Consider the following 55,294-nt stretch of genomic DNA (forward strand, 5'->3'; position numbering starts at 1 on the left):
TGCGCAGGGGGTCGGGCGAAGGTGCGCAGGGGGTCGAACGAAGGTGCGCAGGGGGTCGGGCGAAGGTGCGCAGGGGGTCGAACGAAGGTGCGCAGGGGGTCGGGCAAGGGTGCGAAGGTCCATTCGCAAGGGTGCGAAGGTCCATTCGCAAGGGTGCGTGGGGGGAGGGAAGACATTCGCCGGGGAGCGCAGGCGGAGCGTTCGCGCGCAGGAAGCGTGTTGATGCCGGGTACGCGATTCCGCCCGCAGGGCCGCCACCCGATACCATCGGAGCCTTTCCGGGCGACGGTCCATGCACACCCTCCACTCCCTGATCCGCGACGTCCCCGACTTCCCCAAGCCCGGCGTCATGTTCAAGGACATCGGCCCGCTGCTGGCCGATCCCGTCGGCTTCGCCACCTGCATCGGCGCGCTGATCCAACCGTGGCGCGACACCGCGGTGGACGTGGTCTGCGGGATCGAGTCGCGCGGTTTCATCTTCGGTGCGGCGATGGCGTCGGCAATGCAGGTCGGCTTCGTGCCGCTGCGCAAGGTCGGCAAGCTGCCGCCGCCGACGGTGGGTATCGACTACGACCTGGAATATGGCAGCGCGCGACTGGAGATTGGCGCACACGGCATCGCGCCGGGCCTGCGCGTCCTGCTCGTTGATGACGTGCTCGCCACGGGCGGCACCCTGGTGGCCGGGCGACGGTTGCTCGAACAGGTGGGCGCGCGCGTCGTCGGCGCCGCCGTGGTGATCGAGATCGATGTGCTCGGCGGCCGCGCGCGCTGGAAGGATGGCGTGCGGCTGGAGACCTTGCTGCACTGTTGAGGCGACAGTGGCCAGGTGACGGGTGGTGCGAGCGGCCGCTGCGCTGCGTGCACCCTTCGAACCGCGCTCCCGTCCCAGGCGTATGCTGATCCTGCTTGTTGATGAAAGCGCAGCCGGGAGCCGTGCGATGAAGGTCGTCTACGAAGCCGCCAACCTGATCGACGCCCACCTGGTCCGGCATGCGCTGGAAGCCGCGGAAATCCCGGTATTCCTGCGCGGCGAGCAACTGATCGGCGGGATGGGCGAATTGCCATTGTTCGGTGTGATCGCGGTATGCGTGCCGGAGATCGTGTGGCCGCAAGCGCGCGATATCGTTGCCATGCTGCCGTTGAACGAGCCGTCGCCGGCTGACGATGCGCTGGGCAATGATGCGCTGGGCGATGAAGGCTGGTTGCCTGCGTAGGGCGGGCCTGGACCCGCCGTCAGCAAGCGACGGTGGCTGGCAAGCCGGAAGCCACGTCGTAGTCCGGAAGGGAATTCGCGCATGACACTTCGCCTCGCCCGCTCGGCGGACATCCCCGCCCTCCAGGACCTCATCGCGCTATCCGGTCGTGCCTTGAGCGTGGGCTACTACACACCGGCGCAGGCCGAGGCGATCACCCGCCACGTGTTCGGCGTCGACACGCAGCTGATCGACGACCAGACCTACTTCGTGATCGAGGACGCGGGCCGCATCGTCGCCTGTGGCGGCTGGAGCGGGCGGCGCACGCTGTTTGGCGGCGACCAGGCCAAGCACGGTCCGGATCCGCGGCTTGACCCGGCGACCGAGCCGGCGCGCATCCGCGCGTTCTTCGTCGATCCCGGCATGGCGCGCCGCGGCCTGGGGCGCCAGCTCATGCAGGCGTGCGTGGATGCATCGCGGCAGGCGGGCTTCCACGCGCTCGAACTGGTTTCCACGTTGCCGGGTGAGCCGCTTTACCTGGCAGCGGGCTTCGTCGTTCGCGAGCGCTTCGAACTCGAACTGCCGGGCGATGTGCGCGTTCCGGTCTCGCGCATGGGCATGGCGATATGAAATTGGCGACATGAGCCCGGCGCGTTGCCAGGAATGCTGACGCGAGCGGATGCAATCGCGACTGCGTTCCAGTTTCCGACACCTATCCACCACCGCGGTCGCGTCACAATGGCCGCTTCCCTGGCATTCGACGGATGACCCCATGCCCCAGCTCGTGATCGGCAACAAGAACTACTCCTCGTGGTCGCTGCGCCCGTGGCTGCTGCTGCGCCAGTTCGGGGTGGCGTTCGATGAAGTGCGCTTGAACCTCGATACGCCGGAATTCTTCGCGCAGATCGACCGCTGGTCGCCCACGCGCACGGTGCCGGCGCTGCATGACGACGGACTGGTCGTGCCCGACTCGCTGGCGATCTGCGAGTACGCCAACGAGAAATGGCTCGACGGACGCGGCTGGCCCGCCGACCTACGCACGCGGGCGGCCGCGCGCGCCGCGGCGATGGAAATGCATTCGGGCTTCCGCGCGATGCGCCAGCAGTTGCCGATGAACTGCCGGCGCCAGCCCGACGCCTACCGCTGGGACGCTAGCGCGCAGGCCGACATCGACCGGGTGCAGGCGCTGTGGCGTGAACTTCGCGCGGCGCACGGTGCACAGGGCGACTTCCTCTGCGGTGGTTTCGGCATCGTCGATGCGATGTTCGCGCCGGTGGTGATGCGCTTCCTCGGTTACGGCGTGGCGAGGGACGACACCGCGCGCCGCTATGCCGATGCGATCACCGCGCTGCCGGCGATGCGCGAATGGCGCGCTGCAGCGGCGGCGGAGGTCGAACGCATCGAGGCGACCGACGCGCTGGCGCTGGCGTGACCCAGACCGCCGCGTAGCACGCCGCCGGGACGAGACCGCAATGAGCGAGGCTGCAATGAGCGAGGCCGCAATGAACAAGACTGCCGCGAACCACGGCGCGAACCACGCCGCCTATTCGCGTGGCTCGCTGGCGGCGATGGCACTGGGTGCCGCGCTGATCAGCACCTCTGCGGTGTTCGTGAAATGGGTGGGCGTCGGGCCCACCGCATCGGCGTTCTGGCGCATGGGCCTGGCGGCGTTGCTGCTGCTGGCGTGGACGGCGCGGCCGACGGTGCGCGCCGGCTGGAAGCCGTCGGCACCGGTGCTGCGATTGCTGATGGTCGCGGCGCTGTTCTTCGCCCTCGACCTGTGGATGTGGCACCGGAGCATCCTGTACGTCGGCGTCGGACTGGCAACGTTGCTGGGCAACTTCCAGGTGTTCGCACTGGCCGCGTACGGCGCATTCGTGCTGGGCGAACGCGGCGGCTGGCGGTTGTGGACCGGATTGCTGATGGCGCTGGCCGGGCTGGCGATGCTGCTGGCGCCGGGATGGGAGGGGTTCGACGCGCGCTTCCGCGTCGGGATCGCGTTCGGGCTCGGGACGGCGCTGGCGTATGCGGGATTCCTGATCGCGTTCCGTGCCGGGCAGGCGCGCCGCGGCGACACCTCCAACGAGGCGATGCTGTGGTGGATGTGCGTGTTCAGTGCTGCGCTGCTGCTGGCGATGACGCTGCTGGGCGGTGAATCGGTGCAGCCGGTCGGCGTGCGCGACTGGAGCGCGCTGCTGGCCTACGCGCTGATCGCGCAGGTGTTCGGCTGGCTGGTGATCGGCAAGGTGATGCCGAAACTGCCCGCCGGCGTGCTCGGCCTGTGCCTGCTGCTGCAGCCATTGCTGTCGTATGTCTGGGACGCGCTGCTGTTCGGCACGCGGCTGGGCGGCGTGGAGATGGTCGGCCTGGCGTTGTCGCTGGCGGGGATCTTCCTGGGACTGGTGCGCGGGCAGAAGGCCAGCGGGGCCGAGGCGGTGACTGTCGCGGCCGACGGCCGATCGTAAGCGGCTGACGGCGCCAGGGAAGGCCTGAACAACTCGGTTTTGTCATCCCGAGCCCAGCGAGGGATCTGTTTTCCCTCCCGCAGAACAAGCAGGTCCCTCGCTGGGCTCGGGATGACATCCGAATTACTCAGGTCCTTCGCCCTGTGTCATGGGTGCGGAGCGCACGCGCCGGTTGCGCACAGATGTCCAGACGCCCGCAGCATTCCTCCCGCCATGGCGACCGACGGAGCTCCGCCGCGACAGGCGCGACTTGAACCGCCGTTGGCGGTGCCACACTTCGGTAAGGTCCCCCACCGACGGAGATGACCATGCTCGGTATCGGCGCCTACAAGCAGCGCATGCCACGCCCGGAGGAAGCCCTCCCGGGCCGTGCCACCGAAATGCCGCTGCACAACCGCCACCACGTGCTCGGCAGCCCGTTGCGTGATGCATTCGCCGGCTTCGCGCGGGTGCAGTTCGGCATGGGTTGTTTCTGGGGTGCCGAACGCAAGTTCTGGACCCTGCGCGGCGTGGAAAGCACGGCGGTGGGTTACGCCGGGGGCTACACGCCCAACGCGACCTACGACGAAGTCTGCGCCGGCATGACCGGCCATGCCGAAGTGGTGCAGGTGGTGTTCGACGAGAACGTGATCGGCTTCGACACACTGCTCAAGGTGTTCTGGGAGAGCCATGACCCGACCCAGGGCATGCGCCAGGGCAACGACGCCGGCACCCAGTACCGCTCCGCGATCTATTGCGACACCCGGGCGCAGTTCGAAGCCGCCATCGCCAGCCGCGACAGCTACCAGGCGCAGCTGCGCGATGCGGGACTGGGCACGATCACCACCGAAATCCTGTTTCCGGCGCCGCACTTCTACTTCGCCGAGGACTACCACCAGCAGTACCTGTCGAAGAATCCGGGTGGTTACTGCGGGCTGGGCGGGACGGGCGTGAGTTGTCCGGTGGGCGTGGGGGCGTAGGGCGGGTTTTAACCCGCCAGCAGCAGCCCCCAAGAAGCCGGCCGATCGCCGCGAAGGCGGGTCGAGACCCGCCCTACAAATACGGTGTAGAGGCGTAGGGCGGGTTTTAACCCGCCAGCAGCAGTCCCAAGAAGCCGGCCGATCGCCGCGAAGGCGGTCGACCCGCCTACGGATGTTGCAACCAGGTTTGTGGGACAAGCGCAGACGCGTTGTCGCCATCGGCCGCCGCCGCGGCATCGATCATTCAGCTCTGCGCGTTGGTCGTGGGGCGAACCGCGTCACCGCGCAGACATACACCAGCTCGCATGCGCCTTGTCCGGTGTCGTCGCGCGTGGTCGAGCTGCGCCACTCCCAGCCATCGGGCGCGTCGGCTTTCACCAGCCAGCCGTCGAGGCGCACGCGATCGCCCTGTTCGATATCGTCCAGCGCATCGGCGACCGCCGCGTCGGCGGGAACCATGTGCATGTTCGACGCCGACCGCGTGAGTTCATTGGTCGGGATCGGCGGGTTGTTCTGGTAGCGGTAGTGGAACCAGCGGCCGGACTGGGTGATCTGCAATTGCGCCAACACCGCGTCGTCACGCATGCGGCCCCAGCCCAGCGCGAGGTCGGTGGGGGAAATCTCGCTTTCGCGGCCGCTGTCGTAATCGCGGCGCGAGAGCACGCGCGCGTCGATGCTGAAGCCGGCCAGCGGCGTGAGTGTCATCGACTTCGCGCGGAACCGCGCCAGCGCTGCGGGCACCGGGGATTGCCGCGGCGGTTCGAGCGAGCCGGCCAGCAACGGCATCGGGCAATCGCGCGCCACGGTCGTGTCGGGCGGGCGCAGGTCGCGGGTGTCGTCGTGGTTTTTGAGGGAGTCGACCGCGGCGGGTGTCGCGCTGGCCGGCGGCGCCGTTGTCGGCGTGGTGCGAAGGAACCAGGCCGCGCCCGCCGCCAGCAGTGCGACGACGACCAGCGCCGTGAATCCGCGTCGCAGGCTCATCCGCATGGAATGAAACCGATCGGGCGTGGCCGGGTGTGGATGGCGTTCACTGGCTCCCGCGTGCTGTCGTGTGCGGCGCTCACCTTGGCAATGCCGGGAACAACGTCGGCCCCGACCCGGCCCGGATGGTCCGGTGCCAGGTCGAAGCGGTGCATCCACTGCACGCGTCTTGCATTCACGCCAGGTCGAAGCGGTCCAGGTTCATCACCTTGTTCCAGGCGGCAACGAAATCGCGCACGAACTTCGCCTGCGCGTCGCTCGCCGCATAGACCTCCGCGAGTGCGCGCAGCTGCGAGTTCGAGCCGAACACCAGGTCGACGACGGTGCCCGTCCACTTCAGTTCGCCCGATGTCCGGTCACGGCCTTCCAGCACATCGGGATCGCTGGCCGAGCGCTGCCACTTCGTGCGCATGTCGAGCAGGTTCACGAAGAAGTCGTTGCTCAGCGTGCCGGGGCGCTTGGTGAAAACGCCATGCTGCCGGTGTCCGCTGTTGGCATCCAGCGCGCGCAGGCCACCGATCAGCACGGTCATTTCCGGTGCGCTCAGCTGCAGCAGGTTGGCTTTGTCGATGAGCAGGTCCGCGGCGTAGCTCTCCACTCCCTTGCGGGCGTAGTTGCGGAAGCCGTCCGCTTTGGGTTCCAGCACCGCGAAGGAATCGACATCGGTCTGCGCCTGCGAGGCGTCCATGCGGCCGGGCGAGAACGGCACGCTGACATCGACACCGGCCTGTTTCGCCGCCGCTTCGACGGCGGCGCAGCCACCCAGCACGATCAGGTCGGCCAGCGAGACCTGCTTGCCGCCCGACTGCGCGCCGTTGAATTCCTTCTGGATCGACTCGAGCGTGGCCAGCACCTTGGCCAGATCGGCCGGCTGGTTGGCTTCCCAGTCCTTCTGTGGTGCCAGGCGGATGCGCGCGCCGTTCGCGCCGCCGCGCTTGTCGCTGCCGCGGAAGGTCGAGGCCGACGCCCATGCCGTACCCACCAGCTGCGGAATCGACACTCCGGACGCGAGGATCTTCGCTTTCAACGCGGCGATGTCCTGCGCGTCGACCAGAGGATGATCCGCGACGGGTACCGGGTCCTGCCAGATCAGCGCTTCCTTGGGCACCAGCGGGCCCAGGTAACGCGCACGCGGCCCCATGTCGCGATGGGTCAGCTTGAACCACGCCCGCGCGAACGCATCGGCGAATTCCGCCGGGTTGGCCTGGTAGCGGCGCGAGATCTTTTCGTAGGCCGGGTCCGTGCGCATCGCCATGTCGGCCGTGGTCATCATCGGCGCGTGGCGCTTGCTGGCGTCGTGCGCGTCGGGAACGGTGCCGTCGCCGCTGCTGCCCTTGGGTTTCCACTGGTGCGCGCCGGCCGGGCTCTTCGTCAGCTCCCATTCGTAGCCGAACAGCGTCTCGAAGTAGCTGTTGTCCCACTTCGTCGGCGTCGCCGTCCACGCGCCTTCGATGCCGCTGGTGATGGCGTCGCCGGCCAGGCCGCTGCCGTGGCGGCTGGTCCAGCCGAAGCCCTGCTCCTCGATCGTCGCGCCTTCGGGTTCGACGCCGACCAGGGCGGCGTCGCCCGCGCCATGCGCCTTGCCGAAAGTATGGCCGCCGGCAGTGAGTGCGACGGTTTCCTCGTCGTTCATCGCCATGCGCGCGAAGGTCTCGCGGATGTCGCGCGCGGATGCCAGTGGATCGGGATTGCCGTTGGGACCCTGCGGATTGACGTAGATCAGGCCCATCTGCACGGCGGCGAGCGGGTGGGCGAGATCGCGGTCACCGCTGTAACGCTCGTCGCCCAGCCAAGTCTTCTCCGGGCCCCAATACGTGTCGTCCTCCGGCTCCCAGATGTCCGCGCGGCCGCCACCGAAGCCGAACGTCCTGAAGCCCATCGATTCCAGCGCGACGTTGCCGGTGAGGATCATCAGGTCGGCCCACGACAGCTTGCGTCCGTACTTCTGCTTGATCGGCCACAGCAGGCGGCGCGCCTTGTCGAGGTTGCCGTTGTCGGGCCAGCTGTTGGTCGGCGCGAAGCGCTGCTCGCCATTGCCGGCGCCACCGCGACCGTCGCCGATGCGATAGGTGCCGGCGGCATGCCAGGCCATGCGGATGAAGAACGGGCCGTAGTGGCCATAGTCGGCCGGCCACCAGTCCTGCGAATCCGTCATCACCTTATGCAGGTCCTTGATCACCGCATCGAGGTCGAGGGTCTTGAACTCGCTGGCGTAGTCGAACGCCTCGTCCATCGGATTGGATCGCGACGAATGCTGGCGAAGGGCACCGAGGTTGAGTTGCTCGGGCCACCAGTCGGCGTTGGTCGGGCGCGTGGCGTGGTTGTCGACGCTGCCTGAGAACGGGCACTTCGATTCGGTGGACATGACTGCACTCCTGTGGTCGGGGGATCCAACAGCAACGGTCAGCTTCGTGCACGAACGCGGATAGGTGAAATCGTTTGTTCTGATCGAATCTATAGGGGTTTCGAATGGCTACGGGAGCGCTTGGCGCGCGTGGTCGCCAGCGATTTCGTTTTCGCGCGCGTCGCCGGCGTCAGGCCGGGTGTCGGCGTGAACAGTTCGCCCGGCAGGTCGTGGAACACCTGCGCCAGCTGCATGAGGAAACCGTGCATCGCCGAACTGCGGCGCCACACCATTGCGATCTGCCGGCTGGGAGTGGAGTCGCGGAAGCCGAGCAGGCGGATGTCGTTCGAGCGCGCCACCGGCGGCTTGATTGCCAGCGTCGGCAACAAGGTGACGCCTACATTCGCCGCCACCATCTGGCGCAGCGTCTCCAGGCTCGTCGCCTGGAAACCGCTCATCTCCGACGCGCCAGCGAGATGGCACACGTCGAGCGCCTGGTCGCGCAGGCAGTGCCCGTCTTCCAGCAGCAGCAGGCGTTCGCGCGACAGGTCCTTCATCGACAGCGACTCGCGCGCCGCCAGCGGATGGGTATCGGGCACCGCCAGCAGGAAGGGTTCCTCGAACAGGAACTCCACGTGCAACTGATCGTCGTGCACCGGCAGCGCCAGCAGCCCGGCATCGAGCCGGCCATTGCGCAGGCGACTGAGTATCTCCGGGCTCTTCTCCTCGACCAGCAGCAGTTCCAGCCGCGGGAAGCGCTTGCGGATTCCGGGCACCACGTGCGGCAGCAGGTACGGGCCCAGCGTCGGGAACATGCCCAATCGCACCGTGCCGGCCTCCGGGTCCTGGCTGCGGCGCGCGAGCTCCTTCATCTGCTCGACTTCGGACACGATGTGGCGCGCGCGCTCGACGATCTCGCGCCCGGCGGGTGTCAGCATGACCTTGCGCGGGGCGCGCTCGACCAGCGCGACGCCCAGTTCGTCCTCGAGCTTGCGGATCTGCGTGGACAGCGTCGGCTGGCTGACGAAGCATGCCTGCGCGGCGCGACCGAAATGCTTGAGGTCGGCCAGGGCGACGAGGTACTTGAGGTCGCGCAGGTTCATGGTGGGATGGTAATCCGTAGGGCGGGTCTTGACCCGCCGGCCCTTCGAACGCCGGCAGACCCCTCGAAACCGGTCGAAGCCGCGTTGATGTCGTTGCCGCGCAAAAGCGACGGCGGGTCGAGACCCGCCCTACGCGGTTGCCAGTTGCTCCGCCGGCGCCGAGGTGCGGATCAGATGGTCGAACGCACTCAACGCCGCCGTCGAACCTGCGCCCATCGCGATCACGATCTGCTTGTACGGGACCGTGGTGGCATCGCCGGCCGCGAACACGCCCGGCAGCGAGGTCTGGCCGCGATCGTCGATCACGATCTCGCCGCGCGGCGTGAGCTCCAGGGTGCCCTTCAGCCATTCGGTGTTCGGCAGCAGGCCGATCTGCACGAAGATGCCTTCCAGTTCGACGCGATGCGCATCGCCGCCGACGCGATCCTTGTAGGCCAGGCCGCTCACCTTCTCGCCATCGCCCAGCACTTCCGTGGTCTGCGCGCGGACCAGCACGGTGACGTTGGGCAGGCTGCGCAACTTGCGCTGCAGCACGTCGTCCGCGCGCAGCTGGCTGTCGAATTCGAGCAGGGTGACGTGGCTGACGATGCCGGCCAGGTCGATCGCGGCTTCGACGCCGGAATTGCCACCGCCGATCACCGCCACGCGCTTGCCCTTGAACAACGGGCCGTCGCAGTGCGGACAATAGGCCACGCCCTTGTTGCGGTACTGGTCTTCGCCGGGCACGTTCATCTGCCGCCAGCGCGCGCCGGTGGAGAGCACGACCGACTTCGACTTCAACGACGCGCCGTTGGCGAGCTTCACTTCGATCAGGCCGCCGGGTTCGTTCGCCGGGATGAGCGCTTGCGCGCGCTGCAGGTTCATCACGTCGACGTCGTACTGGCGCACGTGCTGCTCCAGTGCGGCACCGAGCTTGGGGCCCTCGGTGTAGTCCACCGAGATGAAGTTCTCGATCGACATGGTGTCGAGCACCTGGCCGCCGAAGCGTTCGGCCGCGACGCCCGTGCGGATGCCCTTGCGCGCGGCGTAGATGGCGGCAGCGGCGCCCGCCGGGCCACCACCGATGACCAGTACATCGAAGGCCGCCTTGGCGGCGATCTTCGCGGCGTCGCGTTCGGTGGCGCCGGTGTCGAGTTTCGCCACGATCTGTTCCAGGCTCATGCGGCCCTGGTCGAAGACCTCGCCGTTGAGGAAGACGGTGGGTACCGCCATTACCTTGCGCGATTCGACTTCGTCCTGGAACAGCGCGCCGTCGATGGCGACGTGGCGGATGCGCGGGTTCAGCACACTCATCAAATTGAGCGCCTGCACCACGTCCGGACAGTTCTGGCAGGACAGCGAGAAATACGTTTCGAAGAAATAGTCACCGTCGAGGTTGCGCACCTGTTCGATCACGTCCTGCGCGGCCTTCGACGGATGGCCGCCGACCTGCAGCAGAGCGAGTACCAGCGAAGTGAATTCGTGTCCCATCGGCAGCCCCGCGAAACGGACGCCAATGTCGGTGCCGACGCGGTTGATCGCGAACGATGGCTTGCGCGCGTCACTGTCGTCGCGGCGCAACGACACCTTGTCGGACAGCGAGGCGATGTCCTGCAGCAACGCGTCGAGTTCGCGCGCGTTGTCGCTGTCGTCGAGCGCGGCGACCAGCTCGATCGGCTGGGTGAGCATTTGCAGGTAGCCCTTGAGCTGGGCCTTCAGGTCGGTGTCGAGCATGGGGGCTCCTTGGCGGGACGTGAGTGACGGCGCGCGTGCGGATCGCCGTTGCGGGCGACGTCGTTACAAGCTTGGGAGTGCGGACATCGCGCGCAGCGGCGATGTCGAGGACAACCGCTTTCGCGGGCAGGGCAGGGGGTTTGCGGATGCTTGCAGGAGCGGCCTGGGCCGGAGGGGAGGGAGCCGGTAGGGGAATGCCGGCTGGCCCAGGCCGCTGGTGCAAACACCCGGAGGTGAGGGAGGCGGTTTTGACCGCCCTCACCCCGGGCCTCTCCCGCGATGCGGGAGAGGCGGTGGAGCGTCAGATCTTGCCGACCAGGTCCAGCGACGGCTTCAGGGTCTTTTCGCCGTCGTTCCACTTCGCCGGGCACACTTCGCCCGGGTGCGAAGCCACGTACTGCGCGGCCTTGACCTTGCGCAGCAGTTCCTTGGCGTCGCGGCCGATGCCACCGGCAGTGACTTCGACGATCTGGATCTTGCCCTGCGGGTCGATCACGAAGGTGCCGCGGTCGGCCAGGCCGGCTTCTTCGATCATCACGTCGAAGTTGCGGGTGAGCGTGCCGGTCGGATCGCCGACCAGCGGGTACTGGATCTTGCCGATCGTGTCGGAGGTGTCGTGCCACGCCTTGTGGGTGAAGTGGGTGTCGGTGGACACGCCGTAGATCTCGACGCCCATCTTCTGGAATTCGGCGTAGTTGTCGGCGAGGTCGCCGAGTTCGGTCGGGCACACGAAGGTGAAGTCGGCCGGGTAGAAGAAGAAGATCGACCACTTGCCCTTCAGCGAGGCTTCGGTGACTTCGACGAACTTGCCGTTGTGGTAGGCGGTGGCCTTGAACGGCTTCACTTCGGTATTGATCTGCGACATGGGTCTGGCGTGTCCTTGGTTGGAATGGGGGATGCGAACTACGGGGTGGATGCTAGGAACTGGCGATAGATAAAGCAAATTGATTGCAGGTATTAAATAGATAGGCATTGACTATCGTTTAATCAAGCGGTGCCGGGGCGGAGCGGCCGCAAACTGCCTGGGTCAACCGCGGCAATGCGCCTGGGGACAGGTCCGCTGGGCAAAGACCTTTGGGCAAGCGCCGGTGCCCTCCGTACCATGACCGGTGTGCTTGTCCGCTTCATGTCTGCTTCCGCCGCCGCGCCCCCATCCATTCGAAGGTCCGATGCCCCGACTCGACCACCTGCTGCGCGACGTCCGCCCCCAGCTCGAATCCGGCGAGGCGGAGATGCTGCTTGCCCACGTGCTCGACCGTCCGCGCAGCTGGCTGTTCACGCACGGCGATTTCGCGTTGGACGAAGCCGTCGCCAATCGCTACCTGGCGATGGTGCAGCGACGCCTGGACGGTGAGCCGGTCGCGTACTTGACCGGTTCGCGCGGGTTCTGGCGCTTCGACCTCGCGGTGACGCCGGCCACGCTGATCCCGCGCCCGGAAACCGAGTTGCTGGTCGAACTCGCACTCGAGCGGCTGCCAACCGTGCGCGCGCTGCACGTCGCCGACCTGGGTACAGGCAGTGGCGCCATCGCGATTGCCATCGCGCACGAACGACCGCGTGCGCAGGTGGTCGCCACCGACCAGAGCGTGGACGCGCTCGCCGTCGCGCAGGCGAATGCGCTCGCGCTGAAGATGTCCAACCTCGCGTTCCGCCAGGGCGACTGGTTCGCGCCGCTGGTGGGCGAACGCTTCGACCTGATCGCAAGCAATCCGCCGTACATCGCGACGGATGATCCGCACCTGCGCGAAGGCGACCTGCGGTTCGAGCCGGCGTCGGCGCTGTCTTCCGGCGTGGACGGGCTGGATGCGATCCGCGTGATCGTCCGCGACGCGCCGGCGCACCTTGTTCCCGGCGGCTGGCTGCTGCTCGAACATGGCTGGGACCAGGGATCGGCGGTGCGTGCGCTGCTGCAAGGCGAGGGCTTTGCCGAAGTCGAGACGCTGCGCGACCTGGAAGACCGTGATCGCGTCACCCTGGGATGCCTGCCGGTCGGGTGATCGCGACTGTCTGCGTGCCCGCAGTGCCGGAAGTTTGCGCGCGTTGGCGCTGTCGCTGCTGCGGCGCGCCCGCGACGAGTGCCGCGCGGGCGCTGCGCTAGAATTCGCCCCTCAATCCGCACGGACCCCACACGATGCGCACGCTGTTCCCCGAAATCGAACCCTTCGACACCGGCACGTTGCAGGTCGACGACCGCCACAGCCTCTACTACGAGCAATGCGGCAACCCGAACGGCAAGCCGGTGGTGATGCTGCACGGCGGCCCCGGTGCCGGGTGCAGCCCGAAGATGCGCCGCTTCCATGATCCGGCCAAGTACCGCATCGTGCTGTTCGACCAGCGCGGCTCCGGCCGCTCCACGCCGCACGCGGATCTGGTCGACAACACCACCTGGGATCTCGTCGCCGACATCGAGAAGCTGCGCGTGAAGCTCGGCATCGACAAGTGGCAGGTGTTTGGTGGTTCGTGGGGCTCCACGCTGGCGCTGGCGTATGCGCAAACCCATCCGCAACGCGTCACCGCGCTGCTGCTGCGCGGCATCTTCATGCTGCGTCGCTGGGAGCTGGAATGGTTCTACCAGGAAGGTGCTTCGCGCCTGTTCCCGGATGCGTGGGACCACTACATCGATGCGATTCCGGTGGTCGAGCGCCACGACCTGATCTCCGCGTTCCACCGCCGCCTCACCAGCGACGACGAGGCCACCCGCCTGGCCGCCGCGCGTGCATGGAGCGTGTGGGAAGGCGCGACCAGCTTCCTGCACGTGGACCAGGATTTCGTCTCCGGCCACGAGGACGCCGCGTTCGCATTGGCATTCGCGCGCATCGAGAACCACTACTTCGTCAACGGTGGGTTCTTCGAGGTCGAAGACCAGCTGCTGCGTGATGCGGATCGGATCAAGGACATCCCGGGCGTGATCGTGCACGGCCGCTACGACGTGGTCTGCCCGGTGCAGAACGCGTGGGAGCTGCACAAGCAGTGGCCGAAGGGCGAGCTGGTGATCACGCCGGCATCAGGACATTCCGCGTTCGAGGCCGAGAACGTGGATGCGCTGGTGGCGGCGACCGAACGCTTCGCCTGACACGAGGCGCGGGCCGCATCACCGGCCCGCGCTTCAACGCCTGCGCTCAGTCGCGCAGGCGCACGACCACGCCGATCCGCGCGAGTGCGGTCGTGCCGCCGGCGTCGTCGCGGATGCCGCCCAGGCCGAATTTCAGCGTCACCGTTTCGCCCAGCTCCCAATACAGGCCGCCAAGCAGTTCGCGACCTTCCGCGTGGTCGAACGCGCCCTGCGCTTCCACGCCCAGTGCGAGGCGTTCACCTATCGCACGCCGCAGCCCCATGGCCAGGCCGAACTCGCCGTCGCCGTCCTGCTCGCGCGAATAGATCAGGTTGCCGCCCCACTTGTAGGCGTTGATGCGCTGCTCCAGCGAGAGTCGCAGTTCGAGACGGTTGGCGGCATCGGTTTCGCGCGCGATCTCGTATTCGGCGCTCAGGCCGGCCTTGAGGCCGTCGTGGCGTTCGGGATCGGTCAGCAGGACGTGCACCGACGGCGCGGTGGCTTCGTAGCTCCAGTCCTCGCCCGTCAGTTTTTCGGTGTGCGCATGCAGTTCCAGCGCAACGCGCGGCGCGATGCCGACGAGCACGGCCGGCTCGAAGCCTGCCTGCTCCTCCACATCCGATTCCAGCGCGGCTTCGGCATTGGCGAGAAAGTAGACGTCGCCCGGATGCGCGACCGAAGGACTCTCGACGATCAGGAAGTCCTGCCCGTGGTGGGCGAATGCGGTGGCCGGGGCGAGCGTGATGAGTGCGGCGAGGAAAGCGCGTTGCAGGGACATGTCGGGTCGAGTGGTGGAGGGGGCGGCATTTTATCCGCCCAGCGCCGTTACCCGGTTGCCGCGGGAAGGCCCGCCCGCTGCCTCATCCCGCGGGCGAGCCATCCGGATTGCGCTCCAGCATCCACAGTCCCGCCCACAGCTTCAGGTCGAGCTCGAAGCCTTCGGCCTGCTTGCGCATCAGCCACGCCGGCGCCTGCGCGCGCGGGACGTGGTGGACGGTGATGCCTTCGCCATCCACGCCACCGCCGTCGCCGACGCGACGCAGACCCGTGGCACGGACGAAGGCAATGCGCTCGCTGCTCATGCCCGAAGAAGTCGGGCCGATCAGCAGCACGTGGGTGTGTGCAGGCTCCCAGCCGGTTTCCTCGATCAGTTCGCGCGCGGCGGCCGACTCAAGCGTGTCGGTGTCGTGGTCGTCGCCGACCAGGCCTGCGGGCATCTCGATCGTGCGGCGGCCCAGCGGTACGCGGTACTGCTCGACGAAGAGCACCTCGTCGTCCGGCGTGGCCGCGATGATGATCACCGCCATGCCGTTGCCGTGGCTGCGTTCGGCGAACTCCCAGTGACCGCGGCGCATCATGCGCAGCCACTGACCGTCGTAGAGGAGTTCGGTCGGGAAGTCTTCGGATTCGTGGCGTTCCTGGCTCATGCCCCGATCCTACCGCGCGCGGTCGCGTTTCGTGGTGTGTTCGTAGGGCGGGTTTTAACCCGCCGCCGCCGCGCCGGGATGTGCGATGGCGGGTTAAAAACCCGCCCTACGTCGTCGCGTATTCCAGCCCGGCCGCTGTGTGCAGCCGGCGCCGCGTCATCGGGCCGAAGCGCATTGCTTCGCACAGCGTGGCGAGCATCGCGGCGTCGGCATCGCCGCGACCGAACTGGTCCGGCCCGTCGACGAGCGGCGCGTCGAGGGCGATGGTGGTGAGCTGCCGCCACAGCAGCGCCTGTTCGCGATTCTCGCGCAGCTTCGCCGCGATTCCGGCCGCGCCGCGCACCCGCAGGAAGGGGACTTCCTCCACGCGTGCGAGCAGGGCGTCGAGCGAACCGAAGTGCGCCAGCAACGCCGCCGCCGTCTTGGCGCCAACGCCGGGCACGCCGGGAATGTTGTCGACGGCATCGCCGGTCAGCGCGAGGTAGTCGGCGACCTGGTGCGCATGCACGCCGTGGCGCTCCTTCACGCCTTCCGCGTCCCAGCGCTGGTCGCGGGCGTAATCCCATTGCTCATCGCGTGCCTGCAGAAGCTGCGACAGGTCCTTGTCGGCGGACACGATCACGCCGCGGAAGCCGTGCGCGCGCTGCCGCACCAAGGCGCTGCCGATGAGGTCGTCGGCTTCATACTGCTCGTCCGCCAGCACCGGCAGTCCCAGCGCGATGCACAGCGCCTTGCAATGGGCGAACTGGCGCTTGAGTTCGTCCGGTGCGGCGTCGCGGTTCGCCTTGTAGGCGGGATACAGCGCGTTGCGGAAGCACGAATCGAGCGCTTCGTCGAAAGCGATGACGATGTGCTGCGGACGCGTGCGGTCCAGCAGCTCCAGCAGGAAGCGCGCGAAGCCATGCACCGCGTTGGCCGGCCAGCCGTCGGCATCGGTGAATTCGGCCGGCATCGAATGCCAGGCACGGAAGACATACATGCTGGCGTCGACGAGGTAGAGCGTGGGCTGGGTCATTCGTGGGTAGGGCGGGCCTTGGCCCGCCGTCTGTGGCTGGAGTAGTTGCGGCCCGGGAACGCCGGGGNGCGGGCCTTGGCCCGCCTACAGTGCCAGTTCGCTGAGCAGGTCGGCGGCGTCGGGGCGCTCGCGCTCCGGTGCATCCAGCTTCGGCGTGCCGATATGGATGAAGCCGACGATATGTTCTTCCGGCCCCAGTCCCAGCCACTGTGCCACGTGTGCATCGTAAGCCGGCCAGCCGGTGAGCCACTGCGCCCCGAAGCCGGCCGCCTGCGCCGCTTGTAGCAGGGCGAAGCAGACGCACCCGGCGCTGAGCAGGCGCTCCTGCGCCGGGATCTTCTCGTCCGGGCCGAGTTGCGCGATTACCGTCACCACCAAGGGTGCGTGGGAGAAGCGCAGGCGGTCTTTCTCGACGGCTGCCTGGCCGGCGGTGGGGTCGCGTTCGATCCCCCGGGCGGCCAGGCGCTCGCCCAGCTGGTGCCGGGTCTCCCCGCGGATGGAAAGGAACCGCCAGGGCGTGCGCTTGCCATGGTCCGGGACGCGGACGGCCGACTGGAGCAGGCGGAGCAGGGTGTCCGCTTCGGGGGCTGGATCTGTGAGTTGCTTGGACGGGACCGATCGGCGGCCGTCCAGCACCGCCAGTCCGAAGGGGTCAAAATGAGAATGAGACATGGATCACAGATAGTGAGAAAGGGGAGAGCATGGCGCCATGGTGCCACTATGCTGCCGCAGAGTGACCAGTAGTGTCGTATGGCGTCCCATGACGTCATTCGTTTCAAGGGGATAGGTGGAACCCGTGTTCAATCAGATTCCAGGCGCATCGCGTACTGATCCGGCTCGCGTGCTTGAGGAAATCAAGCGGTTGTCGGTCGAATTGCTGGGCTCGGTGCCCAACGGCCTGTTCGCACCGGTCGATGCGGCGTTGCATGAGTCCTCCCTGCGCGGCCAGCCGCGGCACATCGAGCAGCAGGCGCTGGTGAAGCTGCGCCAGCAGGGCTCCGTCTACGTGATGCGCTACCGCCAGCAGATCGCGCAGGGCTTCGACGATTTCCGTTCGCTGCGCATCCGCAACCGCGGCGACCTGCCGCTGGCGCTGGTGGCCGAGAACCAGCTGGCCTTCCATCTCGCCGGCCAGCAGCTCGCCGAGGCGATCGAGTCCCGTTACTCCGTCGCGCTGGAAGTCATGAACCAGCGCCTCGACAAGCTGTCCTCGTCGTTGCAGATCGCGCCCGGTTCCAACCCGATCGGCGCATCGCGCCTGGCGGGCGCTTTCATCGAGACCTTCCGCGACGCGCAGATGCCGCACGACCTGCAGCCGCTGATGTTCCGCTCTTACGAGCAGGAACTCACCCGCGTCCTGGGCGACCTCTACAGCCGCGTCAACATGCTGCTGGTGGCGTCGGGCTATGGCCAGGGTCCCGCGCGGGCACAGCCGGCCACACCGCAACCGCTGCCCAACATCCAGGTCACCCGGCGTGGTGACGAACCCGAACTCGTCCCGACCCGCCAGCGCATGCAGGCCGGGATCGATCCCGCTTCCGCCGCGGAGCTGGCCGAACTGCGTGCGCAACTGCGCGCCTGGCGCCAGCAGTTGCCCGGGCAGGCGCAGGCCGCCGCCAACAACGCACTGCCCCGCCGCGAACTGCGCGTCGAGGAAGTCGTCAGCGTGGCCTCGCTGCTGCAGCCCGAATCGCCGGACGTGTTCGTGCGTGCACTCGCCGAACAGGGTCCGAAGGGCAAGCTGGCGCAGACCATCCGTTTCCACCTCGTCGAAGGCGGTCGTCGCCTGGGCCACAGCCCGGAACAGACCCGCATGAGCCCCGAGCAGGACGACGCCATCGACCTGGTCGGCCTGCTGTTCGAATCGCTGTTCGACAGCTACGCGCTGCTCGACCACGCGCGTCGCCTGTACGGCCGCCTGGTGCTGCCGTACACGAAGGTCGCACTGAAGGACGGCGGACTATTCGTGCAGCGCGAGCATCCCGCGCGGCGCCTGCTGGACGCGATCACCGAAGCCTGCGAAGGCAATTCCGCGGCGACGCCGCAGGATCGCGAGCTGATCGAACGCTGTGCCGCGATCTCGCAGCGCATCGTCGCCGACTACAACGAAGACGTCGCCATCTTCAACCTGGCGCATGCCGAGCTGGAATCGCTGCTTGAGCAGCACCGCCGTCGCGTCGAGTTGCAGGAATCGCGCGCCGCCAAGGCCACCTTCGGCCGCGAGCGCCTGCAGGAAGCCCGCACGCAGGCGGACAACGTATTGCATTACCTGTTCAACGAGCCGGTGACCGGCCCGGTGGGCGACTTCCTCGCGCGTCCGTGGCGCCACCACCTGGTGCAGACGCTGCTGCGCGACGGTGCGGGTTCGCCGACGCATACGGAAACCCTCGCCCTCGGCGATGCCCTGCTCGATGCCGACCGCATCGCGCGCACCGGCCGTGACGGTCGCCAGCTTGCCGATCGCCTGCTGGCGCTGGAGTCCTCGATCGCCTCGTGTCTCTCCAGCTCCGGCATGGACGAGGACGTGGCGCGCCAGGGCTTGGCAGAACTGGTGCGCGCACTGGCGCTGCCGGACGTGCCGCGCAACCTGCAGGCCTTGCCCGCACCGGTGATGGACGAGGAAAACGGCGCCGACGAGGCTGCCCTGTGGCTGGTCGGCGGCACCGACAGCGTGAAGCACGATCCGGAAGTCGCCGCGCGCATGCGCCGCCTGCTGCCGGGCGAGTGGTTGCGCCTGCTCGATCCCAGTGGCCAGTCGGTGGCGGTGAAAGTGGCTTGGATCAGCCCGCTCACCGGTCGCTTCCTGCTGGTCAACCGTCGTGGCCTGCGCGTGCTGGTGGCGTCCTCTGCCGAACTCGCATCGCTCGCCGGCGCCGGTCGCCTGCAGGTGGGGGCCGAACGCGCACCGACCGATGAAGCCATGCGCACCCTGCGCGAGCGCCTGAAAGCCGCCTGAGGCAGCGGTCGCGACCTCAGGTCGCGGCCACGCGAATGACAGAACGGCGCATGCACCACGCATGCGCCGTTTTCTTTGCTCAGTCGTTCTGGTCATGAGCGATGACAGCCCGGCGTGCAGCCGGCCATCGCGCCACGTCGATGCATTCGCTACGATGCCCGCATTCATCGATCAGCGGGAGCGGGCATGGCAGCTGTCACCGTGGCAATCGCGCGCGAGACCGCGCCCGGCGAACGTCGTGTCGCCGCCACGCCGGAAACCTGCAAGAAGCTCGTCGCACTCGGCGCACAGGTGCGCGTGCAGCGCGGCGCGGGGCTGACGGCCGGTTTCACCGATGCCGCCTATGAGGCCGCCGGCGCACAACTGGCCGAGAACGTCCTCGCCGATGCCGACCTGGTGTTGTGCGTCGCACCGCCCAGTGCCGCGACGCTGTCGCAGCTCAAGCAGGGCGCTGCCGTCGTCGGGATGATCGCGCCAGAAGCCGATGTCGCGCGTGGCGACGCCATCAAGGCACGCGCGCTGGTCGTCTTCCCGCTGGAGCGGCTGCCGCGCACCACCCGCGCGCAGGCGATGGACATCCTCAGCTCGCAGGCCGGCATGGCCGGCTACAAAGCGACGTTGATCGCGGCGCAGCTGGCGCCGCGCTTCTTCCCGATGCTGACCACGGCTGCCGGCACGATCCGCCCGTCGAAGGTGCTGATCGTCGGTGCCGGCGTGGCCGGCCTGCAGGCGGTGGCGACGGCCAAGCGCCTGGGCGCGCAGGTGGAAGGCTTCGACGTGCGTCCGGAGACGCGTGAGCAGATCGAATCGCTCGGCGGAAAGTTCCTCGATCTGGGCGTCAGCGCCGCAGGCGAAGGTGGCTATGCGCGCCAGCTCACCGAGGAAGAGCGCGCGCTGCAGCAGCAGCGTCTGGCCGAGCACCTCAAGACGGTTGACGTGATCGTGTGCACCGCTGCCGTGCCCGGTCGCCCGGCGCCGAAGATCATCACCGCCGCGATGGTGGCCGGCATGAAGCCGGGGAGCGCAATCGTCGACCTGGCCGCGGAAACCGGTGGCAACTGCGAGCTTACCCGGCCCGGCGAAACCTTCGACAGCGACAACGGCGTCGCCATCGCCGGTCCGCTCAACCTGGCCAGCATGGGCGCGGTGCATGCGAGCGAAATGTACGCACGCAACCTGTTCAACTTCGCCAGCCTGTTCGTGAAGGACGGCGCGATCGCGTTCGACTGGAATGACGAGCTGCTGGCGAAGACGGTGTGGCCGCGCCGCGAGGACGCTGCAGGCGCCGTCGCCTAGGACGCATCGCAGCGCCCGGTGGTCGCGGTTGTCGATCAGGGGCGGTCTAACAACTCAAATATCGTCCCGGGCGCAGCGAAGGATCTGCTGTTTCGCCGAGTGCATTCGGAATGACAGAGGCAAGACTTGTCCTGAGTCGTAGGGCGGGCCTTGGCCCGCCGCTCTCGCACAAGTTGCGCTCCCAGCGAGCGGACACTGTGGTTCGTTGGATCGGAAGACGGGCCAAGGCCCGCCCTACGTCGGGACGTGTTGTTCGGGGTGTGGCGAATTCCCGTCCCAGCCATCCGCGGTGCGACTAGTTCTTCGGCGCGTTGCGCTGCATCCACGCATCTTTCTGTTCGGGGGTCATGGCGCGCCATTGCTCGCGAAGGGCGCGACGCTGTTCGGGCGTCATCGTCCGCATCTTCGCGAACAGGGCGCGCATGTGTTCGCGCTGTTCGGGATTCATGCGTTCCCAGCGCTTGGCGCCACGGTGCGCTTTCTGGCGCTGGTCGGGTGTCATGAGCTGCCAGCGACGCGCGTGTTCAAGCATCCGTGCGCGCGCGGCCGGATTCGCGTTCCAGCGCTCGCGCACCGGGGCGACCAGCAGATTGCGCTCGGCGGCGCTCAACTGCTCCCACGCAGGGAAACTGCGCGCTGGCGTGGCCGAAGGCTGTTGCGCGAACGCCGGCGTCGCGCAGAGCAGCGCCGGCAACAGGAAGCGGCAAGGGATGTTCATGGTGCTACTCCATCGGCTAGCTCGCTGGCGTCGCTTGAGGCCAGCCACAGGTAAAGGTCGGGGGATTCGTCGAGGGCGGCGTAGGGATCGTCGATGTCGTCGCCCTCGGTCGCCGTGTCGGTCGCCAGGCCCGGGGATGCGGTTGCAGGCACGGCTGGAGCGGTCGCAGCGGAGGCAATGACGGGTGCTGCGGGTGCCGTCGGCGTGGCATCGTCCGGGCGCTGCCACAACAGGCCTACCGCGATCGCGCCGACCGCGCCCGTCGCGGCCAGCGACCAGGCGCGCATGTGGCGTGGTTGTCGCGCGGCATCGCGCGGTCGCAGCTGCAGCAGCGTGCGTTGCGGTACCGATGCCAATGCCTGCGCGTGGTGCGCGCGGATCCGTGCGTCGAAGGCATCGCCTGCGATGTCCGTGCTCGACAGATTCCGGCTGTCGCGACTTTGGAAGCCGCGACTTTGGAGGTCGCGATTGGGGACGTCCCGATTCGGGATGTCGTGATCGTGGTCGTGATGGTTGCCGTTCACCGGAAATCCTCCAACTGTTCCTGCAGTGCCTCGCGTGCCCGCGATAGGTGGGTCTTCACCGCGCCCTCGCTGCAGCCCATGACGCGTGCAGTGGTTGCAACGTCCAGTTCCTCCAGCACGCGCAGGCTGAAGGCCTCGCGCTGGCGACGGGGCAGCGCGCGCATCGCTGCGCCGATGCGTCGCCAGGCTTCGCGTCCGTCGTGGTGCCGCTGCGGATCGGGATCGCGCGCGACGGCGTGGGTGTCGCTCCAGTCGATGTCGCCGACGTCCGCCTGCGGTGCCAGCCAGCGCAGCCGGAACAGCCCGCGCCGCTGCGTGTCGACGACGCGGCTGCGCAGGATGCTCCAGAACAGTGGCGTCCATTCCGCGGCCGGACGCTCGCGGTAGTCGAGCATCCGGGCCATGGCGTCCTGCACGACGTCGAGGGCGTCTTCGCGGTGGCGCAGGGCGAGTTCGGCAAAGCGGAAGGCACGCGCGCGGATGCCCGCGAGGAATGCCTCGAGCGTCGCCGCGCCCGCGTCCGCCACTGGCGCGGCGCGATGCGGTTGCACCTTGTCATCGACCTCGATCGCCATGGGCCCAAGCATGCGCCGTCAGGCTCAGCGCAGGCGACTGTGGCGGCGTTGCTCGTAGCGATCGTGCCGGCGATCCCAGCGACGCTCGAAGCGGTCGCCGCGACGGTCCCAGCGCGCGTCCGCGCGTGCACCGCGGCGGTCCAGCCGGGCATCGATGCGATCGCCGCGGCGGTCGAGGCGTTGCGCGCGCCGCTCGTGGCCGTGGCGCTCCGCGGCAGCGGCGCGTCGATCGAGGCGATGGTCGATGCGGTCCCCGCGTCGGTCGAGGCGGTGCTCGATGCGATCACCCCTGCGGTCGAGACGATGGTTCACGCGATCGCCCCGGTCGTTGGCGCTTGCGGCGGCGCTCGCCAGCAAGCCCACGCCCAGCGCCATGCCCAACCAGAAATGCTTATGCCAAGCCTTCATGTGCATTGCCTTCATCTGCGCCTCCTCGGGCAGGCCTGGCGCGGATGCGCCCGTGGCGGCCTGCAGGAGTGGAAACGCGCGACCCGGCGGCGCGTTGACACGGTCCCGGTTGCATTCAGGGATCGTTATGATGGGGAGGACATCACCCTGGGCTCGGGACAATGACGGACGGTCTGGTAGCGCTGTACATCTTCATGCTGGCGGGGATCGCCGGCCACGTGATCATCTCGCGAGTGCCGGTGATCCTGCACACGCCGCTGATGTCGGGTTCCAACTTCATCCACGGCATCGTGCTGATCGGTGCGATGGTGGTGCTCGGCCACGCCGACACCACGCTGGAGAAGGTCATCGGTTTCCTCGCCGTGCTGCTGGGCGCGGGCAATGCCGCCGGCGGCTACGTGGTGACCGAACGCATGCTTGAGATGTTCAAGCCCTCCCAGAAGCAGAGCGGGGGCAAGGCATGAACTTCGCCAGCTTCGCGTCCTGGATCGCCGCGGGCAGCTATTTCGTTGCCGCGACGCTGTTCCTGCTCGGCCTGCAGCGCATGGCCTCGCCGATTACCGCGCGCAGCGGCATCCGCTGGGCCGGACTGGGCATGGTGATTGCTACGGTCGCCACGTTCCTTTTGCCTGGCCTGCACAACATGGTGTTGATCGTCACCGCGCTGGTGATCGGCACCGCGATGGCATGGGTGTCGGGCAAGAAAGTCGCGATCACCGACATGCCGCAGATGGTGGCGCTGTACAACGGCATGGGCGGTGGTTCGGCGGCGGCGATCGGCGCGGTGGAACTGCTGAAGTATTCCGCGCTGGCGCCGGCCGGTGCCGCGGTGGAACGCGTGCAGGAGCAGGTGGGTGAGGTCACCCAGCCTTCCACGATCACGCTGGTGCTGGCCGTGGTCGGCGCGCTGATCGGCGCGGTGTCGTTGTCGGGTTCGGTGATCGCGTGGGCCAAGCTCGATGGCCGCATGGACAAGCGTTACACCTTCCCCGGCCAGCAGGTGTTCAATGCCGGCGTGGCGATCGCCGCGGTGGTGCTGGGCGGCATCGTGGTGCATTCGCTCGGCGTGCCGTTCGTGATCGCGTTCTTCGTCGCTGCGCTGGCGCTGGGCGTGCTGATGACGTTGCCGATCGGCGGCGCCGACATGCCGGTGGTGATCTCGCTCTACAACGCCATGACCGGCCTTGCGGTGGCGCTGGAAGGTTTCGTGCTGGGCAACCAGGCCCTGATCATCGCCGGCACCATGGTCGGCGCAGCCGGTACGCTGCTCACGCAGCTGATGGCGAAGGCGATGAACCGTCCGATCAGCGGCGTGCTGTTCTCCAACTTCGGTGGTGGCGGGCAGATGCAGGAGATCGGTGGCTCGCAGAAGCCGATCGAAGCCGGTGACGTCGCCGCGATGATGGCGTACGCCGAGCGCGTCGTGATCGTGCCCGGCTACGGTCTGGCCGTCGCCCAGGCGCAGCACAAGGTGTGGGAGCTGACCCAGAAGCTGATGGATCGCGGGGTGAAGGTGAAGTTCGCCATCCATCCCGTTGCGGGACGCATGCCCGGCCACATGAACGTGCTGCTGGCCGAGGCCGGCGTGCCCTACGACCTGATCACCGACATGGACGACATCAATCCGGAATTCGCCAACACCGATGTGTCGCTGGTGATCGGTGCGAACGACGTGGTGAATCCGGTGGCCAAGACCGATCCGGCCTCTCCGATCTACGGCATGCCGATCCTCGATGTCGTGAATTCGAAGAACACCATCGTGATCAAGCGCGGCAAGGGCACCGGCTTTGCAGGCATCGAGAATGCGCTGTTCTACGCCGACAACACGCGGATGCTGTTTGGCGACGGCGCGGGCATGGTGGCGGCGCTGGTCAGCGAGCTCAAGGCGCTGGACGGCGGCGGGCACTGACGACGTGCGACTTGCCAGGGGGAATTGCATGCACAGGGAGCGGCAGTGGCTGGTCGCGATGCTGGTGATGGTGGCGGTTGCGCTGCCGGCGCACGCGGATGACATTCCATACATGCACGAACCGCAACTGCCGGCGCATGCCGCGACGCCGGAAGGTTTCGTGCCGTCCGGCTGGACGGTCGAAAGGAGCGAGCGTCGCGACTTCAATCGCGACGGCCAGGAGGACGTCCTGCTCCTGTTGCGACAGTCCGCTCCCGCCAAGGCATCGCCAGGCGACGGATCGAGCGAACCCGAGGCCGTGGCCAATCCGCGCCTGCTCGCGGCCGCGCTGGCCGATGCGGAGCGCGGTGGTTATGCGCTGTCCTTCAGCGACGACAGCCTGATTCCGGACGAGGGCTCGCCGACGGCCTCCGATCCCCTCGGGGCCGGCGGGCTGACTGCGACCGAACGCGGCTTCGCGCTCACCATCGGCTTTGGCGGTGCCGGGACACGCACAACGTCCCGAACCACGTACACGTTCCGCTACCAGGACAACTGCTTCCGCCTGGTCGGTTACGACTACGGCGAAACGGACCGCGCGACGCTGGCCACGCGCGAAGTGAGCGTCGACTACCTGGCCCGGAAGGTGAAGGACACCAGCGGGAGCGGGAATCGGGACGCCGGTGCCCAGCGCGTCACCTGGCGCCGCCTACCGGCCAACCAGCCGTTGTGCATCCAGTCCGCGCGGAGTTGGGATGGCCTGCGTCCGGAGACGCTTCCCAGGAATTCCCGCTGACGTCACGGCCGCGCCGGTATGGCCGCGCAGTCCGTTGTCCACCGATCAGGCTGTCAGCACCGAAGGCTTTCGCGTGCGCCCGGGTTTCGGGCGCGACGTCATCCGCACCGGGGGCTGGTGCCGCACCTGGGTGGTCGTCAGTCCATAGGCGTTCTTGAACGCACGACAGAACGCACTCTGGCTTTCGAAGCCGAGCGCCTCGGTAATCTCGCACACCGGCATCGCACTGCCACGCACCAGTTGCCAGGCGCGTGACAGGCGCAGGCGCGCGGCATGTTCGTGCGGCGTTTCGCCGAAGACGTCGCGATACATGCGGATCAGGTGCCACGGTGAATAGTTCGCACCGGCCGCGAGCTGCGCCAGGTCCATGCGGCCTTCGCCGTCGCGTTCGATCATCTGGTGTACGCGCAACAGCCGCTGCAGGGTCAGGCGCCGGCGTTGCGCCGAACGTCCGTTGCAGCGGTCGACCAGCGGTTGCAGTTCGCGCTGGCTGTCGAGCAGGGTGGCGCAAAGCGATTCCGCGGCTGCGCGCAACCAGGCGCCATCGCCTGGCGAACGCAGCGCGCGTGCGAGCTGGACGAAGTGGCGTTGCAGCGCCCGTGGACACGACCACTGCCGCGCAAGGATCTCGTTGGCTTGGACCGGCTCTGGCAACTCGTGCAACCACGTGTTCCATGCGGCGAAGGAACCCGCCAGCGCCAGCCAGGTATTGATCCGGCGAGATCCACCACGCAGCGCCTCGCGCGACACCAGGAGCTGCCGTGGTGCCGCCTGCCAGAGGCTGGGCGTGGCTTCGAATGCCATGTCGCCACGCAGTGGCAGCCACAGCGACAACCAGCCGTGGGGAACGCGTGCCTCCGCACCGCGGCCTTGCGCCTCCAGCAGGTGCAGGCGATCACTGGCCGCGCCGGTGAGATCCAGTGTCTGGGCGACGCGCAGAAGGTGGCGCTCGATGATCACGCAGGCTCCTTGCACTTGATGGGCAAGGACAGGCTAGGACGACCGGTGGTCGCCGGGCAGCGCCAGTTCCGGTGGATTTGATGGAGCCAATCCGGACGTTCGACCATGCGCCAACAATGGCTGGGTGCGAGCACTGTCCGCGCAAGTCGCGTTGAAGCTCGAGTGGTCGCCGCAGCATCAGCAGGCGCCCTGGATGATCAACTGTCGGCGCGATGCGCCTTCCGCGCCGCCCACACGCAGATCACGCCAAACACCAGGTGCATCGCGAAATTGGTGACCACCGCTGGCAGGTAGGGCTTGGCGGAGGACTGGACGAGCGACAGCGGCAGCACCACATAGTTCATGACCAGCCATATCAGCAGGCCGTAGGCGATGCCGGTGGGCAACGGCCGTTGCAGCAATGCGCGAAGGCGCCCGCTCGCCAGGTAGTAGGCGAACACGTAAAGCGTGGCAATGAAATAGTGGAAGCCGACGCCCAGCGCCGCCGTGCCCCAACCGCCATCGAAGGAGGCCTTGCCCAGTGCGCCGGACGCGATGTACTGCAGGACGCGGATCGGCGGGATGTCGCGGGTGAGCAGGGAGAACGGCAGTACGTAGCACAGGTCCAGCGTTGCGAGCACGACGCCGCCGACGAGGATCCAGTGCCACGCGTTGCCGCGGGGCGAGGACAGGGCATTTGCGGTGGAAGTGACCACTCGGGATCTCCTGGCGCGGGCGTTGGATGTGTCTAGCTTCTGACCCGCCGCGCGGCGCGCGCGAACCACGCGCACATCATGCCGAAGACCAGATGCATGAGGATGCTGGCGACGGTCCACGGCAGGTAGGTTTTGCTTGGCTGCGGTGCATTGGACAGCGGCACGACTATCCAGGTCATCGCCACGTACAGCCAAGCGCCATAGGCGAGGCCATGGCGCAGCGGCTGCGCGACCAGTGCGGTCCACCGACCGCTGGCAAGGTAATACGTGGCCACCATCACCGTGGCGATGAAGTAATGGCACGCCGCGCCGAGCACGGCGCTTGGGATGCCGCCTTGCCTCGCGGCGTCGCCCTGCACGCCGGCGGCGATGGACTGCAGGATGCGGATCGGGGGCACGTCGAACAACGCGCCCCAGAATGAGCAGGCGAAGATCAGGTCGAACGTGCCCAGGGCAAGGCCACCCATGAGCACGTATTGCCAGGGTGGGGTTACGCGGCGCCCGGCGAGTGGCATGGGTTGCGACATGGCGGACGTTCCAGGATGCGGCGGGTCACCGATGGTCGGTGCAGGGCCGGTCTCGCCGGGAGGGCCAATTCCATGTCGGAAGAGGGAGCCAATTGCCCGTTCCAGCGCTTGACGCTGGCGGGCGGCCTCGCGAGAGTGGCCCCCTCGATGTGGTCATGACGGTGAAATGGATGGAGCCATTCATGGCGCGCGGCATCCTGGCAGCCGGTGATTTGCCGCACGAAGGCTTGAATGTCCAGGCGGCACACCCGCAGGGGATGGCGCATGTTCCTCACCCTTGATGGTCGCGGTTCGCTGCAGACGCAACTGACCCGGGCGCTCAAGGCGGCGATCCTCGACGGTCGGTTGCACAGCGGCGACCGGTTGCCCGCCACCCGCGTACTCGCGGCCGAGCTGGGGCTGTCGCGCAATACGGTGCTGGCCAGCTACGAGGAACTGGCGGCCGAAGGTTTCCTGCTGGGCAAGGTCGGTTCGGGCAGCTTCGTCGCGTCGATCGAGACGCGTCCGCAACCGCGCGTCGAAGCCCATGCGCCCGTCCATCTGTCCGCCTATGCGCAGCGCCTGGTCAGCATCCTTCCGCGCCCCATGGCGGTGGGCGAGTACCGCGCGCTTCCGTTCAACCTGCAGTACGGCTTGCCGCTCACCAATCCCGCGTTGACCACGGCGTGGCGACGCGAACTCGCCCGTGCTGCCGAGTACGCCAGCCCGGACTATCCCGATCCGGCCGGCCTGCCGGAACTGCGTCGTGCGGTCTGCGACTACCTGGCGCGTCGGCGCGGCGTGCAGGCCGAGCCCGACGACGTGCTGATCGTGGCCGGCACCCAGGAAGCCATCTCGCTCAGCGCGCGCGTACTGCTGGACAACGGTGAACGCGTCGCACTGGAGGAACCGCACTATCCGGTGCTCTGGCGCATCTTCACCACGCACGGCGCGCAGGTCGTGCCGGTGCCGGTGGACGATGAGGGGCTGGTCTGCGAGCAGATGCCTTCGCCGCCGCCGCGACTGGTCTGCGTGACGCCGTCGCACCAGTTTCCGCTCGGCAGCGTGCTGTCATTGCCGCGACGTCTGGCGCTGCTGCGCTATGCGCGCGACAACGACGCGTGGATCCTCGAGGACGATTACGACGGCGAATTCCGCTATGGCGGCGCGCCGCTGGCCGCGTTGCGATCGCTCGATGCGCACGACCGCACGCTCTATATCGGCACGTTCTCCAAGGCCCTGTTCCCCGCGTTGCGCATGGGGTACATGGTGCTGCCGCGCGCGCTGCGTGCGCCTTTCCGCGCCGCCAAGCTGCTGTCCACGTTCGGCTGTCCCGCCATCGAACAACGCGCGCTGGCGCAGTTCATCGACAACCGTGGTTTCGACCGCCACCTGCGCCACGCGGCGCACACGCTGCGGGCACGGCGCGCAGCGTTGCTGGAGGGGTTGCGCAGGCACGCCGGCGATACGGTCGACGTGCGCGACTCCCAGGCCGGCATGCACGTGGTCGCGTGGTTGCGCGGCTTCGACGAAGCGCGACTGAACAACCTGGCGAAGGCGGCGAGCGAGCGCGGCGTCGGCCTGCACGCCATCGGTCCGTGCTACCTGCATGCGCCGCCCCGGGTCGGCCTGCTGATCGGGTATGCGGGACTGTCGCCGAAGGAAATAGCGGTGGCGATGGAGCGGTTCGGCGACGCCTTGCGCGCGGTCTGATGTTCCTGCAACGCGGACGATGCCTGCACGTGCGGGGCGCGACCAGTTCGCGGGCGCCGCGCTCGCGCCGCTATCGGGACGCCAGCGCCGCCACCACCAGCGCCACCGCGATCATCGCGATGTCGAACGTGCTGTTGGCCAACTGCGCCATCAGCCATCCGTAGTGGAAGCCGAGCTTCAGCGCCGATTCCAGCGGTTGCAACCCCAGCATGCTGCCGACCTGCGCGGCGATGATCCACCAGTTGGCGACGACCACTATCGCGGCGGTCGCGGCCACGCCGGCAAGGGCGCGACGCCAGCCGCGTGGCCAGCCGGCCAGTCGCAGCATCCACGCGACATCCAAGGCGCCCAGCACGGCCAGCCAGCCGCACTGGCGATTGCTGGTCCAGGCGATCACGACCCAGATCGCGGCGAAACCGGCGCAGGCGCCCAGCAGCATCGCCAGCCGGTAGGAGTGGGCGAGCCAGCGGCGCTGCGGTGAGGGAAGTGTGGGGGAGGCAGGCATGAAGCCGGCAAGTCTAGCGGTTCGGGTATCCGCGGTCGCGCGGCAAGTGCGGCGCTCCGGGTCGCTGCGGCCTGAAGCGGTGGCGCGGGTGCGCGTGCGCAACACTGCTTCGCGGCGAACGGCACGCTCGCAACGCCCGCGGCGGACCCCGCAGGGCGGCAACCACGTAGAATTCCGGCCTTGCTGCAGCCGCCCTTGTTGCAGCACGGGCTCGCCCCGATCTTTCCGACACCAAGGCAACACCGACGAACATGTACTCCCGCAGCAGCGAACCGGTCCGATTCGAGCGCGATTGCGCCGCCGTCCTCGTCCCCCAGGGCGAGAAGGTGAGCCTGCCCGCGGGCAGCGTCGGCTACATCACCCAAGCGCTGGGCGGCAGCTGGACCGTATTCGTGGAAGGCAACCTGTTCCGCATCGCCGGCGTGGATGCCGACGCCATCGGCAAGGAACCGCCCGAGCCGCTGGAACTGCCCGCGGACGCCGATGACGAGGCCGTCGAGCAACTGGTGTGGCGGCAGCTGCGCACCTGCTTCGATCCGGAGATCCCGATCAACGTCGTCGACCTGGGCCTGGTCTACGAAGCCAGCGTCAAGCCGCATCCGGATACGGCCGGGCAGCGCGTGGTCGAAATCCGCATGACCCTGACCGCACCGGCCTGCGGCATGGGCGACATCCTGGTCGCCGATGTCCGCGACAAGCTGGAGATGATCCCCACGGTCGCGGAAGCCGACGTCGAACTGGTGTTCGACCCGCCGTGGAACCGCGCCATGATGTCGGAAGTCGCGCGGCTCGAAACCGGGATGCTGTAAGACCACAGCGCAGCGAGCGATCGGCCCGTGGCCTGGTCCGCTGCGCCTGCGGTGCAGCCGGTGTCGAGCCTTCAGATCGCGTGACCAGCCCCGTGTGCGCCACAGCGCATCGACCAGGCCTGCAGCCTCCCTGTGTGCATCGACCCAGCGTGACGCCGTGCATTGCCGGCGCCACGAGCCAGGGTCTGAACAAATCACCTCTTGCCCGTCATTCCCGCATTCGCGGGGATGGCGCAATTACCCGGACCTTCCTAGTGGAGTTGGAGCTGGTTCGCCCGTTGGCGCGTATCGGCGTTGATTCCGGCCCGCAACCAGTCCAGCGTGGCGCCGCGCATGCCGGTGCGGGCAACCAGCGCAGCGCGGTGCGCGTCGTCGCATTGCCCCAGCGTGGTGCCCGGTCGCATCAGGCTGTGGATTTCGAGTTGGCTGCCGATGTCGCCCTTGTCGTGGGCCTGCTGGTGGACGGCGGCGAGCAGGGTGTTGGCGGTGGCCTGGTCGCCGCGCGCCATCGCCGAGGCCGTTTCGACCAGGTCCAGGCGCGAGCGCGCCACCCAGACCCGGGACACTGGCTCCTGGCGTGCCTTGGCGACCCAGCCATCGGCTTCCGCCCAGTCGCCGCGGGCGGCGGCGGACTCGGCCAGGGCGACCCGTGCAAGGGTGGCGATCCAGCCGTAGCCGCTGCGTTCGGCCAGCGGCAGCACGCGCATGAGGGTGCGCTGCGCGGCGACCGGATCGCCGACGCGGGTGTCCAGGCTCGCCAGCCAGATCTCACCGAACCAGCGATCCGGACCGTCGGGCGTGAGCGACATCTGCTTGTGCGATTGCGCCAGCGTCTGCAGCGCCGAGGTCCGTTCGCCCGTGAGCATGTCGATGAGGCCGTTGGCGATCTGGCTCTGCAGTCGCAGGTCCGGTTGTCCGCCGTCGGCGCAGCGTGTCCACTCGTTGCGCGATCCCGGTGCGTCGCCCAGGTTCATCAGCAAGTCGGCGTGCACGCATGCGAGCTGGGTGGCTGCGACCGGGAGCCTGCCGCCGGGCAGGGCTTGCTTACGGATGGCGTCTTCGACGGCCGTCTGGGCACCTTTGAGGTCGCCGTCGATGAACATCAACACCGCCTTCAGGTGCGTGACTTCGACCTGCTCGCCGCCCTCGAGGCGGCGTGCCTGCATGCTGGCCAGGTGGTGCTGGACACTGTCGAGCCGGCCACGCAGGAGATCCTCGTTGGCCAGGTCGAGTTCCAGCGACTGCTGGGTGACCGGATCGTCCAGGCTCAACGCAGTCGCCAGGGCCTGCTCCAGCCGGGCGCGATAAGCCTCCATGTCGCCCTGGCTGTAATAGCGAAAGGCAGTGAGACGCAGCATGTCGACTTCCAGGTTGCGGAACCCGCGCGCCCTGGCCTGCGCCAGCAGTTCGTCCAGGTGCTGCAGGGAGCCGGCGTCGGCCTGGCCGGATTCGGCCAGGTAACGCGCGAACAGCGCATCCAGGGTGTCGCCGGCGCTTTCAAATTGCTGCGCGGCGAGTTCGTAGGTGGCCAGATCGGCGTCCTCCCCGAACTGGGCCTGGTCGGCCTGCGCGCGCAACAGCAATGCCTCGCCCAGCTCCAGCTCCCAGCCCTTGCCTGCACTGCGGGCGACCCGCTCGGAGGCTTGGGCGAACTCGCGTCCCCGCACCACATCGCCCATGTTGAGGTGGGCGGTGGAAATGTTGAGCAGTCGGGTCAGGCGGTAGCCGACGGGCTGCTTGTCCAGGTAGGGCTGGTTGAGCAGGCGCAACGCTTCGGTCGATTGACCGGCGCGGATCAGCTTGCGGGCCTGCTCCAGCACGTAGTCGACCTTGCCCGGATGCCGCCGCGCCAACCGGCCCCAGGCCTGCGCGGATTCGGCGTGTTTGGATGGGTCGCGGCCCAGCAGGGTCGCGTTGAGCATTTCGGCCACGTCGGCGGGCACGGGATGCAGCAGGTCGATGGCGTTCTGCGTCTGTTCGACGGCGATGTAACCACTGGCCTGGCGGGCGAGGGCCCCGCCCAGCTGCAACCGCGCCAGCCCGAACTTCGGCGACTGCCGGGTCACCTGGTCGAGCATCTTGGTCGCGTTGGGCCAGTCGCGTCGTTCCACCGCGTCCACGCTGCTGGCGTAGAGCGGCGCAACCTGCACGTCCAGGTTCAAGGCGGGCCATTTCTCCGTGGTGCGCTTTGGCAGCAGGCGCGCCAGCAGCTGGTTCGACAGCTCGTCGACCAGGGTCGGCATCTGCGCGCGCGTACCACTGCGCTCGATGCGCTGGTCGCGACCATCCTGCGTGAACCGTGCCTCCAGCGTCATGCGCTGCGGATGCGATGGATCCACGCTGGAACTGAGCTGTACGACGGTGGGCGACAGGCCTTCCGAATCGGCGGCCAGGTGCGCTTCGTTGAGCAGCGTCACCTCCGGCAGCGCGCCCAGCTTCCAGCCCAGCCATGCGCGCAGCACCGTCGCCGGCCAACGCGCGTCTTCCGGTGCGGCCTTGTCCGTGACGTTGACCAGTGCGATGGCGATCTGTGGCGTCGCCACGATGGGTGTCGGCGGCGGCGACCCGGGTCGTTGCGATGCCAGTTGCCACGCCACGCCGCCGACCGCGCCCAGCAGCAGAATGGGCAACGCGACCCGTCGCAACCAGGGGAAGGGGCGCGTCCGGGGGGCGTCCGGCACGGCGGCGGGCACCGTCGACGCGTCGTGGGACCCGGGCTCGGCCAGCGTCGAAGCGGCTGGCGACTCATTACTAATAGGAATAGACGATGCGAGCGGCCTGGCATCGACGTGTGCCGCGGCGTCGACGACGGGCTCGATCGTTCCCGGAGGTTCCAGTACGTAGCCGCCCTTGGCCACGGTGCGGATCCAGTGTTTGCGCGATTCCCCCAGGGCCTTGCGCAGCATCCAGATGCTCTGGGAGAGATTGGCGTCCTCAACGATCACGCCCGGCCACACCCGTGTGAACAGGTCGGCGCGGTTGTGCAGCACGTGGGGTTCGGCCAGGAAGACCAGCAGCAGGTCGAACATCCGCTGCGGCAATTCCATCTCGCCGTCCGGTCGGATCACGCGCCGATAGCGCAGGTCGACGCGCACGTCGTCGATCTGCAATTGCCGCGTCCCTGCGGGCCAGCGTTGGTGGATCGGAACGGACAAAGTCGCTTCACTCGTACCCGGCGGAGCGCGAATCCTATATTGGCCGGCGTCAGCGCCCTGCTGCAGTGCAACGATTCACACTTCCGCGGTATGAAGTAATAAGGCGATCCGGTCGCCTCAAATGCCCTGGGCGAATAAGGCAACGCGCGTTTAGCCGGTTCCTGTTACCGGAACGTTAGCGAAATCGATCAAAAACGCGGTTAAGAACGCGAATTGAGATTTTTTTGAGTGGCAGGGAATGGTCGATAGCGGACTCGGCAGGCCTAAATCGGCCTGTCGAACGGCGGCCCACCGGTCGACGGCCCCGCCCCGGACCTGTCCGGGGCGGGGCTTTCTTTTCCGGAAACGCAAATACGCAACTCCGCAGCCGCTGCTCGCGAGGGACGTCGAGAAGCGATCGGCCATCCATCGACATGCAGGATCTGCCCGTGAAGTCCGCGCCCTCGAACAAGCGATCCAGGCTGAAAGTTTCCCTGCTGGCGGCGGCCACGGTCCTGGCGATCCCGACGGGCCACGCTGCCGAGCTGCGCCACGCATCCGGCCAGAAGATCAGCGGCCAGTACATCGTCGTGCTCAAGGATGATGCCGCCGCCCTGTCCAACGAACGCACCGCCCGGCCCAGGCCGAAGGCCGCGGCCGTGGCACAGGAGATGGCGCGCGCCCACGGTGCCCAGCTCAAGCACGCCTACAGCACCGTGCTGCGCGGCTTTGCGGTGAAGGCCAACGCGGCGTCGCTGAAGAAGCTGCTCGCCGATCCGCGCGTGGCCTACGTCGAGGAAGACGGCGTGGTCTACGCCGACGCCACCCAGTCCAACGCCACCTGGGGCATCGACCGCGTCGACCAGCGCGATCGCCCGCTCAGCGGGAGCTACACCTACGACACCACCGCCTCCTCGGTGCACGCCTACATCATCGACACCGGAATGCGCCTGACCCACTCGGAGTTTTCCGGCCGCGTCGGCAACGGCTACGACGCCGTCACCAGCGGCGGAAACGCCTCGGACTGCAACGGCCACGGCACCCACGTCGCCGGGACTGTCGGCGGCACCACCTGGGGCATCGCCAAGGGCGTGAAGCTGCATCCGGTGCGCGTGCTGGGTTGTAACGGCTCGGGCAGCAACTCAGGCGTCATCGCCGGTATGGACTGGGTCGCGAACAACCACATCAGCCCGGCCGTGGCCAACATGAGCCTGGGCGGTGGCGCCGATACCGCGACCGACGACGCCGTCGCGCGACTCACCGCCTCGGGTGTCACCGTGGCGGTGGCCGCGGGCAACGACAACGACAACGCCTGCAACTACTCGCCGGCGCGCGCCTCGTCGGCGATCACGGTCGGTTCCACCACCTCGTCCGACGCGCGTTCCTCGTTCTCCAACTACGGATCGTGCGTGGATATCTTCGCGCCGGGTTCGTCGATCACCTCGGCGTCCTACGGCAGCGATACCGGCAGCACCAGCATGAGTGGCACCTCGATGGCATCGCCGCACGTGGCCGGCGTCGCCGCGCTGTACCTGGCGACGAACCCGACCGCCACGCCCGCCCAGGTTGCCAATGCGCTGGCCAGCAATGCCTCGACCAACAAGGTCACCGATCCGGTGGGCTCGCCCAATCGCCTGCTGTACTCGCTGTCCGGTGGCGCCCCGGCCTGCAACAGCACCGGCGGCACGCTCGGCAACGGTGTCGCCTCCGGCAACCTGTGCGGCGCCACCGGCGCCCAGCTGCGATTTACGCTGACGGTTCCCGCCGGTGCGAGCGGCCTGAAGTTCGTCACCTCCGGCGGCAGCGGCGACGCCGACCTGTACGTGAAGTTCGGTTCACAGCCGTCGACGACCGCCTATGACTGCAAGTCCGACGGCAGCACCACGGCGGAAACCTGCAACATCGCCAGCGCCCAGGCCGGCACCTACTACGTACTGCTCAGCGCCTACGCGACCTTCAGCGGCACCAGCCTGACGGGCAGCTACAGCGCCGGTGGCGGCGGCACGGTGTCCGGCAGCAACACGAACAACTACACGATCGGCGACAACACCACGGTGGAAAGCCCGATCGCCATTTCCGCCACGGGCGCGGGTTCGTCGAGCGCCCAGGTCAGCGTGGACATCAAGCACGCCTACCGCGGCGACCTGCGCATCGACCTGGTCGCGCCGGATGGCACCACCTACCTGCTGAAGAACTACAGCAGCAGCGACAGCGCCGACAACGTGCTCGCGACGTACTCGGTGAACCTGTCCACCGAGCAGCGCAACGGCACGTGGAAGCTGCGCATCAGCGACAACGCCGCCAACGACACCGGCTACATCGATTCGTGGGTTCTCTCGCTCTGAGCAACTCCGCATTCGCGGATTGAACAGAGGACACGGACGTCCTGCATGGAAGCACGGGGCCCCGGCGCAAGTCGGGGCCTTTTTCATGTGCGGCGACTCGTGGCCTGGCGGAGCAAGCGCATTGCGATAGCCCCGTCGCAAGCGCCGGGGCAGGATCGCCCGTCGACGGCTGGGGCCGGCATTGCGGCCTATCCCGCGCGCTCCTGATCGTCGCTTGGTGCAGCGGCGCGGGTAGGCGTCGGGTAAACGAAACCGCGTCGGGTCCGTAACCCGCCAGCGTGCAGTGCCTGGTGTGCGGCCGCGGCGCGGCGCCACGACTTCATTCCAGCCGTCAATACACGACTGTCGTCAGCCGAATCCGATGCGGTCGCGTTGGCATCACGCGTGACCGTCATCGCTCTTTCCTCGCGCACACCTGCGTTGCAGTGCAGCGAAACCGCCCTGTACGCCGTCGAGCCGCGACGGAAATAGCCGGAATCGGGTGATGGCTGCCCGGTGAGCGCTCCGCCACTACCACGTAGTGATTGCGAACTCGTTTCAAAACCGGCGCTTCGTCCCGTTTAGAGGTCAATTTGAGAAGTTTTTGAGTGCGTCAACGAAGTTTCGATCGGTGGCGGCTGCGTACACCGGGAATCGTCGACGGCGGCCACCGATCGGCGCACCGGTCCGGATGCCCAGCACTGGAGCGGTTTCCTCTCGGGCCAGCAACGCAATTCCATCCGGCGCGAACGCCGGTTCCCACCCGTATGCAAGCCACAAGAGACAGGGGACACATCGTGAAGAAGTCGATCCAGGTTTCCATCCTCGCCACCGCCACCGCGATGGCCCTTTCCGCTTTCGCCGCGCCCGCGCTCGCCGGCCAGGTCAATCTCAGCGGCATGCGCGCCAACGAGAGCTATGACAAGTTCATCGTCCGCTACCGCGACGGTTCCGCGCAGCGCAAGGAGGTCGGCCAGGCGAAGGCAGCGCTGCAGCGCTCCGTCCAGGCCGGCGGCAGATCGGTCGTGCTGGGGTACCAGCGCCGCCTGGCGGTCGGTGCCGACCTGGTCAAGGCCAGTCGCAAGCTCGACCGCGTCGAGGCCGAAGCGCTGATGCGCGAAATCGCCGCCGATCCGCGCGTCGAATACGTCGAGCCGGACGTCATGCTGCACGCGCTGATGACGCCCAACGACAGCTATTACGCGAGCGAGCAGTGGCATTACTTCGAAACCACCGGCGGCATCCGCGCCGACCAGGCCTGGGACGTGAGCAATGGGTCGGGCGTGGTGGTCGCGGTGGTCGACACCGGCATCACCTCGCACAGTGACCTCAGCGCCAACGTCCTGCCCGGCTACGACTTCATCAGCGATTCGTGGAACGCGGGCGACGGTACCGGTCGCGATTCCAGCGCTGCGGATGCCGGCGATTTCCACGCCGCGGGCGATTGCGGCACCGGCGCGTCGGGGGGCAACTCGAGCTGGCACGGCACCCACGTCGCCGGCACCATCGCCGCCGTCTCCAACAACGCCAAGGGCGTGGCTGGCGTCGCGCACGGGGCGAAGATCGTGCCGGTGCGCGTGCTCGGCAAGTGCGGCGGTTCGCTCTCGGACATTGCTGACGGTGTCATCTGGGCAGCGGGCGGCAGCGTGAGCGGTGCACCGGCGAATGCCAATCCGGCCAAGGTCATCAACATGAGCATCGGTGGATCGGGCTCGTGCTCATCGACTTACCAGAACGCGATCAACACCGCCGTCAACCGCGGCACCACCGTGGTGGTCGCCGCAGGCAATGACAACGACGACGCGTCGTATTACCAGCCGGCCAGCTGTGCCAACGTGATCACGGTGGCGTCGACCGACCGCTATGGCAAGCGATCGGGCTTCTCCAACTACGGCAGCATGATCGACGTCGCCGCGCCGGGCAGCAACATCTTCTCGACCATCAACACCGGCACCACCACGCCGTCGACCGAGGGCTACAGCTACATGTCCGGCACCTCGATGGCGACGCCGCACGTGGTCGGCGTGGTCGCGCTGATGCAGTCCAAGGCCGGCGGCACGTTGACGCCGGCGCAGGTGCTCAGCACGCTCAAGAACACCCTGCGACCGTTCCCGGCCAGCATCGACCAGCCGATCGGCAACGGCATCATCAACGCCAAGGCCGCATTGGACGCGGTATCGGGTAGCAGCTGCACCAGCCAGTCTGGCGCGCTGGGCAATGGCGTGGCGAAGACCAACCTGTGCGGCGCGGCCGGCAGCGACCAGAGCTTCACGCTATCGGTCCCGGCCGGTGCGACCAATCTCAAGTTCGTCACCAGCGGCGGTTCGGGCGATGCGGATATCTACGTGCGGTACGGCAGCGCGCCGACCACCGCCACCTACGACTGCAAGTCCGACGGCAGCACCACGGCGGAGACCTGCAGCATCACCACGGCCCAGGCCGGCACCTACTACGTGCTCGTGCACGGTTACACCAGCTTCTCCGGTGTCAGCCTGACCGGCAGCTACACCGGTGGCGGCACCACGACCCAGACCTACAGCAACACCTCGGACTACACCATCAACGACAACGCCACGGTGGACAGTCCGGTCACCGTGTCCGGTCGCAGCGGCAACGCACCGGGCAACGCGTCGGTCAACGTGAACATCGTCCACACCTACCGTGGCGACCTGCGCGTGCAGCTGGTTGCGCCAGACGGCTCGCTGTACCTGCTGAAGGACTACAGCAGCAGTGACAGCGCCGACAACGTCAATGCCACCTACACGGTCAACGCTTCCAGCGAGTTGCTCAACGGCACCTGGAAGCTGCGCGTCACTGACAACGCAACCAACGATACCGGCTACATCAACAGCTGGTCGATTACCTTCTGACTTCTGCTTCAGCCAAGCCGATGCAAGCGAGCCCCCGGCCTGGTGCCGGGGGTTCTTCATTGCGGCGGGTGGCAAGGCGACGCCGGTTTTTTCAGGATGCGGCCGATCGGCGGCTCACCGATCTGGTAATCAGACTTGTCGTTGGTGGATCGTGTCGATCGTGCGGCCGGTGGATGCAGAGCTACGTCCACGGCGCGAAGGCAGGCTTGGGAACCGGTGCGCGGCTTGTCGATCACCGCGCCGTGATGCTCAATGCCACCGCTTCAGCGGCCTTGATGCCATCCACGCCCGCGGACAGGATGCCGCCGGCATAGCCCGCACCTTCGCCGGCGGGAAACAGTCCGCGTGTATTGAGACTGTGGCCGTCGCTGCCGCGCGTGATGCGCAGCGGCGACGAGGTACGCGTCTCGACGCCCGTCAGCACTGCATCGTGCATCGCGAAGCCGCGAATCTGCTTGTCGAACGCCGGCAACGCTTCGCGGACCGCGGCGATTGCGTAGTCGGGCAACGCATGGCCCAGGTCGCCCAGGCGTACGCCCGGTTTGTACGACGGCAGTACCGAGCCGAATTCCTTCGAAGCACGGCCGGCGAGGAAATCACCGACCAGCTGCCCCGGTGCTTCGTACTCGCCACCGCCAAGCACGAACGCACTGCTTTCCCAATGTCGCTGCAAGGCCACGCCCGCCAACGGCCCCTCGCCGTAGGGCGCGTAATCCTCGGGGGTGATCCCGACCACGATCCCGGCGTTGGCGTTGCGTTCGTTGCGCGAATACTGGCTCATGCCGTTGGTGACCACGCGCCCCGGCTCGCTCGCCGCCGCGACCACGGTGCCGCCCGGACACATGCAGAAGCTGTAGACGGAACGCCCGTTGCGGCAATGGTGCACGAGCTTGTAATCGGCCGCGCCGAGCAACGGATGCCCGGCTTGAGGACCGAAGCGCGCGGTATCGATCAGCGATTGCGGATGCTCGATGCGGAACCCGATCGAGAATGGTTTGGCTTCGAGGAACACGCCGCGTTGATGCAACATCGAGAACGTGTCGCGCGCGCTGTGCCCGAGCGCCATGACGACGTGGTCTGCACGCAGCTGTTCTCCGTTCGCCAACGTCACCCCGCGGACGTGACGCGTGCCGGCGGCATCGGTTTCGACCAGCAGGTCATCGACGCGATGCGAAAAGCGGATTTCGCCGCCCAGTGACTCGATGGTCGCGCGCATGTGCTCGACCATCGACACCAGCCGGAACGTGCCGATATGCGGCTTGCTGACGACCTCGATTTCCTCCGGCGCGCCGGCCAGCACGAATTCACGCAGCACTTTGCGCCCGTGGTGCAGCTTGTCGCCGATCTGGCTGTGCAGCTTGCCGTCGGAGAACGTGCCGGCCCCACCCTCGCCGAACTGCACGTTCGATTCCGGATTGAGCACTTTCTTCCGCCACAATCCCCACGTGTCCTTCGTGCGCTCGCGCACCTCCTTGCCACGCTCCAGGATGATCGGCCGGAAGCCCATCTGTGCAAGCACCAGCCCCGCGAACAACCCGCACGGGCCCATCCCAACCACGATCGGACGCAGTGGCAGGTTGTCCGGTGCGCGCGTGACGAACTTGTACGTCGTATCCGGTGTCGGCATGACGTGATGCGGCGTGTCCGTTTCCTGCAGCCGCCGCAGCAATTCCGCTTCGCGCGGCGTCTCCACGTCCACCGAGTAGATCAGTACGATCGCCCCGCGCTTGCGCGCGTCGTAGCTGCGCTTGGCGACGGTGAAACCGGTCAGTTCGTCAGTAGCTATGCCGAGCCGCGCCAGGACTGCGTCGCGCAGCGCGGACTCCGGGTGGTCGAGTGGGAGTTTGAGGTCGGTGAGGCGGAGCATGGCGGGTCCCATTTCGATGCGGCATTTTAGGCAGGGGCCGGGCACCGACGTCGATTATGGCGTGGCCGTTCCCGATTCCGCGACGTCGAGGTGATTTGACGTCAGCACAAGTGCGCTGGGTTCGGCATTTCAGGGCTGTGCGGCGACTGCGCGAAGCCGCCACCGCGCGTTCGCCTCGTAGCGGCGTCAGCCGCCGAGGATCGCCGCCAGCGCAACCGCGTTGTTGCGTTCGACATCGCGCGCGGCGAACAGCAGCGTCACGCGTCCGCCACCCATCAGTCCGCGCAGTTCCTCCAGCGCCGTGCTTCCCGTCAGTTCCGCCGCGTACGCCGCGCGGAATTCCTCCCACAGGGCCGGTTGTGCGTGGTAACGACGGCGCAGCGCGTCGCTGGGCGCGACGTCCTTCATCCAGCGATCCACGCGCGCCTTGTCCTTGCTGATTCCGCGCGGCCACAACCGGTCCACGAGGATGCGCAGGCCGTCATCGTCCGCGGCTGCGTCGTACACGCGCTTGAGCCGCGGCGCCGCCACGTCAGATCGCTTCGAAACGGTTGGCCGCGACGTTCTTGCGCACCTTGCGCGGATCCCACACGCGGCCGTTCATCGCGATGTACACGCCCGGCGGCAGCGATTGCACCGCGCCGACCGCGCAACCGACGTTGAACTCGGCATCCGAGCCGCGGAAACGCGCCGGACTCAGTGCGCCGGTGAGGACGATGGTCTTGTCGGTAAGGCTGGCCAGCACCTGCGCGGTTTCCACCATCGTGTCGGTGCCGTGGGTGACCAGGATGTGCGCCGCGGGTTGCGCGGCAATGGCGGCGCGGATCAGTTCGCGGTCCTGCTCCGTGATATGCAGCGAGTCCTTGCGGATGATCGGGATCACGCTGAACTCGAAGGCGACACCGAGTTCGCGCAGGATGCTGCCGATCTGCGGTTCGCCGATCTGGTAGTCGGACTTGTCGTCGAAGTAGATCTTGTCGATCGTGCCGCCGGTAGTGACGACGCAGAGCTTGTCCATGGCGTGAAGGCTGCCTGTGGGGGAATGGGACGAATTGTAGGGCGGGCCTTGGCCCGCCGTCGCCCGGGGGACAGGCTGCGTGCGGCGGGAACCGGTGCCCCCCAGTGGGTCGCCACCAACTGGCCTGATCGAGTGGGTGAAGCGGCTGGCGATCGGATTGGGGATGCGGGTTGCGATGCGGCGACGGCGTCGAGACCCGCCCTACGGCTTCTTCGCGAACCGTGCGCGCATCCCCGGCAGGCTGGCGGCAAAGACCACTATCAGCGCCAGTACGATCTCCAGCGTGGCGAACATGCGTTCGGGCGCGCGCGACCAAGCGACCATGATGCCGTGGCTGAACCATCCCAACGCCAGCACGCCCGACCAGAAGCCGGCCTGCCGCCAGCCGCGCAGCGCGGCCAGCGCGAGCAGCGCGGGCGGCGCCGCGAACACCACCAGCGCGGCCGTCGAATCATTGCCGAACCAGAACAGGAACAGCCCGACCAGCGCGACCAGCACCGCAACCAGTACGCGACGCGAATTCCGCACGAAAGCAGCGACGTCGCCCGTGCTCTTGCCGGCTTCGCCCTTGCCGGTCCCGCTCATGCCAGCTTCCTCGCGATCGTGGCAACGCGACGCCCCAGCGCACGTGCCAGCACGGCTTCGTCGTCGCTGGGTTGCGGGTCGTCCTTCAATCCGGAGACGTGGCTGGCGCCGTAGGGCGTACCGCCCGATTGCGTGGTGTTGAGCGCGGCCTCGGTGTACGGAATGCCGACCAGCACGCAGCCGTGGTGCAGCAGCGGGACCTGCATCGACAGCAGGGTGGCTTCGTTGCCGCCGTGCATCGTTGCGGTCGAGGTGAACACCCCCGCGGGCTTGCCGACCAGCGTGCCGCTCGCCCACTGGCTGCCGAGGCCATCGATGAAATGCTTGAGCGGCGCGGCCATGTTGCCGAAGCGGGTCGGACTGCCGAGCACCAGGCCCACGCATTCCTCCAGGTCGCTGGCCTCCACGTAAGGCGCACCTTCGTCCGGCACCGGTGGCGCCGCCTGCTGCGTCACCGCGGCGACGGGAGGCACCGTCCGCAGGCGCGCCTGCATGCCTTCCACCTCGCCGATGCCGCGCGCGATCTGCCGCGCCAGGCGCGCGACGGAGCCGCCACGGCTGTAGTAGAGGACGAGGACTTCGGGCATCGCGCGGGCTCCATCAGGGCAGATCCATCGGAGCGGATCCATCAGGGCGGACAGGATACGCGGCCCGACTGCGGACGCCCACGCACGAGCGCAGCACACGCGGTGCCGACGCCTCGCGTGACAGGCCGTGGTGCCATGTCCCAGTAAGCATGAGGCATCCGATCCGGATACCCCATCGCCAGACCCTATCGGGTACCCTGCGGCCGATGGAGCCCCTCGATACTCTCAATCGCTGGACCGACCGCATCCGCGATCGCGCGCGGGTCAAGACGTTCTTCCGCTTCCTGGCCAAGCGCTTCCTCGACGACCGCCTGTTCCAGGCGGCGGGTGCGCTGTCGTACACCACGGTGTTCGCGCTGGTGCCGCTGTCGATGGTGGTGTTCGGGGTGCTGTCGGCGTTCCCCGTGTTCGGCGTGTGGAGCGATCGGCTCAGCGACTACATCTTCGCCAACTTCGTGCCGTCGGCGGCGCGTTCGGTGGAGACCTACCTCAAGCAGTTTTCCGCCAATGCCGGCCAGCTCACCACGGCTGGCGTGATCGCGCTGGTGGTGTCGCTGCTGATCACGCTCAACAGTATCGAAACCACCTTCAACCGCATCTGGCGCGTGCAGGCCGCGCGGCCGAAGTTTGGCCGGTTCCTGGTGTACTGGACCGTGTTCACGCTCGGTGCGCTGATGGCGGCGGCGAGCCTCGCCATCTCCGCGCGTTTCTTCGCGCTGGCAGTGTTCCAGACCGCTGCGGGCAGCCTGCTGCAGGGCGCGATGCTGCAGGTTGCGCCGATGCTCATCGAGATGGCCGCGGTCGCGGCGATCTACAAGGTCGTGCCACACCGCACGATCCAGTGGCGCCACGCGGTCGCTGGCGCGTTCCTGGCGACGATGGTGTTCGAGTCGGTGAAGTGGGGGCTGGGCCTGTACCTGGCGAGCTTCGGGTCGTATTCGAAGATCTACGGCACGCTCGCCGCGGTGCCGATCTTCCTGCTGTGGATCTATCTCAGCTGGGTGTCGGTGTTGCTGGGTGCGTCGCTGGCGTCGTCGATCTCCGCTTTCCGCTACCAGCCCGCCGCGATGCGACTGCCGCTCGGCTACGAGATGTATGGCCTGATTCGCCTGCTGGCCCGTTTCAACGAAGCCCGCAAGCGCGGCCGTGGCCTGCACAGCGACCAGATCCAGCAGATCGAACCCATGCTCACCGACGCGCTGGTGCAGCAGATGCTCGCGCAGTTGTCGGACATCAACGTGGTGCGCCGTGCCGAGGATGGTGAGTGGCTGCTGGCGCGCGACCTCGACGATCTCACGATGGCCGACCTGTACGAAGCCTGCCAGCTGCGCATCCCGATTGCCGAAGCCCACCTGCCGTGCCGCGAGGATTCACTCGGCCACGCAGCCGTGGAAGCGATCGACGAACTGCGCGTGCCGCTGCGCGCGCTGCTCAAGCGTCGCGTCTCCACCATCCACGCCGATCACGAGGATTGACCATGCCCCTGCGTTATTTCGCCCTGCTGCTGCCCGTCGCGTTGTTATTCGCGGCCTGCAAGCGCACGCAGGAGGCGCCCGCGCAGCCGGCGACGCCTGCCGCCACGACGGCGCAACCGGCGCCGCCCGCAGGACAGCACGCGCCGCAGTCGATGGATGCCGACATGCCCGCGCTGCGCGTCGCCACCATCGACGGCAAGCAATTCGACCTGGCGCAGCATCGCGGCAAGTGGGTGGTGGTGAATTTCTGGGCCACCTGGTGCCGCCCCTGCGTCGCCGAAATGCCCGACCTGTCCGCGCTCGACACGATGCGCGAACACATCGAAGTGATCGGCCTGGCCTACGACGATTCCGAGCCCAAGGACATCAAGGCGTTCCTGAAGGAACATCCTGTCGCCTATCCGATCGCGATCGTCGATACGTCCGAGCCGCCGGCATCGTTCGCCACGCCACGCGGGTTGCCGACGACCTACCTGATCGGTCCGGACGGCAAGCTGGTGAAGAAATTCATGGGCCCGATCTCGGCAAAGGAAATCGAAGGCGTGATTGCCACCGCCGGCGGTCCGAAGGCGGGCTGAGCATGCTTGCCAGGGCCCGCTTCATGAGCATGGCTTCATGAGCAGGCCGTTCGAGCATCGCATTCGCAGATGCGTCGCGGGGGTCCCATGACCGTGGCCGCGCGTTTCATCGTCAAGGGCAAGGTGCAGGGCGTTTGGTTCCGCGCCAGCACCCGCGAGCAGGCCGATGCGCTGGGCCTGCGTGGACATGCGCGCAACCTCGCCGATGGCAGCGTCGAAGTGTTGGCCGTTGGCGAACCTGCCGCCATCGACCAGTTGGCCCGATGGCTGCAGCGCGGGCCGCCCATGGCGCGCGTCGATGACGTTGAGCGCAGCGATATCGATCCTCGCGATGCTGCGGCCGGCGACGCCGACGGTTTCGACATCGCATAGCGGTCGACTGCTTCCGCCTATCGCGCCGGCCGGCGACTGCGAGCTGACCGGGAGTCCGGATCGGAAATAGGATCTCGCGCGGAACGCCGGTGCCAACCGCACATCACTTCGCGGCGAACGCAGCGAATCCAGCAACAAACGCCGCGAGCTGCTGGCGCGTCGCGTCATCCTGCAGCCCACCCTGCGCGTCGAATGCCTGTCCCGCGCGCGACAGCATCAGCCGGCCGCCGGACCAGTGACGCGTGCCGAGCGTCTTGAGTACCGGCAACCACATGTTCTGCGACAGGATGGTGCCGAAGCCCCCCGGCGATGCGCCCATCACCGCGAACGGACGGTTGCCGAACACGCGCGGGATGTCGCTGCCGGGACGCGACAACCAGTCGATCGCGTTCTTGAACACGCCCGGGATGCCGTTGTTGTACTCCGGCGTCACCAGCAGCACGCCGTCGCTGGCGATGATCCGGTCCTTCAGGGCGACCACGGCCGGCGGCAGGCCGTCGCGCGCTTCGGCGTCGCCGTCGTAGAGCGGGATGCCATGCAACGTGGCGATGTCCAGCTGCACGTCAGCGGTCGCGACCGATTGCGCGACGCGCAGCAGCGCGGTGTTGAAGGAGGCAGCACGCAGGCTGCCGGAGATGCCGAGGATTCTTGTCATGGGGTTTCCTAGGTGTTGATGCGGTCCTGTTGGCCCGGGAAGTTCGTCATCCCGAGCGCAGCGAGGGATCTGCTATTCCGCCGCGAAAACAGATCCCTCGCTACGCTCGGGATGACATCTGAATTGTCCGGAGGCGAACGCCGAGGCCAGGTAGAGGCCCGAGCCGGAACTGAAGTTGAGGGCGATGCAGATTCAAGCAGTCTTGTTCTTGCAGTCTTGGCATCGCGCTTCAACCCGTGAGCGCCGTATCAATGCGCACGTCACCCACCAGCACGTTGTGGATCGGACACGCATTGGCGATCTGCAGCAGCCGCCCACGTTGTTCTTCGCTCAGATCGCCCTGCAGCACGATGCGCCGGGTGATGTCGGTGCCGCTCGACGGCTTGCCTGCCGGGTTGAACTGCAATTCGACCTGCACGCCGGTCAGCGGCCACTGCTTGCGCGTGGCGTACATCTGCAGCGTGATCACCGTGCATGCGCCTAGGCTCGACAGCAGCAGCCGCGTGGGGTCGGGGCCCAGGTTGGCGCCGCCCTTGTCGGCGGGCTCGTCACCCAACCAGCTGTGCGCAAGGTCGTCGGTAAGGGTGACGGTGTGGTGCGTCGTGCCGCTGCTGGCGTAAACGGTGCTCATGCTCGCTGTTTCTCCCATGGATGGTCAGGCGCCGCGTTCACTGGTGATCACCGCACCTTCGCGCATCGCTTTCGTCACCGGCGTGTTGGCGACGATCTCCAGCAATCGACCCCACTGTTCGTCGCTGAGCGGCTGGTCGGAATGCAGGGTCCGGTGCACGTGCACCTTGCCGTCGTCGTCGAAGCTCAACGCCAGCTCCGCGCGGAATTCGCCCAGGTTCCAGCCTTTCTTTTCGGCGTACATGCGCAGCGTGATCGCGGTGCAGGCCGACAGCGAAGCCAGGTAGTAGTCGAAGGGCGCCGGTGCCTGGCCCTGGCCACCGAGCGCCTTGGGCTCGTCGGTGTCCAGGTCGAAATGGCCGACGTGGATGTGGTGCAGATAGTGGGTGTCGGTGGACAGCACCGAGGCGATGTTGACCTTCTTCATGGCGACTCCTGCGCAGGGCGCTGCCTGCGAAGCTACGCGATCGGAATGCTGCAGGGAATGCGGCGGCGACGCGACGACCCGTCGCGTCGGGGCGTGGTGCCACGCGCGAGCAGCGCCGGCCCGAACGGACCGGCGCTTGCGGACTACTGCATCTGGCCGAACTTGCCGCCGTTGAAGTCGGCGATCGCCTGCGCGATCTGCGCCTGGCTGTTCATCACGAACGGCCCATAACCCACCACCGGCTCGTCGATCGGCTCACCGGCCAGGAGCAGCAGCTTGGCGTCGTTGTTGGCTTCGATCGCAACGCCGGTGCCGTCGGTGGACAGCGTCGCCATCTGCTTCTCGCGCAGCACGGTGCCGTTGACCTCCACGGTGCCGGCCAGCACCACCACCTGCACGGTCCAGCCTTCTTCCTGCGGCAATTGCACGGTCTTGCCCGCATTCACGCGCACGTCCCAGACGTTCATCGGCGAGAACGTGCTGGCCGGACCTTCGAAGCCCTCGAACGTCCCCGCGATCACCCGCACGCGGCCGGCGTCATCGGCCAGCGGCACCGCCGGGATCCGCGCATCGGTGATGCCCTGGTAGCCGGGCTTCGCCATCTTGTCCTTGGCGGGCAGGTTGACCCACAGCTGCACCATCTCGAACGGGCCGCCGCGTTCGGCGTACCCGCGCGAATGAAACTCTTCGTGGAGGATGCCGGCGCCCGCAGTCATCCACTGCACGTCGCCGGGTCCGATCACCCCGCCATTGCCGGTGGAGTCGCGGTGCTCGACTTCGCCGTCGTAAACAATCGTGACGGTCTCGAAGCCGCGGTGCGGATGCTGGCCGACGCCGCGCCGGTGCGGGGTGGGATCGAACTGCGTGGGAGCCGCGTAGTCGAGCATCAGGAACGGGCTGCGCTGGGGCACGTCCGGACCGCTGTAGCCGAACATCCCGTGCACCGGGAAACCGTCGCCCACCCAATGCCGGTTGGGCGCGCTGTGGGTGGAAATGACCTTCTTCATGGCTTGCTCCAGAAATGGGACCGGGGTGTTCCGGATTGGCGACAACTCTATTTCCGGGACGAACTGCCCGGTAGCCGGCATAATTCAGTCAGATCGTCCTGCTGGGTGAACGATGAAGGACCTCAACGACCTCTACTACTTCGTCCAGGTGGTCGACCACGCGGGGTTCGCCCCGGCCGGTCGGGCGCTGGGCGTGCCCAAGTCCAAGCTGAGCCGGCGCATCGCACTGCTCGAGGAAAGGCTGGGAGTCCGGCTGATCCAGCGTTCGACCCGGCGCTTCGCGGTCACCGAACTCGGCCAGACCTACTACACCCACGCCCGGGCGATGCTGGTCGAAGCCGACGCCGCCGAAGATGCGATCCGCCGCGCCCATGCCGAGCCACGCGGCGTGGTCCGCCTGTCGTGTCCGGTGACCCTGCTCGATGCCAGCGTCGGGCCGATGCTGGCCGATTTCCTGCGCGACTATCCGCTGGTCGAGCTGCACCTGGACGCCACCAACCGGCGCGTGGACGTGATCGGCGAGGGCCTGGACCTGGCGCTGCGCGTGCGGCCGCCGCCGCTGGAGGATTCGGAACTGGTGCTGCGCGTGCTGGCCGAGCGTCGGCAATGCCTGGTCGCCAGTCCCGCCCTGCTGGCGGCAATGGGCGCACCCGCGACCCCGGCCGAGCTGATGCGCCTGCCGAGCATGGAACTGGGCCTGCCGCAGAACCAGCACCTCTGGGACCTCCACGGTCCGCAGGGCGCGCACATGGCGATCCACCACCAGCCGCGACTGGTCACCCGCGGCATGTCTACGCTGCGCGACGCCGCGCTCGCCGGTGTCGGCGTGGTGCAGCTCCCGAAGATGGTGACGGGCGAGTACATGGAACGCGGCGAACTGGTGCACGTGCTGCCGGGATGGGCGCCGCGCAGCGAGATCATCCATCTGGTCTATGCATCGCGGCGTGGCCTGTTGCCGGCAGTGCGGACGCTGATCGATTTCCTGGTGGCGCGGTTTGCGGCGTTGCCGGACGACTAGGGTGTTGAGGCTTCGCTGATCCGGCTCGTCATTCCCGCGAAGGCGGGAATCGCTTTGGACCGATCTGCATTGTGCTGTCGGTGCAGTGGCGGAAGCGGCTGGTGGTGGGTTGTGGGGTGGTGGGCACGTCGGCGGCGGGTCGAGACCCGCCCTACGCGGCGACCGCAATTTCGATGCGGGGATGCGGCGGTGACCCACTGCGCCGCAGAAAGCCAAGCCGCTTGACCGAGGCCTCACCCCGATGGGTGCAGGCGGCGAATGGCTGTCCTCTCGGCGAATACGCGCGCGTTCAGCTGGTTGCGATCGGCGGAATCCGCCGGTCACGTCCGCGCGGTCGCCGCGCGGCCACTTCGCCCAGGAGGCCGTCATGAAACGAGTGAACGCGTGGTGCTTGTCGCTGCTGATTGTCCTGTCTGCATTCCCGGCAATGGCGCAGCAGCGCCCCTACACGGAAGGGGGCGTAACCATCGTCACTTCCGTCAAGATCGTGGATGGCCAGTTCGAGAACTACATGGAGTTCCTCGGCCAGAACTGGCGTCGGGTCATGGAAGAGTCCAAGGCTGCCGGCATCGTCACCGAGTACCACGTCTACGGCGCGCAAGCCCACAACCCCAACGAGCCGGACATGTACCTGGTGGTGAGCTACCCGAACATGGCGGCGTTCGATGGCATGACCGAGAAGATGGAACCGATCATGGCCAAGGTCATGAAGATGAACTACAAGCAGGCCGACGAAGCCTCGGGCAAGCGCGTGGTGATGCGCAACCTCATGGGCGAGATGATGGTCCGGGAGCTTGTGTTCAAGTAATTGCGCGGCAGGCGGTGTTGTCCGGCACGGGATTCGCGCTGCAAGCGGAGGGTGGTGCGATCAGGTCGACCCGGTGATGCACAAGCCCGCCGATGGCGGGCTTGTCGCTGTGAAAGGCAATCGGTTCCCGCTATTGCGGGGATGACGGAAGAGCTCCGGAAGTCCGGGCAAATCAGATGTCGTCCCGAGCGCGGCGAGGGATCTGCTGTTTCGCTTTGAAAAACAGATCCCTCGCTGCGCTCGGGATGACAGCGTAAGGACTTGTTCGGAGTTCCTCAGGGACGCCCGGGACACCGTCCTATCCCGGCTCGCCGTCTGGTGCTGCACCATGCAAATGCACTGCAAGCCACAGCGCACCCTGCGACGCGCCCAGCATCTTGTGCGGCACGCCGGCGGCCAGGAACAGGTAGTCGCCCGACTGCAGCTGCACTGACGCGCCGTCGACTTCGAGCACGGCATCGCCCTGCAGCAACACCACCCATTCGTCCTGCGCTTGCACGTACTCGTCCTGTCCCGGCGTGCCGGAGGTGAGGATCCGTTCGATCACCAGGTTGCGATGGGACAGCAGGGTCTCGAAGCGCTCGCCCTGCGCAGGCGCGCTGGCGTCGGCGAACAGGTTGCCCCGATGCATGGCGGTGGGGCGTCAGCGCGGGCGTTGGCGCGATTGCGTCGACGCCTGGTCCGACACGCGGATCGGCTTGAGCACACCGAAGCGTTCCTTCTTCGGCTTGCCCTGCAACGGTTCGAACGCGATCTTCGCCGGCGGCACCTTGGTGTCGGGCACGCGCGACAGCAGGTCGCGGATCAACGCGAGGCGACCGCGCTTCTGCTCGTTGAAATCCACCAGGCGCCACGGCGCGTGCGTGGTGTGCGTGGCCTTGAGCATTGCCTCGCGGGCGCGGGTGTAGTCCTCGTAATGCTTGTGCGCATCGACGTCGATCGGCGAGAGTTTCCAGCGCTTGAGCGGATCCTTGAGGCGTTCGGCGAAGCGTTCTTCCTGTTCTTCCTGGTCGCAGCACAGCCAGTACTTGAACAGCAGGATGCCGTCGTCCACCAGCATCTTCTCGAAGATCGGCGCCTGCTGCAGGAAAGTCTTGACCTGCGCTTCGCTGGCGAACCCCATCACCTTCTCGACGCCGGCGCGGTTGTACCAGCTGCGGTCGAACAGGACCATCTCGCCGGCACAGGGCAGGTGGGCGGCATAGCGCTGGAAATACCATTGCGTGCTTTCGCGCTCGGTCGGCTTGGGCAGCGCGACCACGCGGCAGGTGCGCGGATTCATGTGTTCGGCGATGGCGTTGATCACGCCGCCCTTGCCCGCGGTGTCGCGGCCTTCGAAGATCACCACCATGCGCTTGCCGCTGTGCTGCAGCCAGCGCGCCATCGCGACCAGCTCGTGCTGCAGCTTTTCGACCTGGGCTTCGTAGTCCTTGCGCTTCAACTTGGCCATGTGGCTTCCCGGTGTGATGGTGCGGGTCGTGGGGGTTGTCGCAACGCGGGGGAATCGCGATTGCATGTCGCGATCACCTCTCGCGACACCCGTCGCGTTCAAGCCTCGCGACGTCTGTCGAGATCAAGCTTTTCGACGACGCGGTTTCGCCGCCGGTTTCGCCGGGGCGGGGTGCATGCTGCGCGCGACTTCCAGCAGCGCGCCCTGCTGCTTGCTGTTCAATCCGCGGTACGCGGCGAGCAGTTCGTGCTCACCCTTGGTGCGCGACGGATCCAGCGTGCTGGCCAGTTCGCCCAGCAACGCGCCGGCGGGAACGCCGAAGGTGCGCGCCAGCGCGTCCAACTGGTCGCGGCCCGGGAGTTTCTCGCCTTGCAGCCACGCGCTGACAGTGGCCACGCCGGCGCGCGGGATGGCGGTGGCGATGTCGGCGGTGGTGAGGCCGCGGGCCTTGGCAAGCAGGCGCAGGGTGGAAGCCAGTGGCATGTCGATCACTCCTTTGCTCCTTCACTCTTTCAGGCGTGGGCGCAGCGTGGCCAGGTTGCACGGGCGCGTGCGCGCGTCGAGCTGGGCCTGGATGATCTTCTCCCACGCGGTGCGGCAGGCGGAAGTGGAACCGGGCAGCGCGAACAGGAACGTTCCGTTGGCCAACCCCGCGAATGCACGCGACTGCAGCGTCGACGTGCCGATCTCCTCGAAGCTCAGCGCGCGGAACAGCTCGCCAAAACCGGTCATCTGCTTGTCCAGCAGCGGCAGCAGCGCTTCGGGCGTGGAATCGCGACCGGTGAACCCGGTGCCGCCGGTGACGAGGATGCCGTCGATGCCGTCATCGGCGATCCATTGCGACACCTTCGCGCGCAACTGGTAGCGGTCGTCGCGCAGCAGGGCGCGATCGGCGAGGGCGTGGCCGGCGGTGGTCAACGCATCGACCAGGTAATCGCCTGAAGTGTCTTCGGCCAGCGTGCGCGTGTCGGACACGGTCAGCACGCACAGGCGCAGCGGAATGAAGTCGCGGGTAGCGGTCATCGCCGCAGTGTAGGGCGGGTCTCGACCCGCCGCGAGGGGGCGAGCGGCTTGCGTTGATGGTGGGTCGAACCGGCGAGCAGAACAATTTCGACTGCGGCCGGATCAAGTCGAAGGGACGAGGGGTCGGTCGACAACGGCGGGTCAAGACCCACCCTACGCCTTGGCGGCGACGGAAAGCGAGTACCACTGCGTTTCGTCCTCGTTCCAGCCGGCCGCGCGGTACAGCGCGCGCGCCGGTACGTTGTCACGCGTGGTTTCCAGCATCAGGCCGGCGGCGCCCTGGTCGCGGGCGAATTGGGCGGCGCCGTCGAGCAGTGCTTGCGCCACGCCATGTCGACGCGCGCCTTCGTCGACGTAGAGATCGTTGAGGATCCAGACCCGCGCGGTGCGCACCGAGGAGAACATCGGATAGAGCTGGGTGAAGCCGGCCGGCTGCCCGTCCAGCAGCGCGAGCAGGACTACGGATTCGTCGCGTTGCAGACGTTCGCGCAGGAAGTCCCGGGCGCGTTCGATGTCGCCGGGCTGCTGGTAGAAGCGGCGATAGGCGTCGAAGAGCGGCGCGATGTGATCCAGATCGTCGAGTGTTGCGCGGTGCAGGGTGACGCCCATGGGGTCCTCGCGGGCCGGAAGTGATCGGAGGATCGTAGCCGTGGAGGGCGAGATTGCGTTTGTTCAGGGTTGCTGTTTGCGGTGACGCACGAGGCCGCCCGCTTGCGTGGCGCAGGCTTGCTCGGCACAAACGATGGGGATGCATGGATGGGGGCGTGCCGGGCAGCTCGGCACGAGGGATCGGCGAAGCCGTCTGCGATCATCGCCAAAGCGAAGGCCGCCAAGGCTGCCGCGGCACGGCTTCGTGTGGATGCGGCCCCACGCGTTGCACGCGATGGGTGCCGGATTCGAACTTCAGCCGCGAGTACGCGCCGCGGCCTTCGACGCGGGCGATGACTTCCTTGAAGCCGCCTTCCACCTTCCAGCGCTGTCGCTCGGCATAGCGCGAGTACATGCGAAGCGGTCTCCGGTGGAACAACTCCGATCTTTACCCGGAGCTGCCTGCCGCCGCAGCGCTAGGCCGCAGCGGCGCAACGTTCGGGCATCGCGAGCGCCTGCGCCAGATCGCTCCACAGATCGTCGGCGTGTTCGATGCCCACCGACAGCCGCAGCAAGCCTGGCGTGATGCCGTTAGCCGCCTTCGCCGCATCGCTGACCACGCGATGAGTCAGGCCGGCCGGGTGCTGGATCAAGGTATCGACCGAGCCCAGGCTGACCGCCGGCGTCATCAGCCGCACCGTGCGCATCACCGCGGCCGCGGCGTCGTGGCCGCCGGCGAGTTCGAACGCGATTAGCGTGCCGGGGCCGCGCATCTGCGTCTCGAGCAAGTACGCGTTGCGCACAGTGCCGAGCCCCGGATAGTGCACCCGCGCCACCGCCGGGTGCGCGGCCAGCTTCAACGCAAGCACGCGCGCATTTGCCTGCGCGCGCTCGACGCGCAAGGCCAGAGTCGGCAGTCCTCGGTGCAACAGGTAAGCGGCCAGCGGATGCAGCAAGGCGCCGGTCGCCGCGCGCACGGTGCGCAGCGGCCGTGCCCGCGCTTCGCTGCAGCAAACCACACCGGCGATCACGTCGCCGTGGCCGCCGAGGAACTTGGTTGCGCTGTGCAGCACATAAGCCGCGCCGAGTTCGGCCGGGTTCTGCAGCACAGGCGTGGCAAAGGTCGAATCGACCAGCACCGGCACCTCGCCAGCCGCGGCGACGGCGGCGCGGATATCGACCAGGTCGAGCGTGGGATTGGCGGGAGTCTCGATCACGATCAGCGCCGTGTCGGCGCGCAAGCGCGCCGCAATCTGGTCAGCGTCGACAAACTCGGCATCCAGTCCGCACAGCCCGCTGGCCAGTAAATGGTCGGACGTGCCGTACAGCGGCCGCACCACCAGCACGTGTGCACCGTGCTGACGGCGTTCGAGTAATACCGCGGTCAACGCCGCCATGCCGGACGCGAATGCGACGCAGGCCTCGGTGCCCTCCAACTGCGCCAACGCGCCTTCGGTGCGCGCGACCGTCGGATTGTGCAGACGCGCGTAGATCGGGTTCGCGGCGCTGGCTTCGCCGCCGACCAGCGCGTCGAAGCTGGCGGTGCCTGCGTGCAAATCAACCACCGGATAGGTAGTGGACAGGTCCAGCGGCGGCGCATGCACGCACAGTTCGCCGAAATCCTCGCGGCCTGCATGAACGGCGCGGGTATCGAAACGGGGCATAACGGCAATCCAATTTTTAAAACAGGTGTGATCCTAGAACGAGGTTCGCAATGTAATATCAATTTCGAACATTATTTCGTATGGAGGCAAAATGACGGCACTTGACCGAATAGACTTCACCCTGCTGCGGTTGCTGCGAAAGAATGCTCGGCTGCCCAACAAGGACCTCGCGGCGAAAGCCGGGGTGGCGCCGTCGACGGCGCTTGAGCGGGTCCGACGACTGCGCGAGTCGCGGGCGATTCTCGGCTTCCATGCCGAAGTAGCGCCGGCCGCGATCGGCATCGGGCTGCAGGCGATGATCTCGGTGCGGCTGGCGCGACACTCGCGCGAGCTGGTCGACAGCTTTCACGAACACCTGCTGCGCCTACCCGAGGTGCTGGCCTTCTATCACGTCGCCGGCGCCGACGATTTCCTCGTGCACGTCGGCGTGCGCGGCAGCGACCACTTGCGCGACTTCGCGCTGACCGCATTCACCGAACGCGCTGAGGTCTCCCACATCGAGACTCGGCTGATCTTCGAATTCCGTCGCAATCCCGAGCTGCCGGTCTACGTGCAGCAGGAAGACTGACTACAAGGCGTCGATATCGCCGAGCGCGCGGATCAGTCGCCGCGC

Annotated in this window: 55 protein-coding genes and 4 pseudogenes (1 of these 59 cut by a window edge); 24 read left to right on the top strand and 35 right to left on the bottom strand. The window is 67.4% G+C overall.

All coding sequences use genetic code 11. The features are described from left to right. Nucleotides 1–292 precede the first annotated feature (292 nt). The 6 genes from ACYVD7_RS10550 to msrA all read left to right on the top strand — a co-directional run bounded on the left by ACYVD7_RS10550 (nt 293) and on the right by msrA (nt 4,617). Entirely contained in the window at nt 293–811 is a 519-nt protein-coding gene (locus ACYVD7_RS10550) for an adenine phosphoribosyltransferase (protein ID WP_460762724.1), read from the top strand. Between the two features lie 127 nt (nt 812–938). After that, a complete protein-coding gene (locus tag ACYVD7_RS10555; protein WP_460762727.1) occupies nt 939–1,214 on the top strand; it encodes a putative signal transducing protein in 276 nt (91 codons plus the stop codon). 81 nt (nt 1,215–1,295) lie between these two features. Next, nucleotides 1,296–1,823 (top strand): GNAT family N-acetyltransferase, encoded by a 528-nt coding sequence (locus ACYVD7_RS10560; protein ID WP_460762730.1) that lies wholly within the window; start codon nt 1,296–1,298, stop codon nt 1,821–1,823. Between the two features lie 142 nt (nt 1,824–1,965). Then, nucleotides 1,966–2,625 carry a glutathione S-transferase family protein gene (locus tag ACYVD7_RS10565; protein WP_460762733.1) on the top strand — a complete coding sequence of 220 codons (660 nt, stop codon included), beginning with the start codon at nt 1,966–1,968 and terminating at the stop codon, nt 2,623–2,625. 70 nt (nt 2,626–2,695) lie between these two features. After that, a complete protein-coding gene (locus tag ACYVD7_RS10570) occupies nt 2,696–3,658 on the top strand; it encodes a DMT family transporter (protein ID WP_460762736.1) in 963 nt (320 codons plus the stop codon). A 308-nt stretch (nt 3,659–3,966) separates the two neighbouring features. Then, nucleotides 3,967–4,617, top strand: a complete 651-nt coding sequence (msrA, locus tag ACYVD7_RS10575) for a peptide-methionine (S)-S-oxide reductase MsrA (protein ID WP_460762740.1) — start codon at nt 3,967–3,969, stop codon at nt 4,615–4,617. A gap of 240 nt (nt 4,618–4,857) precedes the next feature. On the opposite strand, the gene ACYVD7_RS10580 is transcribed toward msrA, so the two are convergent. The 5 genes from ACYVD7_RS10580 to ahpC all read right to left on the bottom strand — a co-directional run bounded on the left by ACYVD7_RS10580 (nt 4,858) and on the right by ahpC (nt 11,623). Continuing rightward, nucleotides 4,858–5,598, bottom strand: a complete 741-nt coding sequence (locus ACYVD7_RS10580) for a hypothetical protein (RefSeq protein ID WP_460762743.1) — start codon at nt 5,596–5,598, stop codon at nt 4,858–4,860. 175 nt (nt 5,599–5,773) lie between these two features. Continuing rightward, complete coding sequence (katG, locus tag ACYVD7_RS10585) at nt 5,774–7,963, bottom strand: catalase/peroxidase HPI (protein ID WP_460762745.1); 2,190 nt, start codon at nt 7,961–7,963, stop codon at nt 5,774–5,776. Between the two features lie 89 nt (nt 7,964–8,052). After that, a complete protein-coding gene (gene oxyR / locus ACYVD7_RS10590) occupies nt 8,053–9,045 on the bottom strand; it encodes a DNA-binding transcriptional regulator OxyR (protein WP_460762748.1) in 993 nt (330 codons plus the stop codon). 129 nt (nt 9,046–9,174) lie between these two features. Continuing rightward, nucleotides 9,175–10,758: an alkyl hydroperoxide reductase subunit F gene (gene ahpF / locus ACYVD7_RS10595; RefSeq protein WP_460762750.1), complete on the bottom strand. Its 1,584-nt coding sequence runs from the start codon at nt 10,756–10,758 to the stop codon at nt 9,175–9,177. A gap of 301 nt (nt 10,759–11,059) precedes the next feature. After that, nucleotides 11,060–11,623 carry an alkyl hydroperoxide reductase subunit C gene (gene ahpC / locus ACYVD7_RS10600; RefSeq protein ID WP_460762753.1) on the bottom strand — a complete coding sequence of 188 codons (564 nt, stop codon included), beginning with the start codon at nt 11,621–11,623 and terminating at the stop codon, nt 11,060–11,062. 304 nt (nt 11,624–11,927) lie between these two features. Between ahpC and prmC the strand changes: the two genes are divergently transcribed. Both prmC and pip read left to right on the top strand, forming a co-directional pair. Further along, nucleotides 11,928–12,755 (top strand): peptide chain release factor N(5)-glutamine methyltransferase, encoded by an 828-nt coding sequence (gene prmC / locus ACYVD7_RS10605; RefSeq protein WP_460762755.1) that lies wholly within the window; start codon nt 11,928–11,930, stop codon nt 12,753–12,755. A 134-nt stretch (nt 12,756–12,889) separates the two neighbouring features. After that, on the top strand, nt 12,890–13,831 hold the full coding sequence (gene pip, locus ACYVD7_RS10610) for a prolyl aminopeptidase (RefSeq protein ID WP_460762758.1): 942 nt from the start codon (nt 12,890–12,892) through the stop codon (nt 13,829–13,831). Nucleotides 13,832–13,877: 46 nt separating this feature from the next. On the opposite strand, the gene ACYVD7_RS10615 is transcribed toward pip, so the two are convergent. From ACYVD7_RS10615 to ACYVD7_RS10630, 4 genes are all read right to left on the bottom strand, one after another. Continuing rightward, nucleotides 13,878–14,588: a hypothetical protein gene (locus ACYVD7_RS10615; protein ID WP_460762760.1), complete on the bottom strand. Its 711-nt coding sequence runs from the start codon at nt 14,586–14,588 to the stop codon at nt 13,878–13,880. Between the two features lie 82 nt (nt 14,589–14,670). Further along, nucleotides 14,671–15,237 (bottom strand): NUDIX hydrolase, encoded by a 567-nt coding sequence (locus ACYVD7_RS10620; protein ID WP_460762763.1) that lies wholly within the window; start codon nt 15,235–15,237, stop codon nt 14,671–14,673. A 106-nt stretch (nt 15,238–15,343) separates the two neighbouring features. After that, entirely contained in the window at nt 15,344–16,252 is a 909-nt protein-coding gene (locus ACYVD7_RS10625) for a 5'-3' exonuclease (RefSeq protein ID WP_460762766.1), read from the bottom strand. Nucleotides 16,253–16,336: 84 nt separating this feature from the next. After that, a complete protein-coding gene (locus ACYVD7_RS10630; protein WP_460762768.1) occupies nt 16,337–16,924 on the bottom strand; it encodes a nitroreductase family protein in 588 nt (195 codons plus the stop codon). A 124-nt stretch (nt 16,925–17,048) separates the two neighbouring features. On the opposite strand from ACYVD7_RS10630, the gene ACYVD7_RS10635 reads away from it, so the two are divergent. Further along, a complete protein-coding gene (locus ACYVD7_RS10635) occupies nt 17,049–19,208 on the top strand; it encodes a DUF1631 family protein (protein ID WP_460762771.1) in 2,160 nt (719 codons plus the stop codon). 186 nt (nt 19,209–19,394) lie between these two features. Beyond that, nucleotides 19,395–20,504, top strand: a complete 1,110-nt coding sequence (locus tag ACYVD7_RS10640; protein WP_460762774.1) for an NAD(P) transhydrogenase subunit alpha — start codon at nt 19,395–19,397, stop codon at nt 20,502–20,504. Between the two features lie 295 nt (nt 20,505–20,799). Here ACYVD7_RS10640 and ACYVD7_RS10645 read toward each other — a convergent pair whose 3' ends face one another. From ACYVD7_RS10645 to ACYVD7_RS10660, 4 genes are read right to left on the bottom strand one after another with little or no spacing between them, the layout of a single operon-like run. Next, the gene (locus ACYVD7_RS10645; RefSeq protein WP_460762777.1) at nt 20,800–21,222 is read right to left on the bottom strand and encodes a DUF3106 domain-containing protein; all 423 of its coding nucleotides are present in this window, start codon (nt 21,220–21,222) and stop codon (nt 20,800–20,802) included. After that, the gene (locus ACYVD7_RS10650; RefSeq protein WP_460762780.1) at nt 21,219–21,746 is read right to left on the bottom strand and encodes a hypothetical protein; all 528 of its coding nucleotides are present in this window, start codon (nt 21,744–21,746) and stop codon (nt 21,219–21,221) included. The genes ACYVD7_RS10645 and ACYVD7_RS10650 overlap by 4 nt, the downstream gene beginning before the upstream one ends. After that, nucleotides 21,743–22,333, bottom strand: coding sequence for an RNA polymerase sigma factor (locus ACYVD7_RS10655; protein ID WP_460762783.1), 591 nt, complete (start codon nt 22,331–22,333; stop codon nt 21,743–21,745). Before ACYVD7_RS10655 ends, ACYVD7_RS10650 begins: the two co-directional genes overlap by 4 nt. Before the next feature lie 12 nt (nt 22,334–22,345). Further along, nucleotides 22,346–22,729 (bottom strand): hypothetical protein, encoded by a 384-nt coding sequence (locus ACYVD7_RS10660; protein WP_460762786.1) that lies wholly within the window; start codon nt 22,727–22,729, stop codon nt 22,346–22,348. A gap of 161 nt (nt 22,730–22,890) precedes the next feature. On the opposite strand from ACYVD7_RS10660, the gene ACYVD7_RS10665 reads away from it, so the two are divergent. The 3 genes from ACYVD7_RS10665 to ACYVD7_RS10675 are packed head-to-tail and all read left to right on the top strand — an operon-like array spanning nt 22,891 to nt 25,413. Further along, entirely contained in the window at nt 22,891–23,193 is a 303-nt protein-coding gene (locus ACYVD7_RS10665; RefSeq protein ID WP_460762789.1) for an NAD(P) transhydrogenase subunit alpha part 2, read from the top strand. Further along, entirely contained in the window at nt 23,190–24,638 is a 1,449-nt protein-coding gene (locus tag ACYVD7_RS10670) for an NAD(P)(+) transhydrogenase (Re/Si-specific) subunit beta (protein ID WP_460762793.1), read from the top strand. The genes ACYVD7_RS10665 and ACYVD7_RS10670 overlap by 4 nt, the downstream gene beginning before the upstream one ends. A 28-nt stretch (nt 24,639–24,666) precedes the next feature. Beyond that, nucleotides 24,667–25,413: a hypothetical protein gene (locus ACYVD7_RS10675; RefSeq protein WP_460762796.1), complete on the top strand. Its 747-nt coding sequence runs from the start codon at nt 24,667–24,669 to the stop codon at nt 25,411–25,413. A gap of 45 nt (nt 25,414–25,458) precedes the next feature. Here the strand turns inward: ACYVD7_RS10675 and ACYVD7_RS10680 are convergent, their stop codons facing one another. The 3 genes from ACYVD7_RS10680 to ACYVD7_RS10690 form a co-directional block, all read right to left on the bottom strand. Beyond that, entirely contained in the window at nt 25,459–26,373 is a 915-nt protein-coding gene (locus tag ACYVD7_RS10680; protein WP_460762799.1) for a helix-turn-helix transcriptional regulator, read from the bottom strand. Between the two features lie 197 nt (nt 26,374–26,570). Beyond that, entirely contained in the window at nt 26,571–27,068 is a 498-nt protein-coding gene (locus ACYVD7_RS10685; RefSeq protein ID WP_460762802.1) for a hypothetical protein, read from the bottom strand. A 32-nt stretch (nt 27,069–27,100) separates the two neighbouring features. Further along, nucleotides 27,101–27,595 carry a hypothetical protein gene (locus tag ACYVD7_RS10690; RefSeq protein ID WP_460762805.1) on the bottom strand — a complete coding sequence of 165 codons (495 nt, stop codon included), beginning with the start codon at nt 27,593–27,595 and terminating at the stop codon, nt 27,101–27,103. A 264-nt stretch (nt 27,596–27,859) separates the two neighbouring features. Between ACYVD7_RS10690 and pdxR the strand changes: the two genes are divergently transcribed. Beyond that, entirely contained in the window at nt 27,860–29,287 is a 1,428-nt protein-coding gene (gene pdxR, locus ACYVD7_RS10695) for a MocR-like pyridoxine biosynthesis transcription factor PdxR (RefSeq protein WP_460762807.1), read from the top strand. Nucleotides 29,288–29,357: 70 nt separating this feature from the next. Here the strand turns inward: pdxR and ACYVD7_RS10700 are convergent, their stop codons facing one another. Next, nucleotides 29,358–29,792, bottom strand: coding sequence for a hypothetical protein (locus ACYVD7_RS10700; protein ID WP_460762810.1), 435 nt, complete (start codon nt 29,790–29,792; stop codon nt 29,358–29,360). Between the two features lie 251 nt (nt 29,793–30,043). Between ACYVD7_RS10700 and sufT the strand changes: the two genes are divergently transcribed. Beyond that, nucleotides 30,044–30,601 carry a putative Fe-S cluster assembly protein SufT gene (sufT, locus tag ACYVD7_RS10705; protein WP_460762813.1) on the top strand — a complete coding sequence of 186 codons (558 nt, stop codon included), beginning with the start codon at nt 30,044–30,046 and terminating at the stop codon, nt 30,599–30,601. Between the two features lie 251 nt (nt 30,602–30,852). On the opposite strand, the gene ACYVD7_RS10710 is transcribed toward sufT, so the two are convergent. Beyond that, nucleotides 30,853–33,711, bottom strand: coding sequence for a winged helix-turn-helix domain-containing protein (locus ACYVD7_RS10710; protein ID WP_460762815.1), 2,859 nt, complete (start codon nt 33,709–33,711; stop codon nt 30,853–30,855). A 473-nt stretch (nt 33,712–34,184) separates the two neighbouring features. On the opposite strand from ACYVD7_RS10710, the gene ACYVD7_RS10715 reads away from it, so the two are divergent. From ACYVD7_RS10715 to ACYVD7_RS10725, 3 genes and pseudogenes are all read left to right on the top strand, one after another. Next, nucleotides 34,185–36,080: a S8 family serine peptidase gene (locus tag ACYVD7_RS10715; protein WP_460762818.1), complete on the top strand. Its 1,896-nt coding sequence runs from the start codon at nt 34,185–34,187 to the stop codon at nt 36,078–36,080. Between the two features lie 746 nt (nt 36,081–36,826). Beyond that, nucleotides 36,827–38,566 (top strand): annotated as a pseudogene (locus ACYVD7_RS10720) (S8 family peptidase); the annotation flags it as partial. A gap of 132 nt (nt 38,567–38,698) precedes the next feature. Then, nucleotides 38,699–38,929: pseudogene (locus tag ACYVD7_RS10725) on the top strand (proprotein convertase P-domain-containing protein); the annotation flags it as partial. A gap of 232 nt (nt 38,930–39,161) precedes the next feature. Here the strand turns inward: ACYVD7_RS10725 and ACYVD7_RS10730 are convergent. From ACYVD7_RS10730 to wrbA, 5 genes are all read right to left on the bottom strand, one after another. Further along, nucleotides 39,162–40,796 carry an NAD(P)/FAD-dependent oxidoreductase gene (locus ACYVD7_RS10730; protein WP_460762820.1) on the bottom strand — a complete coding sequence of 545 codons (1,635 nt, stop codon included), beginning with the start codon at nt 40,794–40,796 and terminating at the stop codon, nt 39,162–39,164. Between the two features lie 186 nt (nt 40,797–40,982). Further along, nucleotides 40,983–41,327, bottom strand: coding sequence for a DUF488 domain-containing protein (locus tag ACYVD7_RS10735; RefSeq protein ID WP_460762822.1), 345 nt, complete (start codon nt 41,325–41,327; stop codon nt 40,983–40,985). A 1-nt stretch (nt 41,328) separates the two neighbouring features. Further along, complete coding sequence (locus tag ACYVD7_RS10740; RefSeq protein WP_460762825.1) at nt 41,329–41,814, bottom strand: asparaginase domain-containing protein; 486 nt, start codon at nt 41,812–41,814, stop codon at nt 41,329–41,331. Nucleotides 41,815–42,015: 201 nt separating this feature from the next. Beyond that, nucleotides 42,016–42,399, bottom strand: a complete 384-nt coding sequence (locus ACYVD7_RS10745; RefSeq protein ID WP_460762828.1) for a DUF2069 domain-containing protein — start codon at nt 42,397–42,399, stop codon at nt 42,016–42,018. After that, complete coding sequence (gene wrbA / locus ACYVD7_RS10750) at nt 42,396–42,986, bottom strand: NAD(P)H:quinone oxidoreductase (protein ID WP_460762831.1); 591 nt, start codon at nt 42,984–42,986, stop codon at nt 42,396–42,398. Before wrbA ends, ACYVD7_RS10745 begins: the two co-directional genes overlap by 4 nt. Before the next feature lie 206 nt (nt 42,987–43,192). On the opposite strand from wrbA, the gene ACYVD7_RS10755 reads away from it, so the two are divergent. The 3 genes from ACYVD7_RS10755 to ACYVD7_RS10765 all read left to right on the top strand — a co-directional run bounded on the left by ACYVD7_RS10755 (nt 43,193) and on the right by ACYVD7_RS10765 (nt 45,411). Continuing rightward, on the top strand, nt 43,193–44,461 hold the full coding sequence (locus tag ACYVD7_RS10755) for a YihY family inner membrane protein (RefSeq protein ID WP_460762834.1): 1,269 nt from the start codon (nt 43,193–43,195) through the stop codon (nt 44,459–44,461). 2 nt (nt 44,462–44,463) lie between these two features. After that, complete coding sequence (locus ACYVD7_RS10760) at nt 44,464–45,039, top strand: TlpA family protein disulfide reductase (RefSeq protein WP_460762837.1); 576 nt, start codon at nt 44,464–44,466, stop codon at nt 45,037–45,039. An 87-nt stretch (nt 45,040–45,126) separates the two neighbouring features. Next, nucleotides 45,127–45,411: an acylphosphatase gene (locus ACYVD7_RS10765; protein WP_460762840.1), complete on the top strand. Its 285-nt coding sequence runs from the start codon at nt 45,127–45,129 to the stop codon at nt 45,409–45,411. A 103-nt stretch (nt 45,412–45,514) separates the two neighbouring features. Here ACYVD7_RS10765 and ACYVD7_RS10770 read toward each other — a convergent pair whose 3' ends face one another. From ACYVD7_RS10770 to ACYVD7_RS10785, 4 genes are all read right to left on the bottom strand, one after another. Beyond that, nucleotides 45,515–46,066, bottom strand: coding sequence for an NADPH-dependent FMN reductase (locus ACYVD7_RS10770; RefSeq protein ID WP_460762843.1), 552 nt, complete (start codon nt 46,064–46,066; stop codon nt 45,515–45,517). A gap of 229 nt (nt 46,067–46,295) precedes the next feature. Next, the gene (locus tag ACYVD7_RS10775; protein ID WP_460762845.1) at nt 46,296–46,697 is read right to left on the bottom strand and encodes an OsmC family protein; all 402 of its coding nucleotides are present in this window, start codon (nt 46,695–46,697) and stop codon (nt 46,296–46,298) included. Between the two features lie 24 nt (nt 46,698–46,721). Beyond that, complete coding sequence (locus tag ACYVD7_RS10780; RefSeq protein WP_460762848.1) at nt 46,722–47,123, bottom strand: OsmC family protein; 402 nt, start codon at nt 47,121–47,123, stop codon at nt 46,722–46,724. A 143-nt stretch (nt 47,124–47,266) separates the two neighbouring features. Next, complete coding sequence (locus tag ACYVD7_RS10785; RefSeq protein WP_460762851.1) at nt 47,267–48,130, bottom strand: pirin family protein; 864 nt, start codon at nt 48,128–48,130, stop codon at nt 47,267–47,269. A 112-nt stretch (nt 48,131–48,242) separates the two neighbouring features. Between ACYVD7_RS10785 and ACYVD7_RS10790 the strand changes: the two genes are divergently transcribed. Next, a complete protein-coding gene (locus ACYVD7_RS10790; protein WP_460762853.1) occupies nt 48,243–49,148 on the top strand; it encodes a LysR family transcriptional regulator in 906 nt (301 codons plus the stop codon). 367 nt (nt 49,149–49,515) lie between these two features. After that, nucleotides 49,516–49,956 (top strand): hypothetical protein, encoded by a 441-nt coding sequence (locus tag ACYVD7_RS10795; RefSeq protein WP_460762855.1) that lies wholly within the window; start codon nt 49,516–49,518, stop codon nt 49,954–49,956. Between the two features lie 298 nt (nt 49,957–50,254). Here the strand turns inward: ACYVD7_RS10795 and ACYVD7_RS10800 are convergent, their stop codons facing one another. The 7 genes and pseudogenes from ACYVD7_RS10800 to ACYVD7_RS10830 all read right to left on the bottom strand — a co-directional run bounded on the left by ACYVD7_RS10800 (nt 50,255) and on the right by ACYVD7_RS10830 (nt 54,681). Further along, nucleotides 50,255–50,587, bottom strand: coding sequence for a cupin domain-containing protein (locus tag ACYVD7_RS10800; protein WP_460762857.1), 333 nt, complete (start codon nt 50,585–50,587; stop codon nt 50,255–50,257). Nucleotides 50,588–50,599: 12 nt separating this feature from the next. Then, nucleotides 50,600–51,406 (bottom strand): polyphosphate kinase 2, encoded by an 807-nt coding sequence (ppk2, locus tag ACYVD7_RS10805; RefSeq protein WP_460762859.1) that lies wholly within the window; start codon nt 51,404–51,406, stop codon nt 50,600–50,602. A 123-nt stretch (nt 51,407–51,529) separates the two neighbouring features. Next, nucleotides 51,530–51,889: a helix-turn-helix domain-containing protein gene (locus ACYVD7_RS10810; protein WP_460762862.1), complete on the bottom strand. Its 360-nt coding sequence runs from the start codon at nt 51,887–51,889 to the stop codon at nt 51,530–51,532. 21 nt (nt 51,890–51,910) lie between these two features. After that, nucleotides 51,911–52,429 carry a molybdenum cofactor biosynthesis protein B gene (moaB, locus tag ACYVD7_RS10815; RefSeq protein ID WP_460762865.1) on the bottom strand — a complete coding sequence of 173 codons (519 nt, stop codon included), beginning with the start codon at nt 52,427–52,429 and terminating at the stop codon, nt 51,911–51,913. 153 nt (nt 52,430–52,582) lie between these two features. Continuing rightward, entirely contained in the window at nt 52,583–53,038 is a 456-nt protein-coding gene (locus ACYVD7_RS10820) for a GNAT family N-acetyltransferase (protein WP_460762867.1), read from the bottom strand. A gap of 259 nt (nt 53,039–53,297) precedes the next feature. Next, a pseudogene (locus tag ACYVD7_RS10825) lies at nt 53,298–53,435 on the bottom strand (PCRF domain-containing protein); the annotation flags it as partial. A 58-nt stretch (nt 53,436–53,493) separates the two neighbouring features. After that, entirely contained in the window at nt 53,494–54,681 is a 1,188-nt protein-coding gene (locus ACYVD7_RS10830) for a trans-sulfuration enzyme family protein (RefSeq protein ID WP_460762870.1), read from the bottom strand. A 91-nt stretch (nt 54,682–54,772) separates the two neighbouring features. Here ACYVD7_RS10830 and ACYVD7_RS10835 point away from each other — a divergent pair, with 91 nt between their 5' ends. Then, a complete protein-coding gene (locus ACYVD7_RS10835; protein ID WP_460762873.1) occupies nt 54,773–55,249 on the top strand; it encodes an Lrp/AsnC family transcriptional regulator in 477 nt (158 codons plus the stop codon). On the opposite strand, the pseudogene ACYVD7_RS10840 reads toward ACYVD7_RS10835, so the two are convergent. Continuing rightward, a pseudogene (locus tag ACYVD7_RS10840) lies at nt 55,250–55,294 on the bottom strand (RNA-binding protein); its annotated part runs 60 nt beyond the window's last position; the annotation flags it as partial.

The organism is Lysobacter fragariae (assembly GCF_054779775.1).

Coding starts and splice junctions, on each gene's coding strand:
- ACYVD7_RS10550 (WP_460762724.1), top strand. CDS start 293: ATGCACACCCTCCACTCCCTGATCCGCGACGTCCCCGACTTCCCCAAG.
- ACYVD7_RS10555 (WP_460762727.1), top strand. CDS start 939: ATGAAGGTCGTCTACGAAGCCGCCAACCTGATCGACGCCCACCTGGTC.
- ACYVD7_RS10560 (WP_460762730.1), top strand. CDS start 1,296: ATGACACTTCGCCTCGCCCGCTCGGCGGACATCCCCGCCCTCCAGGAC.
- ACYVD7_RS10565 (WP_460762733.1), top strand. CDS start 1,966: ATGCCCCAGCTCGTGATCGGCAACAAGAACTACTCCTCGTGGTCGCTG.
- ACYVD7_RS10570 (WP_460762736.1), top strand. CDS start 2,696: ATGAACAAGACTGCCGCGAACCACGGCGCGAACCACGCCGCCTATTCG.
- msrA (WP_460762740.1), top strand. CDS start 3,967: ATGCTCGGTATCGGCGCCTACAAGCAGCGCATGCCACGCCCGGAGGAA.
- ACYVD7_RS10580 (WP_460762743.1), bottom strand. CDS start 5,598: ATGAGCCTGCGACGCGGATTCACGGCGCTGGTCGTCGTCGCACTGCTG.
- katG (WP_460762745.1), bottom strand. CDS start 7,963: ATGTCCACCGAATCGAAGTGCCCGTTCTCAGGCAGCGTCGACAACCAC.
- oxyR (WP_460762748.1), bottom strand. CDS start 9,045: ATGAACCTGCGCGACCTCAAGTACCTCGTCGCCCTGGCCGACCTCAAG.
- ahpF (WP_460762750.1), bottom strand. CDS start 10,758: ATGCTCGACACCGACCTGAAGGCCCAGCTCAAGGGCTACCTGCAAATG.
- ahpC (WP_460762753.1), bottom strand. CDS start 11,623: ATGTCGCAGATCAATACCGAAGTGAAGCCGTTCAAGGCCACCGCCTAC.
- prmC (WP_460762755.1), top strand. CDS start 11,928: ATGCCCCGACTCGACCACCTGCTGCGCGACGTCCGCCCCCAGCTCGAA.
- pip (WP_460762758.1), top strand. CDS start 12,890: ATGCGCACGCTGTTCCCCGAAATCGAACCCTTCGACACCGGCACGTTG.
- ACYVD7_RS10615 (WP_460762760.1), bottom strand. CDS start 14,588: ATGTCCCTGCAACGCGCTTTCCTCGCCGCACTCATCACGCTCGCCCCG.
- ACYVD7_RS10620 (WP_460762763.1), bottom strand. CDS start 15,237: ATGAGCCAGGAACGCCACGAATCCGAAGACTTCCCGACCGAACTCCTC.
- ACYVD7_RS10625 (WP_460762766.1), bottom strand. CDS start 16,252: ATGACCCAGCCCACGCTCTACCTCGTCGACGCCAGCATGTATGTCTTC.
- ACYVD7_RS10630 (WP_460762768.1), bottom strand. CDS start 16,924: ATGTCTCATTCTCATTTTGACCCCTTCGGACTGGCGGTGCTGGACGGC.
- ACYVD7_RS10640 (WP_460762774.1), top strand. CDS start 19,395: ATGGCAGCTGTCACCGTGGCAATCGCGCGCGAGACCGCGCCCGGCGAA.
- ACYVD7_RS10645 (WP_460762777.1), bottom strand. CDS start 21,222: ATGAACATCCCTTGCCGCTTCCTGTTGCCGGCGCTGCTCTGCGCGACG.
- ACYVD7_RS10655 (WP_460762783.1), bottom strand. CDS start 22,333: ATGCTTGGGCCCATGGCGATCGAGGTCGATGACAAGGTGCAACCGCAT.
- ACYVD7_RS10660 (WP_460762786.1), bottom strand. CDS start 22,729: ATGAAGGCTTGGCATAAGCATTTCTGGTTGGGCATGGCGCTGGGCGTG.
- ACYVD7_RS10665 (WP_460762789.1), top strand. CDS start 22,891: ATGACGGACGGTCTGGTAGCGCTGTACATCTTCATGCTGGCGGGGATC.
- ACYVD7_RS10670 (WP_460762793.1), top strand. CDS start 23,190: ATGAACTTCGCCAGCTTCGCGTCCTGGATCGCCGCGGGCAGCTATTTC.
- ACYVD7_RS10675 (WP_460762796.1), top strand. CDS start 24,667: ATGCACAGGGAGCGGCAGTGGCTGGTCGCGATGCTGGTGATGGTGGCG.
- ACYVD7_RS10690 (WP_460762805.1), bottom strand. CDS start 27,595: ATGTCGCAACCCATGCCACTCGCCGGGCGCCGCGTAACCCCACCCTGG.
- pdxR (WP_460762807.1), top strand. CDS start 27,860: ATGTTCCTCACCCTTGATGGTCGCGGTTCGCTGCAGACGCAACTGACC.
- ACYVD7_RS10700 (WP_460762810.1), bottom strand. CDS start 29,792: ATGCCTGCCTCCCCCACACTTCCCTCACCGCAGCGCCGCTGGCTCGCC.
- sufT (WP_460762813.1), top strand. CDS start 30,044: ATGTACTCCCGCAGCAGCGAACCGGTCCGATTCGAGCGCGATTGCGCC.
- ACYVD7_RS10730 (WP_460762820.1), bottom strand. CDS start 40,796: ATGCTCCGCCTCACCGACCTCAAACTCCCACTCGACCACCCGGAGTCC.
- ACYVD7_RS10740 (WP_460762825.1), bottom strand. CDS start 41,814: ATGGACAAGCTCTGCGTCGTCACTACCGGCGGCACGATCGACAAGATC.
- ACYVD7_RS10745 (WP_460762828.1), bottom strand. CDS start 42,399: ATGAGCGGGACCGGCAAGGGCGAAGCCGGCAAGAGCACGGGCGACGTC.
- wrbA (WP_460762831.1), bottom strand. CDS start 42,986: ATGCCCGAAGTCCTCGTCCTCTACTACAGCCGTGGCGGCTCCGTCGCG.
- ACYVD7_RS10755 (WP_460762834.1), top strand. CDS start 43,193: ATGGAGCCCCTCGATACTCTCAATCGCTGGACCGACCGCATCCGCGAT.
- ACYVD7_RS10760 (WP_460762837.1), top strand. CDS start 44,464: ATGCCCCTGCGTTATTTCGCCCTGCTGCTGCCCGTCGCGTTGTTATTC.
- ACYVD7_RS10765 (WP_460762840.1), top strand. CDS start 45,127: ATGACCGTGGCCGCGCGTTTCATCGTCAAGGGCAAGGTGCAGGGCGTT.
- ACYVD7_RS10770 (WP_460762843.1), bottom strand. CDS start 46,066: ATGACAAGAATCCTCGGCATCTCCGGCAGCCTGCGTGCTGCCTCCTTC.
- ACYVD7_RS10775 (WP_460762845.1), bottom strand. CDS start 46,697: ATGAGCACCGTTTACGCCAGCAGCGGCACGACGCACCACACCGTCACC.
- ACYVD7_RS10780 (WP_460762848.1), bottom strand. CDS start 47,123: ATGAAGAAGGTCAACATCGCCTCGGTGCTGTCCACCGACACCCACTAT.
- ACYVD7_RS10785 (WP_460762851.1), bottom strand. CDS start 48,130: ATGAAGAAGGTCATTTCCACCCACAGCGCGCCCAACCGGCATTGGGTG.
- ACYVD7_RS10790 (WP_460762853.1), top strand. CDS start 48,243: ATGAAGGACCTCAACGACCTCTACTACTTCGTCCAGGTGGTCGACCAC.
- ACYVD7_RS10795 (WP_460762855.1), top strand. CDS start 49,516: ATGAAACGAGTGAACGCGTGGTGCTTGTCGCTGCTGATTGTCCTGTCT.
- ACYVD7_RS10800 (WP_460762857.1), bottom strand. CDS start 50,587: ATGCATCGGGGCAACCTGTTCGCCGACGCCAGCGCGCCTGCGCAGGGC.
- ppk2 (WP_460762859.1), bottom strand. CDS start 51,406: ATGGCCAAGTTGAAGCGCAAGGACTACGAAGCCCAGGTCGAAAAGCTG.
- ACYVD7_RS10810 (WP_460762862.1), bottom strand. CDS start 51,889: ATGCCACTGGCTTCCACCCTGCGCCTGCTTGCCAAGGCCCGCGGCCTC.
- moaB (WP_460762865.1), bottom strand. CDS start 52,429: ATGACCGCTACCCGCGACTTCATTCCGCTGCGCCTGTGCGTGCTGACC.
- ACYVD7_RS10820 (WP_460762867.1), bottom strand. CDS start 53,038: ATGGGCGTCACCCTGCACCGCGCAACACTCGACGATCTGGATCACATC.
- ACYVD7_RS10830 (WP_460762870.1), bottom strand. CDS start 54,681: ATGCCCCGTTTCGATACCCGCGCCGTTCATGCAGGCCGCGAGGATTTC.
- ACYVD7_RS10835 (WP_460762873.1), top strand. CDS start 54,773: ATGACGGCACTTGACCGAATAGACTTCACCCTGCTGCGGTTGCTGCGA.